33 protein-coding genes (1 of these 33 running past the window's edge) are annotated in these 43,730 nt (G+C 59.4%); 27 read left to right on the top strand and 6 right to left on the bottom strand.

The annotated features are described in order from the left end of the window. Nucleotides 1–382 precede the first annotated feature (382 nt). The 6 genes from E0E20_RS08030 to E0E20_RS08005 all read left to right on the top strand — a co-directional run bounded on the left by E0E20_RS08030 (nucleotide 383) and on the right by E0E20_RS08005 (nucleotide 6,622). Complete coding sequence (locus E0E20_RS08030; RefSeq protein WP_130837674.1) at nucleotides 383–2,119, top strand: efflux RND transporter periplasmic adaptor subunit; 1,737 nt, start codon at nucleotides 383–385, stop codon at nucleotides 2,117–2,119. Further along, on the top strand, nucleotides 2,116–2,835 hold the full coding sequence (locus E0E20_RS08025) for an ABC transporter ATP-binding protein (RefSeq protein ID WP_278045063.1): 720 nt from the start codon (nucleotides 2,116–2,118) through the stop codon (nucleotides 2,833–2,835). Before E0E20_RS08030 ends, E0E20_RS08025 begins: the two co-directional genes overlap by 4 nt. Then, complete coding sequence (locus tag E0E20_RS08020; protein WP_242622720.1) at nucleotides 2,828–4,027, top strand: ABC transporter permease; 1,200 nt, start codon at nucleotides 2,828–2,830, stop codon at nucleotides 4,025–4,027. Before E0E20_RS08025 ends, E0E20_RS08020 begins: the two co-directional genes overlap by 8 nt. A 32-nt stretch (nucleotides 4,028–4,059) precedes the next feature. Then, complete coding sequence (locus tag E0E20_RS08015) at nucleotides 4,060–4,689, top strand: hypothetical protein (RefSeq protein ID WP_130837673.1); 630 nt, start codon at nucleotides 4,060–4,062, stop codon at nucleotides 4,687–4,689. 105 nt (nucleotides 4,690–4,794) lie between these two features. Next, on the top strand, nucleotides 4,795–6,153 hold the full coding sequence (locus tag E0E20_RS08010) for an MATE family efflux transporter (RefSeq protein WP_130837672.1): 1,359 nt from the start codon (nucleotides 4,795–4,797) through the stop codon (nucleotides 6,151–6,153). Between the two features lie 55 nt (nucleotides 6,154–6,208). After that, the gene (locus tag E0E20_RS08005; RefSeq protein ID WP_130837696.1) at nucleotides 6,209–6,622 is read left to right on the top strand and encodes an EamA family transporter; all 414 of its coding nucleotides are present in this window, start codon (nucleotides 6,209–6,211) and stop codon (nucleotides 6,620–6,622) included. A gap of 61 nt (nucleotides 6,623–6,683) precedes the next feature. Here the strand turns inward: E0E20_RS08005 and E0E20_RS08000 are convergent, their stop codons facing one another. From E0E20_RS08000 to E0E20_RS07980, 5 genes are all read right to left on the bottom strand, one after another. Beyond that, entirely contained in the window at nucleotides 6,684–8,165 is a 1,482-nt protein-coding gene (locus tag E0E20_RS08000) for a UxaA family hydrolase (protein WP_130837671.1), read from the bottom strand. A 29-nt stretch (nucleotides 8,166–8,194) separates the two neighbouring features. Then, nucleotides 8,195–9,694: a tagaturonate reductase gene (locus tag E0E20_RS07995; protein ID WP_130837695.1), complete on the bottom strand. Its 1,500-nt coding sequence runs from the start codon at nucleotides 9,692–9,694 to the stop codon at nucleotides 8,195–8,197. A 54-nt stretch (nucleotides 9,695–9,748) separates the two neighbouring features. Continuing rightward, on the bottom strand, nucleotides 9,749–11,182 hold the full coding sequence (uxaC, locus tag E0E20_RS07990; RefSeq protein WP_130837670.1) for a glucuronate isomerase: 1,434 nt from the start codon (nucleotides 11,180–11,182) through the stop codon (nucleotides 9,749–9,751). A gap of 54 nt (nucleotides 11,183–11,236) precedes the next feature. After that, nucleotides 11,237–12,088 carry a glycoside hydrolase family 43 protein gene (locus E0E20_RS07985; protein WP_130837669.1) on the bottom strand — a complete coding sequence of 284 codons (852 nt, stop codon included), beginning with the start codon at nucleotides 12,086–12,088 and terminating at the stop codon, nucleotides 11,237–11,239. A gap of 93 nt (nucleotides 12,089–12,181) precedes the next feature. Beyond that, the gene (locus E0E20_RS07980; protein WP_130837668.1) at nucleotides 12,182–13,591 is read right to left on the bottom strand and encodes a family 4 glycosyl hydrolase; all 1,410 of its coding nucleotides are present in this window, start codon (nucleotides 13,589–13,591) and stop codon (nucleotides 12,182–12,184) included. A 328-nt stretch (nucleotides 13,592–13,919) separates the two neighbouring features. On the opposite strand from E0E20_RS07980, the gene E0E20_RS07975 reads away from it, so the two are divergent. Together E0E20_RS07975 and E0E20_RS07970 are read left to right on the top strand one after the other, a co-directional pair. Beyond that, nucleotides 13,920–14,858, top strand: coding sequence for an AraC family transcriptional regulator (locus E0E20_RS07975; protein WP_165444032.1), 939 nt, complete (start codon nucleotides 13,920–13,922; stop codon nucleotides 14,856–14,858). After that, nucleotides 14,855–15,526, top strand: a complete 672-nt coding sequence (locus tag E0E20_RS07970; RefSeq protein ID WP_130837666.1) for a YesL family protein — start codon at nucleotides 14,855–14,857, stop codon at nucleotides 15,524–15,526. The genes E0E20_RS07975 and E0E20_RS07970 overlap by 4 nt, the downstream gene beginning before the upstream one ends. Nucleotides 15,527–15,557: 31 nt before the next feature. Here E0E20_RS07970 and E0E20_RS07965 read toward each other — a convergent pair whose 3' ends face one another. Next, nucleotides 15,558–16,460, bottom strand: coding sequence for a helix-turn-helix transcriptional regulator (locus E0E20_RS07965; RefSeq protein ID WP_165444031.1), 903 nt, complete (start codon nucleotides 16,458–16,460; stop codon nucleotides 15,558–15,560). Between the two features lie 378 nt (nucleotides 16,461–16,838). Between E0E20_RS07965 and E0E20_RS07960 the strand changes: the two genes are divergently transcribed. The 19 genes from E0E20_RS07960 to E0E20_RS07870 form a co-directional block, all read left to right on the top strand. Further along, the gene (locus E0E20_RS07960; RefSeq protein ID WP_130837664.1) at nucleotides 16,839–18,248 is read left to right on the top strand and encodes an ABC transporter substrate-binding protein; all 1,410 of its coding nucleotides are present in this window, start codon (nucleotides 16,839–16,841) and stop codon (nucleotides 18,246–18,248) included. 93 nt (nucleotides 18,249–18,341) lie between these two features. Beyond that, a complete protein-coding gene (locus E0E20_RS07955; protein WP_130837663.1) occupies nucleotides 18,342–19,265 on the top strand; it encodes a carbohydrate ABC transporter permease in 924 nt (307 codons plus the stop codon). 14 nt (nucleotides 19,266–19,279) lie between these two features. Then, nucleotides 19,280–20,122: a carbohydrate ABC transporter permease gene (locus E0E20_RS07950; protein ID WP_242622718.1), complete on the top strand. Its 843-nt coding sequence runs from the start codon at nucleotides 19,280–19,282 to the stop codon at nucleotides 20,120–20,122. A 41-nt stretch (nucleotides 20,123–20,163) separates the two neighbouring features. Beyond that, nucleotides 20,164–21,600 (top strand): MGH1-like glycoside hydrolase domain-containing protein, encoded by a 1,437-nt coding sequence (locus tag E0E20_RS07945; protein ID WP_130837693.1) that lies wholly within the window; start codon nucleotides 20,164–20,166, stop codon nucleotides 21,598–21,600. Between the two features lie 18 nt (nucleotides 21,601–21,618). Continuing rightward, nucleotides 21,619–22,953 (top strand): glycoside hydrolase family 28 protein, encoded by a 1,335-nt coding sequence (locus E0E20_RS07940; RefSeq protein WP_130837662.1) that lies wholly within the window; start codon nucleotides 21,619–21,621, stop codon nucleotides 22,951–22,953. Nucleotides 22,954–23,481: 528 nt separating this feature from the next. Then, nucleotides 23,482–24,273: a nickel pincer cofactor biosynthesis protein LarB gene (gene larB, locus E0E20_RS07935; RefSeq protein ID WP_130837661.1), complete on the top strand. Its 792-nt coding sequence runs from the start codon at nucleotides 23,482–23,484 to the stop codon at nucleotides 24,271–24,273. A 158-nt stretch (nucleotides 24,274–24,431) separates the two neighbouring features. Continuing rightward, nucleotides 24,432–25,691 carry a nickel pincer cofactor biosynthesis protein LarC gene (larC, locus tag E0E20_RS07930; protein ID WP_130837660.1) on the top strand — a complete coding sequence of 420 codons (1,260 nt, stop codon included), beginning with the start codon at nucleotides 24,432–24,434 and terminating at the stop codon, nucleotides 25,689–25,691. Between the two features lie 102 nt (nucleotides 25,692–25,793). After that, nucleotides 25,794–27,521 (top strand): MBL fold metallo-hydrolase RNA specificity domain-containing protein, encoded by a 1,728-nt coding sequence (locus E0E20_RS07925; RefSeq protein ID WP_130837659.1) that lies wholly within the window; start codon nucleotides 25,794–25,796, stop codon nucleotides 27,519–27,521. Between the two features lie 60 nt (nucleotides 27,522–27,581). Then, entirely contained in the window at nucleotides 27,582–28,601 is a 1,020-nt protein-coding gene (gene hflK, locus E0E20_RS07920) for an FtsH protease activity modulator HflK (protein ID WP_130837658.1), read from the top strand. A 42-nt stretch (nucleotides 28,602–28,643) separates the two neighbouring features. Continuing rightward, on the top strand, nucleotides 28,644–29,537 hold the full coding sequence (hflC, locus tag E0E20_RS07915; RefSeq protein WP_130837657.1) for a protease modulator HflC: 894 nt from the start codon (nucleotides 28,644–28,646) through the stop codon (nucleotides 29,535–29,537). Then, nucleotides 29,534–30,466: a thymidylate synthase gene (gene thyA, locus E0E20_RS07910; protein WP_130837656.1), complete on the top strand. Its 933-nt coding sequence runs from the start codon at nucleotides 29,534–29,536 to the stop codon at nucleotides 30,464–30,466. Before hflC ends, thyA begins: the two co-directional genes overlap by 4 nt. A gap of 38 nt (nucleotides 30,467–30,504) precedes the next feature. Next, complete coding sequence (locus E0E20_RS07905; RefSeq protein ID WP_130837655.1) at nucleotides 30,505–30,996, top strand: dihydrofolate reductase; 492 nt, start codon at nucleotides 30,505–30,507, stop codon at nucleotides 30,994–30,996. Between the two features lie 4 nt (nucleotides 30,997–31,000). Continuing rightward, complete coding sequence (locus E0E20_RS07900; protein ID WP_130837654.1) at nucleotides 31,001–32,698, top strand: M3 family oligoendopeptidase; 1,698 nt, start codon at nucleotides 31,001–31,003, stop codon at nucleotides 32,696–32,698. A gap of 59 nt (nucleotides 32,699–32,757) precedes the next feature. Next, the gene (locus E0E20_RS07895; RefSeq protein WP_130837653.1) at nucleotides 32,758–34,248 is read left to right on the top strand and encodes an NAD(P)/FAD-dependent oxidoreductase; all 1,491 of its coding nucleotides are present in this window, start codon (nucleotides 32,758–32,760) and stop codon (nucleotides 34,246–34,248) included. Continuing rightward, the gene (locus tag E0E20_RS07890; RefSeq protein WP_130837652.1) at nucleotides 34,245–35,426 is read left to right on the top strand and encodes a peptidylprolyl isomerase; all 1,182 of its coding nucleotides are present in this window, start codon (nucleotides 34,245–34,247) and stop codon (nucleotides 35,424–35,426) included. Before E0E20_RS07895 ends, E0E20_RS07890 begins: the two co-directional genes overlap by 4 nt. A 118-nt stretch (nucleotides 35,427–35,544) precedes the next feature. Then, the gene (gene htpG / locus E0E20_RS07885) at nucleotides 35,545–37,677 is read left to right on the top strand and encodes a molecular chaperone HtpG (protein WP_130837651.1); all 2,133 of its coding nucleotides are present in this window, start codon (nucleotides 35,545–35,547) and stop codon (nucleotides 37,675–37,677) included. 77 nt (nucleotides 37,678–37,754) lie between these two features. Further along, nucleotides 37,755–41,450 (top strand): DUF5717 family protein, encoded by a 3,696-nt coding sequence (locus E0E20_RS07880; protein ID WP_130837650.1) that lies wholly within the window; start codon nucleotides 37,755–37,757, stop codon nucleotides 41,448–41,450. A gap of 27 nt (nucleotides 41,451–41,477) precedes the next feature. After that, entirely contained in the window at nucleotides 41,478–42,842 is a 1,365-nt protein-coding gene (locus tag E0E20_RS07875; RefSeq protein WP_130837649.1) for a DUF5716 family protein, read from the top strand. Between the two features lie 44 nt (nucleotides 42,843–42,886). Then, nucleotides 42,887–43,730 carry the 5' portion of a hypothetical protein gene (locus E0E20_RS07870; RefSeq protein WP_130837648.1) on the top strand. Its footprint extends 47 nt past the window's final position, so 844 of the gene's 891 nt are visible here — the first part of the coding sequence; its start codon is at nucleotides 42,887–42,889; its stop codon lies off the right edge, out of view.

Here is a 43,730-nt window from a genome sequence, read left to right as displayed (position 1 = left end):
CAGATGACACAAACAGCGTATTTTCAAGGTATTTTGCACTATCTGTTGAAGGCCAGCAGGTGAATTTATAGAGATCAGGACTGATTTAGCCCGCTTTCTATTAACGTAATTTTTGAGGTTTCAGTGTATACAATAACTCGGAGGATATGGCGAAACCGTACTGGTCAGGGAACGGGAACGCCGCGGAATTATCGCGTTATTAAAAGAACTGCGACGATAAAGCCGGATTTTCTTAAAACTGTATTAATTTTTTCTTCAAAACTTTTGAATTTCCGCAATTCCTGTTATAGTAACGATCGTCGGGGGCACAGCCAGATGCTTCGGAAGCTCTGCGATCAAAGGAGGGCGTCCGGAAGAAAACAGCTTCGGTAAAGAGGTCAGAATGAGCGAGAAAGAGGTTTTACATCAGGATATGGTACAACAGGATGCGGAAGCTTTGCAGCCGGATACGGCCGTGCATTCGGATGCGGGATCGCAGGAGAACAGCGGGACACTGTCTCGGGATGCGGGAAAGGATAAGACGTCCCGAAAAAAGGAAAAGAAGCCCCGCAGGAAGAAGAAATGGGTTAAATGGGTGATACTCGGGAGTGTGGCGGCGGTCGGCGTCGGTCTTTACATAAACCGAAAAGCAAACCCGAACTACGACGAGGCGGTGGCGGAGCTCCGCGATATCCAGACTTTTCGCAATTTTACGGGCACCATCGAGCCGGTGAGGCAGCAGAATATCATGCCGGACATCACGGGCATCCGGATTCAGAAGCTCTCTGTCAAGGAGGGCGATGAGGTGAAAGAGGGCGATGTGATTGCCGAGCTGGATCCGTCCTCGATCGAGCAGCAGATCGATGAGCTCAAGGCGGCGATGTCGGCATCGGATCAGGCGAGCGCGATTTCGATCAAGATTGCGAACAAGAATTACAGCAATTACCGTTCGGATATCGACAACGGTCTCAATTCGCAGATCCTCTCGGCCTCGCAGGCCATCGACGCGGCCATGGCACAGCTTGTGTCCGCCCAGCAGGCCTATAATAATGAGGTGAACCTGAACAACGCAAAGCTCAGCCAGATTGTGCTCGGCGCGATGCAGTCGGTGGATCAGGCCTATAACGGCGTCCGCACGGCGGAGCTGCAGGCGAGTCAGGCCAACGCGGCGCTGGACAGGACGAGAAACAAGTCCGACGCGGCCTTTGCCGGAGGTTCGAAGCAGGATGCGGTCGACAGCGCGCAGAATGCCGCAGACACGGCCTCTCTCAGTCTGGAGAATGCATGGGCGGCCTACAACAACGCCGTCACCGGATATAAGGCGGCGAAGATCAACGAGGAGAACAGTCTGACGGGGGCCTATGACGCGCTCGTCACGGCGGAGATATCCTATCTCAATGCCCTCGACAGCTACAACGCGGTGCTGAACGGGGTGAAGGAACAGATCGAGAGCTATGCACTGCAGGCGGAGCAGGCGAATGTCTCGGCAAACAGCGAGGTCAATGAGCTCAAGCTCGCCAATCTCGAGAAGAATATAGAAAAATGTACTGTGAAAGCGCCGATGGACGGCGTCATCACCTCTCTCAATGTCAAGGAGGGAGATCTGGTCAGCGCGACGAACGCCATGACGACGATCACGAGCTTTGACACGATGAAGGTGGCGATCAAGATCAACGAGTACGATATCAGCGGTGTGACGGAGGGGAGTTCTGTCACAATCTCGGTCGACGCGCTGGACAAGAGCTACGACGGAACAATTTCGCGCATCGCCCGCACGGCGACGGTGGCAAACGGCGTTTCCTATTTTGAGTCCGAGGTGGAGTTTGCGGGGGACGATGACGTCCGCACCGGCATGAGTGTGGAGGTCAAGCTGATCATCGACGATGTGAAGCAGGCGGTTTCTGTCCCGAGCAGCTTTGTTCAGACGAGAACCGACGGCAGCGCCTATGTCCAGCGCTATGCGGAGGGTTCCAAGACCGTGACGGAGCAGGATGTGGAGATCGGCGTCACGGACGGCGTGTACACCGAGATTGTGAGAGGCGTTTCAGAGGGCGATGTCGTGGTTGATACGACGCCTGCGCTTAACTACCTGACAAATGAATCCTCTATGTACGTTGAAAACGGAGAGGCGGAGAAATGATGCAGGCGGCACAGGGGAAAAAGGCGGGAGACCGTATTCTGGAGATGCGGGGGATCACCAAGGACTACGTGCTTGGCGAAGAAACCTCGCACGTGCTGAAGGGAATCAGCCTGGATGTGCGGCAGGGAGAGTTTCTTGCGGTCCTCGGGCCCTCCGGCTCCGGCAAATCCACACTCATGAATATCATCGGCTGTCTGGACGTGCCGACGGGCGGTGAATATCGCCTTTCCGGGAGACTGATTGCGGAGCAGGATGAAGCGAGCCTTGCGAGGATCCGCAACCGGGAGATCGGCTTTGTGTTTCAGCAGTTTCAGCTTTTGCAGAAGCAGACGGCGCGGCAGAATGTGGAACTGCCTCTTCTGTATGCGAACATGCCGGAAAAAAAACGCCGCGCGCGCGTGGAGGAGGTGCTCTGCCGCGTGGGGCTTGAGGACCGGATGGATTATTATCCGAATCAGCTCTCCGGAGGCCAGCAGCAGCGCGTGGCGATTGCCCGCGCGATTTCGGTGAACCCGACGGTTCTGCTCGCCGACGAGCCGACGGGGGCTCTCGATCAGAAGACCGGAGGACAGGTGATGGAGCTGTTCCACGAGCTGAATAAGGAGGGCCGGACGATCATCATGATCACGCACGACCGCCATATCGCGCAGCATGCGGGGCGGATCGTCAGGATCCTTGACGGCAATCTCAGCGAGGGAGATATTGAAGATGCTTAATTTCGGAATGTTTCGGCAGAGCTTCGCCATGTCTCTGCAGAATATCAGGGCGAACAAGCTCCGGTCGTTTCTCACGATGCTCGGCATTGTGATTGGTGTGGCATCCGTCATTGCGCTGATCACGATTGTCGGGGGCGTGACGGATTCCATCATGGGGACTTTCGGCGACATGGGAGCCGGAACGCTTACGGTCAATGTGTACGGGACGGGGATGAAGAGCGGTCTCTCGGACAGCGACCTGCAGACGCTGGCAGCCATCGACGGCGTGGACGGCATTGCTCCGTCCAGCTCGCTTACCACGACCGCGGCCTATGGCGGAAAGGTTTACGATAAGGTGATGGTCGACGGCCAGAATGCGATCTTTTTTGTCCACAACAACATCATCGCAGAGGGACGGGGCCTCACGCAGGCCGACATAGACGGAAATTCTCTCGTTTGCATTGTGGACAAGACCTTTATGGACAAGGTGCTCTACGGCAGCAGGGCGATCGGGCAGGTCGTCCGCATCGGCGGCTACGATTATACCGTGGTCGGCGTCAAGGGAGAGAGCAATTCCCTGTCCGGCATGTTTACAGATACCTCTTCGTTCGACGGAACGGTCATTGTTCCGTATCGGAACGCGATGCGCATGAGCGGTCAGAAAGACGTGACGAGCCTTGAGCTTTATATGATCGAGGGGGCAGATGCGGCCGCCGTGGAACGGCGGGTCCGCGCGGCGCTGAGCAATATTTTCAACAAGGCAAAGAGCAGCTACATGGTGGTAAATGCCAAGTCGCTGATGGACGCCATGGGGCAGATCAAGGGGATGATGTCCACGATGCTGGGGGGAATCGCCTCGATTGCGCTGCTTGTCGGCGGTATCGGGATCATGAATATGATGCTGGTTTCGGTATCGGAGAGGACGAAGGAAATCGGCCTGCGCAAGGCGCTGGGAGCGGAGCCGAACCGGATCCAGGCACAGTTCCTGATCGAGTCGGTGGTGCTGTCGGTGCTGGGCGGCCTTATCGGCGTGCTGTTCGGCGAGCTGATTGCGCTGGGAGCGTCGGCGGCGCTCAAGACGACCTTTACGATATCCTACCGGGCGATTGCTCTGGGAGTGGGCTTCTCGGTCGCCGTAGGCGTTATTTTCGGATGGGCCCCCGCGAGGCGTGCGAGCCGTCTGAATCCGATCGATGCCCTGCGCGCGGACTGAGCATGACAATACAAAGAAAGGAATACAGGATAATGAGCGAGATCAGAAAGAGAGCGGCGGCGCTGCTTCTGGCGGCCTCCGCAGCGGCATCGTCATTTGCGTTTTCGGCAGTCCCCGCGGCGGCGGCACCGGCCTATCCGTCCAAGTGGCAGGTTCAGATCGGCTGGACGGACGTGATCGGAGCGGGGCTTCTCAAAACGACCGATGCGGACGCGGTCTACCGCCAGCTCCGCAACAGCTTTATGTATCAGCTGATGTCGGAGGGCGATCTGTACCGCCTTGCGCAGACAGAGGGAGTGAAGATTCCGGCGCAGTCCCTGTCGAGACTGGCATCGGAGGGCTGGATCTCCGGCTATACCTACAAGATCATTGCCGGGCTTCCGCTGACGCCGGCCGACATGGCGGACGTCTATGACGCGTCCTATTACTACACGAACAACGTCTGGCTCCACGGCGTGATCGATCCGGCGGACACGAATGCCCTGTTCCAGAACTTCCTCGCCGTCGGCATGCAGGTGGGCGCGCAGGCAAATGCCGCGTTCCGTCCGGCCGCGTACCGCGCCTCGAATAAAACGCTGAACGACGCTTACGGAGACGCATGGGCGAATTATTATGTGAATTATATTCTCTACCACGATTTTTCAAAGCCCTATCAGGGATAAAAATTCCTGGCGGTATCTTGCAAGCCCGTGGAAAGAGTTTAGAATGAAACCGGAGACGTTTGTGAATCACTCACAGACGCCCGGTTTCTTTTTGTTAAGGACGGTATGTTGCATATGATGAAAAGCATGACGGAGGGATCGCCTCTGCGGCTGATTCTGCAGTTTTCTCTTCCGCTGCTCGCGGGCAATCTTTTTCAGCAGACGTATAATATGGTGGATGCCGCCATCGTCGGGCAGACGCTCGGCGCATTGGCGCTGGCGGGCGTCGGAGCCTCGTCCAGCGTTCAGTTTCTGGTGATGGGCTTCTGCATCGGGACGGCGATCGGTTTTACGATACCAGTGGCGCAGTGTTTTGGAGCAGAGGATTACCGAGGGATGCGCTCGTACATTTTTCACGCGGGGGTCTGGTGTCTTGCTTTTGCGACAGTGCTGACAACGCTTACGGCGCTGCTGTGTCCGCAGATTCTGCGTCTCCTCCAGACGCCGGGGGATATTTTTGGGGATGCCTATCGGTATCTTCTCATTATATTTCTCGGCATCCCATTTACCCTGCTTTACAATCTGCTCTCTGGAATGCTTCGCGCCGTCGGCGACAGCAGGACGCCGTTCTTTTTTCTCGCCCTGTCGGCCATACTGAATATCGGTCTGGATGTCTTCTGCATCATGGTGCTGCACTGGGGTGTTGCCGGGGCGGCGTTTGCAACCGTTGTCTCGCAGGCGATCAGCGGCATTCTCTGCCTTGTCCTGATCCACAGGCGCTTTGACATCCTGCATCTTCGCAGGGAGGACAGGGTCTGGGACGGGCACCGGGCGGCCAATACGCTGCGCATGGGGGTCCCCATGGGCCTGCAGTATTCGATCACGGCCATCGGCAGCATGGTGATGCAGTCGGCCAACAACGGGCTCGGGACGGTGTATGTTTCCGCTTTTACCGCCGGAATGAAGATCAAACAGCTCACGATGTGCCCCTTTGACGCGCTTGCTACGGCAGTGTCGACCTTTGCCGGCCAGAACTACGGGGCGGGGAGGACGGACCGGATACGGAAAGGACTGGGGATCGGTCTTGCGATTGCGGCTCTGTACGGGCTCTTTGCGGGCGTGGTTATGGGCGTTTTCGGGAGGACGATGTCGATGCTGTTCGTTCCCGCGTCGGAGAGCGCCGTGCTCGACGCGTCGGGACTGTATCTCAGGCGGCTGGGTTATTTTTACTGGACGTTGGGGCTCCTCGGTGTCGCGAGAATGTGCACGCAGGGGCTCGGCTGCTCGGGGCGCGCGATGGTCAGCGGGGCGGTGGAGATGGTCGCCCGCATCCTTGTCAGTGTGCTGCTGGTTCCTGTTTTTGCCTATGATGCGATTACGTTCGGGGATCAGAGCGCGTGGGTATCGGCTTGCCTCTATATTGTTCCGATGTGCTTTGCCGTGGTGAGAAGGCTGCCGGGAAAAGGCTCCGGGGCGGAGAGATGACCGGCAGGGGCGCTATGACGCCTCCTGCCGGAGCAGGTACAGAAAGGTGGGAGTTATGTGGCTTCTGTTTGCTGTCGGCTCAGCGGTTTTTGCCGCATTGACATCGATTCTTGCCAAGGTGGGCATCAAGGACGTGAACGCGGGTCTTGCCACGGCGATCCGCACCTGCGTCGTGCTCGTCATGGCGTGGGGGATGGTTTTTCTCACCCATGCGCAGGGAGGCATACTGGTTATCAGCAGAAAGAGCTGGATGTTTCTCATCCTGTCGGGGCTTGCGACGGGAGCGTCGTGGCTCTGCTATTACTGGGCGCTTCAGATTGGAGAGGTTTCCAAGGTGGTGCCGGTCGATAAGATGAGCACGGTGCTGACCCTGATTCTGGCTTTCCTTTTTCTGCACGAGCGCATGACGGCGAAATCGCTGATCGGCACGCTTCTCCTGACGGCGGGGACGCTGGTGATGGTGTTGTAAGGGATTCCGGCTTTGCGCAGGACAGGATTGCACGACTCTGTCATGAGCGTTGAATGCGCCCTCACAGCACCACGCCGTCCTTGAAGATGGATATTTCTCTGCAGCCGTGTATTTCCGAGAGCGTCCGCTCGCCGGAGGCGATCCGGAGGACCTGCGTAAGAAGCCGCTCGCCGGCCTCTTCGATGGTTTCGCTTCCGTCGGCGATCGTTCCCGCGTTGAAATCGATCCATCCACGCTTGCATTCAAAAAGCGCGGTGTTGGAGGATATTTTCACCGTCGGGGCCGGCGCGCCGAACGGTGTTCCGCGGCCGGTGGTGAAGAGGATGAGCTGTGCTCCGGCAGCCGTCAGGTTTGTGGCGGATACAAGGTCGTTTCCCGGGCCGGAGAGAAGCTGCAGGCCTTTTTTTTGTACCGGCTCCGCATAGGAGAGCACGTCGACGATCGCCGCAGAGCCGCCTTTCTGTATGCAGCCGCAGGACTTGTCCTCGAGCGTCGTGATGCCGCCCTCGCGGTTGCCGGGCGACGGATTTTCGTAGACGGCCTGTCCGTGAGAGAGAAAATAGCTCTTGAACGCATTGACCATGCGGACGGCCCGGTCGAACACATCCCTATCGGCACATCTTGCAAACAGCAGATTTTCCGCTCCGAACATTTCCGGCACCTCCGTCAGGATGGCGGAGCCGCCGGCGGCGACAAGGAGGTCGGAGAAGCGGCCGACGGCCGGATTGGCGGTAATGCCGGAGAGACCGTCGCTTCCGCCGCATTTCATGCCGACGACCAGATCCGAGACGGGGCAGACCTCCCGCCGGAACCGCCCGGCGAATGCGGCGAGCTCACGGAGCATGACGGAGCCGGCTTCCAGTTCATCCTCCACGTCCTGACAGAGGAGAAAACGAACCCGCTCGGGATCGAAATCTCCCAGAGCCTCCCGGAACATATCCATCTGCAGATTTTCGCAGCCGAGCCCGAGGCAGAGCACCGCGCCGGCGTTGGGGTGACGGACCAGCGCGGCGAGAAGACGCTTTGTCTGTTCGAGGTCGTCCCCGAGCTGCGAGCAGCCGAACGGGTGCGGCCAATGGTAGAGACCGTCGATGGAGCCGCGGACAAGAGACTGGTTCATGGCGGCGAGCTGCTTCGCCGTGTCGTTTACACAGCCGACGATCGGCACAATCCAGATTTCGTTCCGGATGCCGGTGCGGCCGTCCTTTCTCCGGTAGCCGAGAAAGCTCTGCGGTTTCGCGGTAGGCAGAGGGAAAGACTGCGGGACATACCGGTAATCCGTCTGTTCGGACAGCAGGGTTGCGGCATTGTGCGTATGCACATGGCAGCCCTGCGGGATAAGGCGCACGGCAGAGGCGATGGGGGTTCCGTATTTGATGATGCTCCCGCCTGCAGGGATATCCGTGAGGGCGATTTTGTGTCCCTGCGGGATGGACTCCCGGGCGGTGATCCGCTCTCCGCGGATATTGAGCACGGCATCGCGGGGCAGCGCCTCCAGAGCGACGGCGACGTTGTCGGACGGGTGAATCTGTATGTATTTCATCGTGGTCTAAACTCCTTGTGCGAAAGTGTTTACAGGAGCGAGGCAAAAGCCGCCTCCGCGCCGTCCCGTCGGATCAGGGCGAGGCCGGTGCAGAGCGTTTTTTCAAGTCCGGGGAGCTTTGTCAGATCTTGTCCCCACATTTTTTCGCAGGAGAGGACGTCGTGCACCAGCGCTTCATCAGAGGCCGTGCGGCGGCTCCAGTAGAAGTCGAGAACCCAGTCGTCGTCCCGGATGACATATTCGTCGCCTGCGGGGCGCCTTGCGGTCAGGCCGTTTTCATCGAGCCGCAGGAGCTCTGTGGAATAGAACGCGATATATGCGGCAAAGCCCATGCAGAGCGCCTCGGGAAGACGGCCGGCCATTTCCGTGTATTCCAGAAGCGAGGGGAGATTTCTCGTTTTCCACTTGGAGGTGGAATTTAAGGAAATGCTGAGCAGCGAGTGGTCGATGAACGGATTGCTGAACCGGTCTGTGACCGCTGCGGCAAACTGGCGGCAGTCCTCCTCGTCGAGGGGAAGAACCGGAATAACCTCGTCGAAGAGGAGCTTGTTCATGAAGCCGTGTATGACCTCGTTCTTCATGCAGTCGCGGACGATATCGAAGCCGGCCAGATACGCGCCGGGAACAAAGCCGGTGTGCGCGCCGTTCAGGATGCGGACCTTTCTTTTTTTGTAGGGTGAGACTTCGGGGACGACGTGCACGTTGAGGCTGGCTCTCCGGAACGGGAGCCGCTCCTCAAGAGAGACCGGGCCCTCGATATACCAGACGCCGAAGACCTCGCTGACGTCCTTGAGCTCATCGGCGTAGCCGTTTTCCTCATCCATCTGCGCGCTGACGGCGGGATCGCCGATGCGGCCCGGAACAATGCGGTCCACGAGCGTGGAGCAGAACAGGCATTCCTGCGCGAGATAGCGCCGGAAATCTTCGCCGAGCTTCCAATCCTCCGCGTGCCGCAGAACCGTATCGCGGAGCACGCGTCCGTTGTCGTCGATCAGCTCGCAGGAGAGAATGACCGGCGCGGCCTGCCCCGCCTGAAAACGATGATGCAGGAGGACGGCGAGCTTTGCCGGGAACGAGCGGGGCGGCGCATCCTCGAAGCGGCAGGAGGCGTCGTAGACGATGCCGGCCTCGGTCGTGTTGGAGGCGATATATTCCAGATCCGGACTCTCCGCAATCGAAAGGATGCGCTGCCAGTCGTCCGGCTCATAGGGGTTGTAACAGGCGTCTACGGCTGAGATCACGCGTTTTCTGTCGATTCGTTTTCCGTTCTCGGAGCCGCGCAGATACAGCGTGTACAGTCCCTCCTGCGCGTTGATCTGCCGGGTGAGTCCCTGCGGAATGGGCTGCACGAGGGCGATCTTTCCGTTCCAGCCGGCCTTTTCGTTGGCCACGTCGAACCAGTAATCCACAAAGGCGCGGAGAAAATTTCCCTCGCCGAACTGGAGGAGACGGACTGGGGCCGTTCCTTTTTCCAGAAGATATCCGTGAAAATTCTTTTTTTTCAGAAGCTCATAGCTCAGTGTTTCCATGTCTGACATCGTCTTTTCCTTTCTGATATGCGGAGTATCGGTGCCGCCGGGTGTTCAGAGCTCGAAGTAGCGCGCGGCGTTGTAGTAGCAGATGTTCTCCACAAGCGTTCGGAGCGCCGGCTCGTGATCGGGATATTCGCCGTTTTCAACCAGCTCGCCGAGATAGCGGCAGAGAAGACGGCGGAAATACTCGTGCCTTGTGTAGGAAAGAAAGCTCCTTGAATCCGTCAGCATGCCGACAAAGCTGCCGAGGAGTCCCAGCTCGGCGAGATCGCTTATCTGCTTCAGGTTTCCGGCCTTGGTGTCTTGAAACCACCACGCGGCGCCGAGCTGCATTTTTCCGGGGATTTCCTCCGACTGGAAGCAGCCGAGCGTCGTCACAATCTGGCGGAAATCGCTGTCGTCGAGAGAAAAGACGATGGTGCGCGGCAGCTCGTCCCGCGCTTCAAGATCGCTGAAAAACGCAGCCATGTTGTCGCCGGAGACGGTTTTGCGGATCATATCGTAGCCGGTATCGGGGCCCTCGGCAAGGAACATCCGACGGTTGTTGTCCCGGGAGCAGGAGTAGTGAAGCTCCATGACGATGTGCTCTCTGCGGTATTTTGCGGCGAGCGCGGAGAGAAGCGCGGTCTGGTAGGCCTCGGCGTTCTCCTGCGCGATCGCTTTCCCGCAGAGAACGGCCCGGAGAGCTTCGTCGCACACCGAAAGGGGAGCCGGACGGTACATGAAGTAGTCGAGTCCGTGATCGGAGGCGCGGCAGCCGTGCGCCTTGAAGAAGTCGATTCTCTGATACAGCGCGTCGATGACCTCCCGCGTGGAGCGGAGGCTTTCCTTTCCGACGGAGGCCGCGAGCTTTTTCATGTATTCCGGAAAGTCCGGCTTTGTGATATTGAGGGCCTTGTCGGGACGGAACGAGGGACAGACGAGAAAGCCGGCGTCCGGCTCCGCGGCGAGCTTTTCGTGCCACTCGAGGGTGTCGGTCGGATCGTCGGTCGTTCCGATATAGCGGAGCGACGACTTGCGGATGATGCCGCGGACGGAAAGCGAGGGGTCATTCTGCAGCATGTCGGAGCTTCTATCCCATATTTCCCGCATGGTTTCCTTTGTGAGCGGCTCGGTGATCCCGAAATAGCGCTGGAGCTCGAGATGCGACCACACGACCATCGGATTGCCGGGGGCCATGGCGAGCGTCTCGGCGAATGCGGCGAACTTTTCATAGGGGTCCGCGTCTCCGGTGACGACGCGCTCCGGGAAGCCGGCCGAGCGCATCAGCCGCCACTTGTAGTGATCGCCGAAGTACGAGCCGTCCGGATTCCGTCCGCCGAGCCATATTTCAGAGAGATTGCGGTAGCGGCGGTCCTCATAGATTTCTTTCGGCGAGATGTGGCAGTGATAATCGATGATCGGCAGTGTTTCCGCGTAATCGTGAAAAAGACGCGCGGCCGTTCCGGTATTCAGCATGAAATTGCGGTCAATAAACGGTTTCATGAAAATCCTCCGTGTCGAAGCGCTTTTTAGCGAGGCGCTCCGTGTCTCATGGGCTTACAGCGAGGTGTCAAGAAAAACAGGGTGCTCCTCAAGCGAGGTATTGGGCTGATAGAGCACGAGCTTTGTTTTTCCGTCAAAGGTAGAAAAAAGCATGCCGTGGCCGCCGTTCTCGGCAAAGAGGGGAGCGGGGTCGACGGTCCAGCGTCCGGTGATATCACCGTTGTCCGAGCGCGCGACGGCCTCGGCGTAGCCCTTTTCCCCGAATGTGGCCCAGAGCATGATCAGCTCTCCGCTGTTCCGGCGCCAGAGGAACGGCCCGTCCGTCACATACGCCGGTCCGTCCCACTGCCGGTTCCGGATCGCCCTCGCCCAGCCGGCATCGGAGGCCTGAAGCAGAGCCCGGGGCGTGCCGTCCCGGCGGGTCAGATCCGAGGACAGGGGAACGGCGCAGATCTGACCGTCGCCGAGATCCGTCCACTCGTGGCTGAACACCATCCACGGGCGGCCGTTCCGATCCAGATAAAAGGTCCCGTCAAGGCACTGCCACGGCTCGGGAGTGATCTTGCCTTCCGAGTGGAGCCGATACGGTCCGAGCGGCGACGCGGCGCGCAGAATCACCGTGCCTTTCCGGTTCTCGGCGGAATTTGCGAACGTGGCGAAGAGATAGAAATATCCGTTGTAGAAGTGAATTTCCGGGGCCCAGTAGCACTTGTCGGCCCAGAAGCCCTCCGGCCGGTGAAAGAGCTCCACGGGGCCCTCCCAGTTTATGAGATCCCTGCTGTAATAGCCGTCGAAGCCGTCGGCGCGGTCGGTCCATGTCGTTGCGGCCCGTGTGCCGGTCATGTAGTAGACGCCGTTGTGGGCAAGGACAAAGGGATCCCGGATATTGATTTCATGCAGCTTCATATAAATCTCCATGCCGAAGCACTTTGTGCGATGAGGCTATTTGGGCTTCGGCACAAACAGACGTGTGCAAAAACCATCGCATCGGCGTAATTTTTACACTGTTTTTTTCCATTCATCGGGCAGATAGGTCAGGGTGTTCCGGATCATATCGTCCGCGAGCGCGCGGGTCTTCTCCCGGTCGCGGCATTTTGCCGAGAAGTTCGGGTCATGCAGGAACGCCTCCGTGACGAGCTCCGGGTCAAAGGTCAGCGCGGCGCGAAGCGTCCGCTCGTGATTTTCCACATGGGGCAGGATCAGAGCCCGGATGCTCTCGGGGAGAGCGCCGGCGGCGACGGGCCGGATATGGCCGAGCTCAAAGACGGCGTTGGTCTCCACGACGGCGTCCGCGGGGAGATTGGAAATCTGGAGCGCGGTATTGGGGAGGTTGACATTGGAGAGGAAGCGCTCCAGACCGCAGAGCGCACGGATCAGGCGAATGCCCTCCTCGCCGGTCGGAGAGAGCGCGAGCTCCTCCTCCCCGGAGACAAGGCGCTGCGAGCGGGCAAGGCGTTCTTTCAGATCATTCTTTCTCCAGTCTACGCCGGTGAGGCCGAATTTCCATGAGCGGACGGTTTCGGGATCATTCAGATATTCGTTTCCCGGCATAAATTCCGCGAGATGCCGGTCGCCGGCGGCGGCAATCCAGCCGTAGCGGAGGAAGAGATCCATCTTCACGCGGTGCGCGCAGTGAAAGGAGGAGTTCATCCAGCTTTCATCGCGGAGCTCGAAGCCCTCCTCAAAGCGGCGGTCGATGTAGTGGCGGTAGACCGGGAAAAGGTCGACGCCGCGGAAGGATGCGCTGGAAAACCATGTGAAATGATTGATGCCGAGGACGTTGACGAAAATATCGTGCCAGTCTTTCGCGCGCTCTCCGGTTTCTTTCTCAAGAATCCCCTGCAGCACCTTCTGCGTCCCGAATACCTCGTGGCAGCAGCCGAACGCCCGGATCTCCGGGAATGTATAATAGAGCGTCTTTACGCACAGCGACATGGGGTTCGTGTAGTTGATGACCCATGCGTCGGGGGAGCAGCGGCGTATCGCCTGCGCGATTTCGACAAACATCGGAATGGTGCGCAGCGCGCGGATGATTCCGCCGGGGCCGGCGGTGTCGCCGACGGACTGCCAGCAGCTAAGGCGCTCGGGAAGATGAACATCTGACTGCATTTCGTCAAAGCGGCCCGGGAGAATGGAGATCACGACGAAGTCGCAGCCGGAGAGGGCGCTCTCCAGTGAATCGGAGACGGAAAAGCGCCAGCGGCCAGTCGCCTCCGGGCGCTGCATCAGGCGATTTCCGATGATCTGATTGGCCTCGGCCGCGCCGCGGTCGATATCATACAGCCGCACCTCGCCCGACAGCTGTGCCTCTCTCGCCAGATCGGTCATAAAGGTCCACGCCCAGCCGCGGGAGCCTCCGCCGATATAAGCGATTCTGATGTCTTTTACGCACTGGTCTTCATATTGCATGGCAAGCCTCCGCAGAAAATGCCGCAGGGTCTGCTCCGCAGAATTTCCGGGAGCTGCGGCAGAAATGAGCTTCGGAGCGCTGCTCCGAAACCGGATCCATGCCATCATCATACGGGGAAGCGGATAAAATTACTTTCATAATCGGACCAAAATTCGTAAAACTTATCTTATCGGACAATCAGAATTGTGTTATGGTAAATAGGTAGTGTAAAAAATCGCGCGGATGCTCTGATTTGTTCCATGAGCGGAAAGTGCTGCTGCGCCGTGGGACGGCATGAGCCGCAGAGCGGCCCGGCAGTCTGCGCGCCGCGCAGCAGGGAGGAAATGCTTGAAGCCGAAATATGCGGATCGGGAGGAAAATCCTGTTTTTGTCGGAGAGGTGCCGGGGCTGTTTGTCGAGGAAGCGTACCGCAGCTCCTCCTACGCCATGCGCACCCGCCATTTTCATGACAGCATGGAGCTGTATTTTCTTATGGAGGGGGATCGTCTTTATTTCATCGAGCAGAATACCTGTCATGTGAAGCCCGGCATGGCCATACTGATCGGGCGGAACCGGATTCACAAGACCAGCATGTACAGCGAGGATCCGGTGCATCGCCGCTTTCTTCTGCAATATGAGGAGGAGCCGTTCGACGCGCTGCTGAAAGGCCTCGGCTACCCGGGCTTTGATGAATTCGGCAGTCGCTTTCAGGGGCCCGCGGTTTTCACGGAGGCCGAGTGGGGGCAGGCGCTGCGGATTATGGAGGATCTCAGGCAGACGCTTGGAGAGGCCGGCGTGCCGCAGCCCGGTCGGTCGCGGGCTCTGCTTCGCGCGGCGGAGCTGCTCGGGCTTTTCGCCCATGCGGCGGAGCGGGGAGTCCCCGGAGAGAAGCGGGAGGACCGGTCGCTGCGCGGGGAGCTGCGGGATGGGACGGATCAGCGCTACAAGGTGGACGAGCTCGCGCAGTATCTCCAAAAGCACTGCGGTGAAAGTCATTCGCTGGATGCGCTGGCCGCAAAATTTTATATCAGCCGGTCGAGGCTGACGGTGCTGTTCCGGCAGGTGACAGGCTTTACGGTCGTGGAGTATCTGATGTTTATGCGGATGCGGCGGGCGCAGGAGCTGCTCTGCGGAACGGCGCTTTCCGTCACGGAGATTGCGGCGCAGACAGGCTTCGGCAACGTCACGTATTTTGAGAGGGTCTTCCGGACGATGACGGGGGACAGGCCTCTGCATTACCGCAGGACGCATAAAAGCGCTTCGGCGCAGACAGAGGATTCATTATGAAAAGTTTTTTTCGTGCGGACAACCCGGTGTGGAAGTTTATCGGAAATCTCGCGGATTTTTTTGTCCTGTCGCTTCTCTGGGCGCTGTGCTCCGTTCCGGTCGTGACCGCCGGCGCGGCGACGACGGCGCTGTACTATGTGACGCTGAAGATGGCGTCGAATCAGGAGGGACGGCTCTGGCAGCAGTTTTTCCACGCCTTTCGCCGGAATTTCAGGGCGGCAACCCTGCTGTGGATCGGCTTTCTTACGGCGGGCGCCGTTCTCGCCGCGGATCTGTATTACGGGCTGCGCTACGGACTGCGCGGCGGGTCGGCGGGGGCGCAGGCCATGCTGGTGCTCGCACTGGTCGTGACCCTTTTGTATCTGTGCCTTTTATCCTTTGTATTTGCTCTTCTTGCCCGTGTGGAGAACCGCCCGGCGGCGATTTTTGCCATGGCGGGCGGCATGCTGCTGCATAATTTTCTGCCGGTTCTTTCGGGGGTTCTCGTCATGACGGGTTTCTGGCTCGTCGGCATCTTTGTTTTCGCCCCGCTCCTTGTCGTCGTGCCGGGGTTTCCGGCGTACTGCAACAGCTTTCTTTATAACCGCATTCTTGCCCACTACGGCTTTTCTCTCGAGGATCGCGACGGGGCGCGGCGCGGGGAGGGGGATCAGGCCGGGGACCCCTGAGGACCGCTCCTGTCGGCGCCGGGCGGAGCGCCTATTTTGCCGTTCCGCTGCCGTACTTGCTGGAGACGGTGGCCCTCTTCCGGTAATCCCGGGGAGAGCAGCCCATATAGCGGCGGAAAAGATCCTTGAAATAATTGCTGCTCGTAAAGCCGCAGTCCATGGCGACCTTTGTGATGGAATCATCGCTCACGATGAGCTGATGCGTCGCCTGCCGGATCCGCGCGTTGTTCAGGTATTCCTTGAACGTATGTCCGGTTGAGACGCGGAACTTGTGCGAAAAATAGGCCGGATTCAGGCCGAGCTGCACCGAGACGGATTTCAGCGTGAGCGGCTGGGAAAAGCGCGTGTCGATGAGATGCAGCGCTTTTTCGATATCGGGCTCCATCGCCGTCATCGGGATGAAGATGTCCTGCGCCGGCGTGGAGTGGTTCAGCACCTGAATGAGCAGCTCGCCGGAGTAGAGCGACAGGAGCGTCTCGGAATGCTGCTCGGGGGATGCCTGCTCGTCGGCCATTCTGCCCAGTACATTCATGATGAGGGTGCGGCCGGCGTGGTCGAGGATCCTCTTGCCCGAACCGGAGAGCATGTCCCGGAGGCCAAAGACCCCGCAGGTTACCTCCTCCGGCAGATATTCCGTGTTGATGTAGACGGCGATGCGCTCCGAGGCCGTCCGCCCGGTATAGCTGGTATTGTGCCGCACATGGGGCGCCACGATCATGATGTCGCCCTCGCGCAGATGCACGTAAGAGCCGTTGATCATGTACATGCACTGCCCCTGATGCAGATAGTAGAACTCGAGAACCGAGTGCGTGTGCTCGTAGGGCATATAGAACTGCGGCATTCTGGTCTGCGCCTCTATATAGAAATGTACGGCGTCTCCGGAAAGCGCCGCATCGTCCGGCGCGCCTCCCTCTCTCATCGGAAATCTGCGCATGAAAAGCTCCATTCACTGCGGCCGTCCTATCGGGGCCGGAACCGCTGCGGGCGGGAATGCCCGCGGCTTTTTTATTATTACAATGCAGAAGCCGGCACGGCGTCAAGCCTCTCCTAATGATTCAGAGCGCCGTCATGGCGCAGAAGAAAAAATAGCCCGCAGAGGCAGGTGTTCCGGCTCTGTTTCTGATCAGAATGGATAAGAGAGGGGGCAAAAAACAGCGAAATGCTGTCGCATCAAATATAATAATCAGCGGTTTATTGATATATTACTATATTTTGCGGTATTTTTCAGGAAACAGAATCCCGTATACTCTTCCATAGCAGAGAGCAGACAGGAAATATCCTGCACAAAAGTACTTCATTTAGGGAGGGTGCTATGAAGAAAAACAGAGTGATTCATGTATTGCTGACGTCGGCGCTGACCGCAGGCCTGCTTGCGGGCTGCGGAAGCAGTGCGGCGCCGTCCGCTCCGGCAGACCAGACGGCGGAGCAGGCAGGGAAGGCGGAGGAGACCGCCGGGGAAGCGGAGACTGAACAGGAGCCTGCGGAGGAAAGCGCTGCGGCCGGCGAGCCGGTCAAGCTCCGCATGGCGTGGTGGGGCTCGCAGAACCGTCATGATAAGACGATCGCGGCCATCGAGCTGTACGAGTCGCTGCATCCGGAGGTCACGTTCGAATACGAGTATTATTCCTTTGACGATTATTTCACCAAGCTGAATACGCTGGTCGCCTCCGATCAGGTATGGGATGTGTTCCAGCTCGGCGGAAATTTCCCGATGTACATGGATAAGATTCATCCGCTGGATGAATTCATTGCCTCGGGTGTGGTGGATGTCAGTAAGATCTCCGAGTCCAATCTCAAGACAACGCAGACGACGGAGGGGGTGCAGCTCGGTCTCACGAACGGTATCAATACCTACGGCATTGCCTACGACCCGCAGCTTTTTGAGGAGGCCGGTGCGGTTCTTCCGACAGAGGACTGGACATGGGAGGATTATCAGGCTGCGGCGGATAAGATCACGGATGAGCTCGGAATCTTCGGCTCCTCGACGTTCCTTAACTCGGATTTCATCGCCGGCTGCTCCACGTTCATTCCGCAGCAGGGAGAGCTCGGCCAGTACAGCTTTTTCAATCTCGATCTCACCGGCATGGGCTTTGACGATCCCGCCATGCTGGCGCCCTATATTCAGATGCGCGCGGATATGATCGCTCACGGATCCTATCCGGATGCCGGTGCGTCCGCCGAGGTCACAAATATCGAGAATGATTTCCTTGTAACCGGCGAGGCGGCTATGACGTGGGTGGCGGTCAATCAGTTCCCGACGATTTATAATGTATGTCAGGAGCAGGGCAGAACGCTGGCTCTTGCGCCCCTTCCCCGCGTGGAGAAGGACGGCAACGCCGGCGCGACGATCCAGTCCTCGCAGATGCTCTGCGTCTCTGAGGATTCGGAGCAGAAAGAAGCGGCGGCCGCGTTCATAAGCTGGTTTGAGAATGACATTGACTGCAACAATATTCTGCAGGCGGAGCGGGGGATTCCTGCCAATGAGGATGTCCGCGCGGCGCTGTCGGCCAATACGACCGAGGGACAGAAGATCATGTATGACTACGTGGACAGAGCGTCGAAGCTGCCGATGCCTGAGGAGTACAATGTTCTTTCTCCCGACGGACAGAACGAGGTGCAGGACAATTATCTGAATTATATTCAGCAGGTTGCCTCGGGCGAGCTGACAGCAGAAGAGGCAGCCCAGAAGACCTATGACGACGCCTCCGCGATTTTCAAATAACCAACAGGCGACGGCTGATGTGACAGACAACCCCGCTCTGCGTTCGAGGCAGAGCGGGGTTTTGCAAATAACGCTTCGGCATGGAGATTTATTATGAACGGAAACACGGCTGTGGCCGGAAAAGGCAGACTATACCGTTTCATTCATCATGACAATACCGTGGGGCATATTTTCGCGCTCCCGTTCATCTTCGGCTTTGTCATGTTTTCGTTGATTCCCATATTGATGTCGCTGAACTATTCGTTCACGGATTTTTCGCTGGGAACCAAACAGGCGGACTACATCGGCTTGCAGAACTTCGCACGGCTGTTTCAGGATGAGGTATTCGGCAAATCCATTCTGAAAACGCTTCAGTATGTGCTGATTTCCGTCCCGCTGAAGCTGTCGTTTGCGCTCCTTGTCGCGTTTGTGCTGACAAGACCGACGAAGCTGGTCACGCTGTACCGGTCGCTGTATTACCTTCCCTCGCTGGTGGGCGGCTCGGTCGCGGTCGCTCTGGTCTGGAAGCAGCTCTTTGCCCGCAGAGGACTGTTCAACGCCATCGCGCTCTCGCTGGGACTGCCGAAGGTCAACTGGTTCGGCGACGCCGCTCTTGCCATATATCCGCTGATCCTCATGTCGGTCTGGCAGTTCGGCTCCTCGATGATCATTTTTGCGGCGGGACTGAAAGAGATCCCGGTCTCCCTGTACGAGGCCGCCGAGATCGACGGCGCGAACGGATGGCAGAGATTTTTCCGGATCACGCTCCCGATGCTGTCCCCGATCATACTGTACAACCTCATCATGCAGACCATCTCGGCGTTTATGACCTTTACGCAGGCGTTCGTCATCACGGGCGGCGGGCCGAACAACGCGACGATGCTGTATGCGCTGAACGTCTACAATCAGGCGTTCAAGTACAACAAAATGGGCTATGCCTGCGCCATGAGCTGGAGCATGCTGGTCGTCATGAGCGCGGTCACGCTGGTGATCTTCAAGACCTCGAGGCACTGGGTGTTCAATGAGGCGGAGAGCTGAGAGGGGGAGAAGCGGTGAGAAAGAAAAAAATTGCGGTAAAGGCGCTGTACCACATTCTTGTCATTGTGTTCGGCCTCATCATGATCTACCCCGTGCTCTGGATGATCAGCGGCTCGTTCAAGGACAACGCGCAGATTCTGCGGGGGACGCTGAGCCTGATTCCGACGGAGTGGAAGCTGTCCAATTATCCGACCGGCTGGTCGGGCTTCGGGGGCACGACGTTCCTGACTTTTTTCAAAAATTCCTTTGTCGTCACCACGGTCGCCACGCTCGGCTGCGTGCTGTCGTCCTCACTGGTGGCCTACTCGCTTTCGCGGGTGCAGTGGAGGGGGCGCCGGTTCTGGTTCACGGCCATGCTGGCGACGATGATGCTGCCGGCGCAGGTTATCATGATTCCCCAATATCTGATCTACTACCGCCTCGGGCTGGTTCCGGGCTACGCGCCGCTCATTCTTCCCTATTTCTGCGGGCAGGCGTTCTTTATCTATCAGATGATGCAGTTCATGCAGGGGATCCCGCGGGAGCTGGATGAGGCGGCGAAGATCGACGGGTGCTCGAAGTACCGGATCTATTCGCAGATCATTCTGCCTCTTCTCAAGCCGTGCATCGTAACGACGGTCATCATTCAGTTTTACTGGAAATGGGATGACTATATGGGACCGCTTCTGTATCTGTCGAGGCCCGAGTCCTATACCGTCTCCATTGCGATCAAGCTGTTTGCGGACTCGGCGTCCGTCACGGATTACGGCGCCATGTTCGCGATGTCGTCGCTGTCGCTGATTCCGGTCTTTCTGATCTTTCTGTTTTTCAACCGCTATCTGGTGCAGGGAATCGGCACGAGCGGCCTGAAAGGATGAGCGGAACAGGGCAGGGTGAGCAGGCCCGGAAAGGAGCTGTGATGCTGCCGGAAACGGGAGTGTTTTTTTCAACGGACCATGCGCTTCTTGCAAAGCTCATGGCCTCGGCGGAGGAGAAATGCCTCCGGAATGTCAGGCGCTTCGGGGACCGGAATGTTCTGGTAGAGGGAGGCGGCTACGACAAGATCTGGCTCGAGACCCAGCCGATGGGCGGGGAGATGTATGCGAAGAGAGATCTGATCACGGGCTGGAACAACCAGAGGCTGTTTATGGATTATCAGAGAGCGGACGGGAGAATTCCGGGAAGCATCGCTCTCATAGACGGCGCGGTCACGCCGCAGTTCGATAAATTTCAGGGCTTCTGCTTTCCGGCGCCGGCACTGGACATGTATTTTCTGACGGGGAGGGACGGCGACTATCTTTTGCAGCTCTACGAGGTGCTGCGTCGTTTTGACGAGTATCTCTGGCGGGTGCGGGATTCGGACGGCGACGGCTGCCTTGAGTCATGGTGCCGCTATGATACCGGGGAGGATCATGCGAGACGCTACGGGGATGCCCCGGATCCGTGGGAGAAAGAGACGCCGCCGGAGGGCTGCGACACGGTTCCGATCGCCTCGATGGATATCATGAGCTTCTCTGTTTCCGCGCGGCAGACCATGGCGGAGATCGCGGATATTCTGGGCCGCGGGGAGACGGCGGAGCAACACCGGAAAGAGGCCGGGATTGTGACGGCCCGGATGCGGGAGTATCTTTGGGACGACAGACGGGGTGCGCTCTTTGACAGGGACCGGCATCACAGGGTCATGCCGGTTCTGCTGCACAATACGCTGCGCTGCATGTACTGGGGGAGCATATCTCGTGAGATGGCGGACCTCTTTGTGCGGGAGCATCTGCTGAATCCCCGGGAATTCTGGACAAAGCTGCCGCTTCCCTCGGTCGCGGCGAACGATCCGCTGTTTGTGAATGAACCGTCGAACGACTGGAGCGGTCAGGTGGAGGCTCTGACCTATCAGCGGGCGATCCGCGCGCTCGAAAATTACGGATATTTTTCGCTGCTTCCCCGCCTCGGGTGGAAGCTGCTTGAGGCGATTGGCGAGGCCTGCCGCTTTGTGCAGCAGTACGATCCGTTTACGATGGAGCCCTCGGGGGTGGCCCCGGACGGCGCGGCGGGGCAGGATGCCTACGGGCCGGCGATGCTCTCGGTGATGGAGTACGTCAGCCGGATGTTCGGCGTTCATATCTGCCGCGGCAGACTGATCTGGGGGAGCTGCCGGGGGATCGACGCGGAATATGAACAGAAATGGAACGGCCGCAGCTACCGGATGGAAAATCACGGAGAGAGAGCGGCTGCCTATATTGACGGCCGGCAGATTTTTGAATCCGGCAGAGGACTTCGGATTGAGACGGATCCGGAGGGAGAGATTACCGGCGTTTACGGCTGTGAGGAGGCGGCGGACTGCCGCGTCCGCGCCCATTAGGCCGGCGGAGAGGGAGACATGGTTTACAACATACTGGACTACGGCGCGGAGACGGACGGCGTGACGAGCAGCACGGCGGCGATTCAGGCGGCGATCGACGACTGCGGTAGGACGGGGGGGAGAGTTCTCATCCCTGCGGGGCGGTTCTGCTCCGGCACGCTGATGCTGCGCTCGAATATAGACTTGCATCTGGAAAACGGGGCCACGCTGATTTCGTCCTCGGACCCGGCGGAGCTGACGGATTTTTCGAGGGATTTCGAGGACGACAACGCGGATACCGGCTGGGAGGGGGGCTGCTTTCTTCTGGCCAGACATGAGACAAACATCACGATCTCGGGAACCGGGACGATTGACGGACAGGGACGGCGGAGCTTTTATGACGATGATTCGGACGGAGGCTTTCACGAGTGTCCCCTGAATGTGCGGGGCTTCCGCCCGCGGATGAGCTTTCTGGAGGATGTGAAAAATCTTACGGTCCGGGACGTCACCTTTTACGATGCGGCGTTCTGGACGCTGCATATGGCGGGCTGCCGGGACGTTCTCATTGAAAATGTGCGGATTTTGAATAATGAAAGAGGGCCGAACAACGACGGGATCGACCCGGACTGCTGCAAAAATGTGATGATCCGTGGCTGTGTGATCCGCGGCGGCGATGATGCCGTCGTCATCAAGACCACGGCGCCCATGACAAAAAAATACGGCGCCTCGGAGAACATCGTCATATCGGGCTGCATCATGAAATCACGCTCCTGCGCACTCAAGATCGGGACGGAGACGTGGGGGGACATTCATGGCGTCATTCTCTCCGACTGCGTTCTGGAGGACTGCACGAGAGGCTTCGGGATCTGGTCGCGCGACGGGGGGCGGATCTATGACATCAGCATCCATCACGTCGTGGGAAATACCCGGCGCTATGCGGACTGCGTGACCCGGCATACCGGCGTGCATTACTGGTGGGGGAAAGGGGATCCGGTCTTTATCTCCGCGACCCCGCGAAGCGGCGTGGACCGGGTTCCGGGCAGAATTTCCGATATCTACATGGATCATCTGCGCATGGAGTGCGAGGGCGCGATTGTGATCGCAGGCGAGAGCGGTTCGCCGGTGGAAAACGTCTCCATCAGCGATTCCTCCTTTCTCTGGAAAAAAAGAAGCGCGCATGTCCCGGACTGCCTTGATGAGCGTCCGTCGGCGCGCGGCTGCTATGCGTATGATGTTCCCTGCGTCTATATCCGCGAGGGGAGAAACGTGGCGCTGGACGCGCGGCTTGCCGTCGATCCGTCCCTGCGGGAGTATGTGCGGGAGGAGATCGTCCGGGAGGAGGCTGCGGACGGGATTCCCGCGGCTATTTCATAAACTGATCGATTGATTCCGGCGGCCCTCCCCGGCGGTATGGCTGAGGGAGGGCTTTTTGCTGTCATTGTTCATGGCGGTTCTCCAGATGAAGCAATCCCGAATAAAGCAATTCAAAAAAGGAGCGGCTCAGCGCAGCAGCCGGTGCTCCTTTGTCATTTGAAGTTCCCGGTCCGCGAGACGCGCGGCGGTCTCGTGGTGATGCGTGGCGATGAGGATGAGGCGCTCCGGCGCTTTCAGCGTCTCCAGAAACGAGAGGATCCAGCGCTGCCCGCCGCGTCGCTGCCGACGAAAGGCAGGACAAACGCCATATTGAAGCAGTTCGCGCCGAACGCGAGGATGCCGCCGACGCCCATATCGGGGATTACCGTTTTTGCGGTCTTTGCGCGAGGCAGTGGAAATATGGCCTTTGCGGGAGGAAACGGAGGCGCCCGTCGGGTGCAAAGTGAACGGCTGTTTGGTATAATAATTTCCGTGCCGGAATATCCTGCCGCAGCGTCTGCGGCGGAATTTCCCGGCGGAAAGGCAGATATGACGGAACGGGAATTGGAGAGACTTCTTGCCGGTGTGGCGGAGGGACGTATTTCCGCTGCGGAAGCGACCCGGCAGATCCGGCTTGCGCCCTTTGAGGATCTGGGCTTTGCCAAGCTGGATCATCACCGCGGGATCCGGCAGGGGGCGGCGGAGGTGATCTACGGCGCGGGCAAAACGCCGGAGCAGATTGCGGCTATCGCGGCGCGGCTCCGGGCGCACGAGGACGGCCCGGTGCTGATCACCCGGATGGACGCGTCCAAGGCGGAGCGCCTGCGCGGCATCTGGGAAACGGAAGCGCCGGAGCTCGCCGGAGCGCTTCATTATCATGAGACGGCCGGCATTGGCATCGTTGGGGATATGCCGTCGCCCGACGGCCGGGGCTATATTGTTATCGCAACCGGCGGCACCAGCGATATGCCGGTGGCGGAGGAGGCGGCTCTCACGGCGGAGTTTCTGGGAAACGAGACGCACCGGCTCTACGATGTCGGCGTCGCGGGCCTGCAGCGCCTCCTTGCTCATACGGAGGAGATCATGCAGGCGTCCGCCATCGTGGCGATTGCCGGGATGGAGGGGGCGCTTGCGAGCGTGATCGGAGGACTTGCCGACTGTCCGGTTCTCGCGGTTCCGACAAGCGTCGGCTACGGCGCTTCATTCGGCGGCATTGCCGCGCTTCTGTCCATGCTGAACTCCTGCGCGAGCGGCGTCAGCGTGGTGAATATCGACAACGGCTTCGGCGCGGCGTATCAGGCGAGCATGATCAATCATCTTAAGGACGGAGGGACGGCATGAACCGCAGAGCAGCCCGACAGCCTGCGCGCCGGCGCAGAGATTTTTCACACGGCTATTTGTGCTGAAGCCCAAATAGCCTCTGATCGCAGCCGCAAAACCGCTTGCGCGGATTTTGTGGCGTATGCCTCGCAAAAAACGCTTCGGCATAGGGATTAAATATGAAAACACTGTATCTGGAATGCAACATGGGGGCCGCGGGCGATATGCTCATGGCGGCGCTCTATGAGCTGCTGAATGAGGAGCAGAGAGCGCAGTTTCTCTCCGTGATGAATGAAATCGCGCCCGGAGATATTGCGGTCAGCGCGGAGCCGTCCGTCAAGTGCGGACTGAACGGCACGCATATGCGGGTGACGGTGCTCGGCGGGGAAGAGACGGGCGGAGATGCGCCGGCCCCTGCCTGCGAGGCGGCCGGGGAGAGCGCCTGCGGCAGCGTGCACGCTCATGACCATGGGCATCATCATTACAGCGCGGAGGAACTGATGGAGCGCATCGGCGCCATGGAGGTTCCGGAGAATGCAAAGCGGCGGGCCCGGCAGGTCTACGACCGCATCGCACAGGCGGAGAGCGAGGTGCACGGCATCCCGGTGCAGGAGATTCATTTTCATGAGGTCGGCTCGCTGGATGCGGTCGCGGATGTCGTCGGTGCGTGCCTCGCGCTGGAGCTGCTCGCCCCGGATCGGGTGATCTGCTCCCCGGTGCACGTCGGCTTTGGGGAGGTGCGCTGCGCGCACGGCGTGCTTCCGGTTCCGGCCCCGGCCACGGCGAGGATTCTGCGCGGGGTGCCGGTCTACGGAGGTAAAATTCGCGGCGAGCTCTGCACGCCCACCGGCGCGGCGCTGCTTCGCAGCTTCGCCGGGAGCTTCGGCGCGATGCCGGTGATGGCGGTATCGCAGATCGGCTGCGGCATGGGAAGCAAGGACTTTGAGGCGGCGAACTGTGTCCGCGCATTTTTGGGACAGGAGGTCTCCTGCAGCGAAAATGCGGGAACGCCGGCGGGCGGAGACGAAATCTCGGAGCTCGCCTGCAATATCGACGATATGACCGGCGAGGAGCTGGGTTTTGTCATGGAGCGCCTGTTTGACGCCGGCGCGCTGGACGTCTGCACGACGAATATCGGAATGAAGAAAAACCGCCCGGGCATTCTGCTCACCTGCATGTGCAGGACGGAGGACAGGGAGCGGATGGTCCGGGAGATATTCCGGCAGACGACGACGCTGGGAATACGGGAGTACCGCTGCGAACGCTGGCGGCTTGACCGGTCGGAGTATGTGCGGGAGAGCGAAGCCGGACCGGTGCGGATCAAGCGCGCCGAGGGGTACGGCGCCTGCCGCGAAAAGGCGGAGTATGAAGATCTCGCGACGATTGCACGCCGGGAGGGAATTTCTCTCCGGGAGGCGAGACGCCTCGCCGGGGAATGACGTCTTTTTCTCTCGGGGAGGGGATTTTTCTCCGGGAATGGCGTCTTTCCGGGGGACATATGGGGATCAGCGGCCGCGCGCGGCGCGACGGGAAAGGAAACCATGAGACTTACGTTTATCGGTGCGGATCATGAGGTGACCGGGAGCTGTCATTATCTTCAGGTCGGGGCAGTGAACATTCTCGTGGACTGCGGCATGGAGCAGGGGAGGAATGTATTTGAAAACGTGCCTCTCCCTGTGGAGCCGTCGAAGATTCAGTATGTATTTCTCACGCACGCGCACATTGACCACAGCGGAATGCTGCCGAAGCTGTATCATGACGGCTTCCGGGGGCAGGTCGTGACGACGGAGGCGACGGCGGAGCTCTGTGATATCATGCTCCGTGATTCGGCGCATATCCAGAATGCCGAGACGGAGTGGAAGAACAAGAAGCTCGCCCGCCGCGGCAGCACAGAGCGGGCCGAGCCCCTTTACACGATGGAGGATACGCTCGCCCTCCTGCGCCAGCTTAAGCCCTGCCGCTACGGCAAGCGCTACCAGCTCTGCAACGGGGTGGAATTCCGCTTCACGGATATCGGGCATCTTCTCGGCTCCGCGAGTCTCGAGCTCTGGCTCACGGAGAACCGGAACGGGGTGGCGGCGGGCAATCCGGGCGGCGCGCCGGAGGGAACGGTCACGAAGAAAATCGTGTTTTCCGGGGACATCGGCAACAAGAATCAGCCTCTTCTGAAGGACCCTAGCTTCACCGCCTCCGCCGACTATGTTGTGATGGAATCGACCTACGGGGACCGCTTTCACGAGCCGCCGCAGGGCAATTATGAAGAGGAGCTGGCCGGGATCATCAAGGCGACGCTGCTCCGGGGCGGCAATGTGATCATTCCGAGCTTTGCCATCGGCAGAGCGCAGGAAATGCTGTATTTCATACGAAAGATAAAGCAAAACGGTCTGATTCCCGAGCTGCCGGATTTCCCGGTATATCTGGACAGCCCTCTGGCGGTGGAGGCGACGGAAATCTTCAGGGAGAACGGCATGGCCTGCTACGATGAGGAGGCCATGGAATATGTCCGCAGAGGAATCAATCCGCTGCTGTTCCCGAATCTCCATATGACGATCTCCTCGGATGAATCGAAGCAGATTAACGCCGATACGGAGCCGAAAGTCATCATTTCCGCATCGGGCATGTGCGATGCGGGGCGCATCAAGCACCATCTCAAATATAATCTCTGGCGGCCGGAGTGCACGATGCTCTTCGTCGGTTATCAGTCGGTCGGAACGCCCGGCCGCAGCATTGTGGACGGAGCCGCATCCATTCACATTTTCGGCGAGGAGGTGCAGGTGCGGGCGGAGATCCGCAAGCTGACGGGGCTGTCGGGGCATGCCGACAAGGCGGGGCTTCTTGAGTGGATCGGGGGCTTTGCGGAGCAGAGGCCCCGGAAAGTCTTCGTCGTGCACGGGGATGCGGAGAGCGCGGACGCCTTTGCGCGCTGCCTTGAGGAGGAGCACGGCTTCGACGCGTTTGCTCCGTACAGCGGCACGGTGTTCAATCTGGCAGCGGGGCAGTTTGAACGGGTGACGGAGGGAATTCCGGCGGCCTCCGGAGAGGGAGAAACCCCATCCCTCACCGGCGTGCCGTCTCCGGGCCGCGGGCGCTCCGCGGCGCATTCCGACGCGTATCTGCGGCTCAAGGCGGCGGAGCAGCGTCTGTCGGAGGTCGTATCCCGGAGCGGAGGGCTGCCGAACAGAGAGCTCGACTGCCTTGCCGGCGAGCTCGAGAGGCTCGCGGAGCAGTATCAGACGGAGCGGGAACAGAAGCAGGAAAAGCGGCGGTAAGCATCCGCCGCGGCAACGGAAAGGAAGCCCTGCCGCATTTTGCGGCGATAAGGAGAGAGGATGAAGAAGAACAGCGATTTTGACGCGGTGAAGGACAGCTTTGAGCGGGCGAAAGAACAGTTTCGGAAGCAGGAGGCGAAAAAGGGCGGCGGAGACGGAAAAAAAGCGGGCGGCATTGTGCTCGCGGTTCTCCTCGCGCTGTTTGTCCTTGTGACCGGCCTCGGCGCCTTTTATAACGTTTCCGAGCAGGAAAATGCGGTGGTTACGATGTTCGGAAAGGTGATCCGGACAGATACGGCGGGACTTCATTTCAAGATCCCGTATCTGCAGCGGGTTCACATGGTGGATATGACGACCCACGGCATCGGGATCGGCTACGAGGTAACGGACGGCGGCCAGAATATCGCCAACGAAGAGGACGGCGTCATGATCACCTCGGATTTCAACTTTGTCGATATCGACTTTTATCTCGAGTACAAGGTGTCGGATCCTGTGGCGTACATTTACAATTCCGCGCGGCCGGAGGAGATCATGCGGAACCTCGCTCTGGCCAGCATCCGCAACACCGTCAGCGATTATCCGGTCGACGATGTTATGACGACCGGAAAGGCGCAGATTCAGGCGGAGGTCAAGGAGCGCCTGATGGCGGAGATGGAGACGCACAGCGTGGGCCTGTCGATCGTCAATATTCAGGTGCAGGACGCGGAGCCTCCGACCGCGGAGATCGTGTCGGCCTTTAAGGCGGTGGAGACCGCCAAGCAGGGCAAGGAAACCGCGATCAACAACGCCAACAAGTACCGCAATGAGCAGATTCCCGCCGCCGAGGCCGAAGCAGACCGCATCACGCAGGAAGCGGAGGCCGAGCGGGCGTCCCGCATTGCCGAGGCTGAGGGTCAGGTCGAGCGCTTCGGAGAGATGTACAGGCAGTACGCCAGATATCCGCTCATCACGAAGCAGAGGCTTTTTTATGAGACGATGGAGGATGTGCTGCCGGAGCTCAAGCTGATCATCACAGACGGGAACACACAGACGATGCTGCCGCTGGAGTCGTTTGCCGGCGGCGCGGCTGCGGAGGATTAGTGTGAAAAATCACGCTGATGCCGCTTCGGCATGGAGGAATAAATGAAGAAAAAATGGCTTGTGATTCTGCCGCTTCTTGCGGCGGCGGTCGTGGTCGCGGTGAGCTCCTGCTATACCGTGACGCAGAAGCAGTATGTGGCGGTGCGCCAGTTCGGGCGGATCGTGCGGGTCGAGACGACGCCGGGGCTTAAGATCAAGCTCCCCTTTGTCCAGTCCACGCAGGCGATCTCGGCGGCGGTTCATCTGTACGATATTCCGGAATCGGACGTCATCACCAAGGATAAAAAATCCATGATCGCCGACGATTACGTTCTCTGGCGGGTCTCGGATCCGGTTCGCTACGTGCAGACCCTGAACGCGCTGGACGCCCGGGCGCAGGAGCGCATCGAGGCGGCAGTGTACAATGCGACGAAGGAGGTGATCTCCTCCATGACGCAGGACGAGGTCATCGAGGCCCGCGGAGAGAGAATGACGAGCCTCATCACGAAGGACGCCAATGACAATATGTCGGAATACGGAATCGAGATCACGCAGGCCGCCATCAAGGCGCTGGATCTGCCGGACGACAACAAGGAGGCGGTCTACGAGAGAATGATTTCCGAGCGGCAGAACATCGCGGCCTCCTATGAGGCGGAGGGCGAGTCCGAGGCGCAGAAGATCCGCAACCAGACCGACCGGGAGGTGGCCGTCATGAAAGCGGAGGCGACGAAGCAGGCGGACATCACGGTGGCTGAGGGCGAGGCGGAATACATGAATATTCTCGCCGACGCCTACAATGACGCGGACAAGGCGGAGTTCTACAATTTTGTCCGTTCTCTGGACGCGCTCAAAGCCTCGCTCGCCGGGGGAAACAAGACGATACTGCTCGATAAGGATTCGGATATCGCGCAGATGTTCTACGGAATCGGCGGGGAGAAAGGAAAGACGCAGCCATGAGCAGAGCGGATGATATTTTTATTCGTATGTGCCGGGATATACTGGATAACGGAACCAGCACGGAGGGGGAAAAGGTGCGCCCCCGCTGGGAGGACGGCACGCCGGCTTACACAATTAAGAAATTCGGGGTGGTGAACCGCTACGATCTGTCGGAAGAGTTTCCGCTCCTTACGCTGCGGCGCACGGCGCTGAAAAGCGCGGTTGACGAGGTGCTGTGGATATGGCAGCTCAAATCGAGCAGCATCCGTGATCTGCACAGCCATATCTGGGATTCGTGGGCCGATGCGGACGGCTCCATCGGCAAGGCCTACGGCTACCAGCTCGGCGTGAAGCACGGCTATGCCGACGTGACGGAGGAGGGGCTGGATGCCATGGAGCCCGCGGTGGGAACGCTTGCGGGGCATGCGGTGCGGGACGAGGCGTCCGGGCTCTGGTACATGGATCAGGTGGACCGGGTGATCTATGATCTCATCAATCATCCGTTCAGCCGCCGTATCATGACGAATATTTACACCTTTGCGGATCTCCATGAAATGAACCTCTATCCCTGCGCGTACAGCATGACGTTCAATGTCACGCAGAGAAAGGGGCGGGACGGGCTCACGCTGAATGCGGTGCTGAATCAGCGCTCGCAGGATGTGCTCGCCGCGAACAACTGGAATGTCGCGCAGTACGCAGCGCTCCTGTCCATGCTGGCGCAGGTCTGCGGCATGGAGGCGGGGGAGCTGGTGCACGTCATCGCCGACGCGCATATCTATGACCGGCATGTGGGCATCATCGAGGAGCTTATTGCAAGGAAACCGTTTCCTGCGCCGGCGTTCTGCCTGAACCCGGAGGTGAAGAGCTTCTATGATTTCACCAGAGAGGATATCCGCGCGGAGCATTACGAGACCGGCGAGCAGATAAGGAATATACCGATTGCAGTGTGATGCGCGGGAGAGCTCCGCGCTTTCGGAGGGATAAAGCGATGAATATGATTGTAGCGGCCGACGCCAACTGGGGAATCGGCAGCAAAGGAGCCCTGCTGATGAGCATCCCGGCGGATCTCAAGATGTTCCGGCAGGAGACGCTCGGCAAGGTGATCGTCTACGGACGGAAGACGCTGGAAACCTTTCCCATGCGGCAGCCGCTTGACCGCAGGGAAAATATCATTCTGTCGTCCAGACCGGATTACCGGGTAAAGGGCGCATCGGTTGTGCACAGCGTGGAGGAGCTGCTGGATGTGCTGAAAGCCTATGACAGCAAGGATGTCTACATCATCGGCGGAGCGAGCGTCTACCGGGAGCTTCTTCCCTATGCCGACACCTGTCATGTGACGCGGATTGATCAGGCGTTTGAGGCGGACTGTTATTTCCCCGATCTTGACGCGGATCCCGAGTGGGAGGTCACCGGGAGGAGCGACGAGATGAGTTATTTTGATACGACCTATCACTTCGTGAGATATGAAAGGAAAAAATGAATTTATGAAATTCAGTGAGATGCCCTACAAGAGGGTTGATTTTGAAGCGGTGAAAGCGGATTTCACCGCGCTGACAGCGCGCCTTGAGAGCGCCGGCTCGGGGGAGGAGGCGTTCGCGGCGCATCAGGAGTTCTACCGTCTGACGGATCGCATTGCCACGCAGATGACCATCGCGGAGATCCGGCATGACATTGATATGAAGGATGAATTTTATGCGAAAGAGCAGGATTATTACGATGAGAACGTCCCGGTGTTCCGAAATCTGATCGTCGCCTATCAGCGGAGCCTGTACCGGTCGGCTCACCGCGCGTTCCTTGAGGAGAAGATCGGCCCGGTCGCGTTCCGGAATATTGAGCTTGCGATGAAGTCGGTGGACCCGAAGCTCGTTCCGCTCATGCAGGAGGAGAATGCGCTGACGACGCGCTACGGCAAGCTCCTCGCCACGGCAAAAATCGACTGGCACGGCGAGACGCTGAACCTCTCTCTGATGAACCCGTATCTCACCCACAGGGACCGAAGCGTCCGAAAGGAGGCGTGGCAGAAGTACACGGCGTTCTTCGAGGCGAATGCGGAGGAGCTGGATGAAATTTATGACAGACTGGTCCGCAACCGCACGGAGCAGGCGGGGAAGATGGGCTATGACAATTATCTCGCCCTCGGCTATGCCCGGATGAACCGGAACTGTTGGATCCGCGAGGACGCGCAGCGCTTCCGCGAGCAGGTGAAGCGCGACCTTGTGCCCTATGCGGAGAAGCTCCATGAGAGGAGAGCCGCCCGCATCGGGATCCCGTGGAATGAGCTCCGCTATTTCGACGAGAACGTATATTTTGCGGAGGGAAACCCCGCGCCGACCGGCACGCCGGAGGAGATTCTGGCAGCCGGGCGCAGGATGTACGGCGAGCTCTCGCCCGAGACGAAGCGCTTCATGGACTTTATGTGCGAGAATGAGCTGTTCGATGTACTGGGACGCAAGACCAAAAAGACCGGCGGCTACATGACCTATCTGCCGGATTATAAAAGTCCGTTTATTTTTGCCAATTTCAACGGAACCAGCGGCGATGCGGATGTGATCACGCACGAATGCGGCCACGCGTTTCAGGGCTGGATCTCCGCGGAGGATCCGATCCGCGAGCATGCGGACGTTACGATGGAGACGGCGGAAACACATTCCATGTCGATGGAATTTTTCACCGATCCGTGGATGGAGCTGCTCTTCGGAGCGCGCGCGGAGGATTACCGCGCGATGCACTTCGAGGACGCCATCACGTTCATTCCCTATGGGACAATGGTCGACGAGTTTCAGGATATCTGTTACGCGAATCCCGGCCTGTCTCCGAAAGAACGGGGCGGCGTGTGGAGCGAGCTGGAGCGTCAGTACAAGCCGCATCTGAATTACGAGGGCAACGCGTACCTCTCCGGAGGACGCTTCTGGCAGAAGCAGGCGCATATCTATGAGAGCCCGCTGTATTATCTCGATTACTGCATCGCGGGAACGAACGCGCTGCAATACAAGGCGTGGATGAACCGCGATTACAGGGCGGCGTGGGAGAGCTATCTGAAGCTCTGCCGCCTGTCGGCCTCGGACTTCTTTACAGGCCTCCTCCCGCAGGCGGGCCTCGACAACCCGTTTGAGGACGGAACGCTCCGGAGAATCGTGGAAAATCTCGAAAAGGACGGCGCCCTGGAGAAAACCGGACGCTGAGCCTGTCCTCCGCCGCGTGAAAGAAACCGGAGCATCCTGCGGGAAAGGAAAATTTCTGCATGAATCATCAGCATGATACATCACAAAACACATCAAAGGAGACATTACACAGCGTGTCTTATGACGTGATCATCATCGGAGCAGGTCCGGGAGGCGCCTTTGCGGCGTATGAGCTCAAGGAGAAAGCGCCCTCCCTGCGGGTGCTTATTCTGGAAAAGGGACGCTCCATCGAGAAGCGGGCCTGTCCGAAGCGCACGAACGGAGGAAAGTGCGTGGGCTGCCGGCCCTGCTCCATTACGACGGGCTTTTCCGGTGCGGGCGCGTTCTCGGACGGCAAGCTGTCCCTGTCGCCGGATGTCGGCGGCACGCTGTCGGATATTCTTGGCTATGACGAGGCGGCGGCGCTGATCCGGGAGTCGGATGATATATATCTGAAATTCGGCGCAGACCGGAAGATCTGGGGCGTGGACAAGGAAAAGGAGATCCGTGAGATCCGGGCGAAAGCGATCACGGCGAATCTCAAGCTTGTGGAGTGCCCGATCCGGCACCTCGGGACGGAGAAAGGGTATGAGATCTACGCGGCCCTGCAGCGGCATCTGCTTGATGCGGGCGTCGACATTCTGTTCAACACCGCGGTGGAGGACATTCTCATCGAAACGTCCGGGGCGGAGGACGGAACGGTGCGGGAGCATGTGACCGGCGTCGCAGCGGCGGACGGCGCGCGCTACTATGCGCCGCGGGTTATCGCCGCCGTTGGGCGCGAGGGAGCGGACTGGCTGAACGGGCAATGCGAGAAGTTCGGCATCGAGTCCGTGCCGGGGACTGTGGACATCGGCGTCCGCGTGGAGGTCCGGGACGAGGTCATGCAGTTCCTCAACGACAATCTGTACGAGGCGAAGCTCATCTACCATACGCCGACATTTGACGACAAGGTGCGCACGTTTTGCACGAATCCGCACGGCGAGGTGGCGACGGAATACTACGACGGCAATCTGGCGGTGGTCAACGGCCACGCCTATGCCGGCGGCGAGTACGCCACGCACAACACGAATTTTGCGCTTCTTGTGTCCAAGAATTTCACGAAGCCGTTCCGGACGCCCATCGAGTACGGGCGGAAGATCGCGGAGCTCAGCAACATGCTCTGCGGCAACCGGATCATCGTGCAGACGTTCGGCGACTTTCGGAGGGGACGCCGCTCGACGGAGGAGCGGATGTGCCGCAACAATCTGATTCCGACGCTTAAGGACGCGGTTCCGGGCGACCTGTCGCTGGTGTTTCCTCATCGTATTATGGTCGATCTCGAGGAGATGATCTATGCGCTCGACAAGGTGACGCCCGGCATTGCGTCGGATGAGACGCTCCTCTACGGCGTGGAGGTCAAGTTTTATTCCAACCGGCTGGTGGTGAACCGCGAGTTCGAGACCAGCGTGCCGGGACTCTATGCCATCGGGGACGGCGCCGGCATCACGCGCGGTCTTCAGCAGGCGTCCGCCAACGGCCTCTGCGCCGCGCGGGCGATTCTTGCCAAAAAGGAGGGAGCATCCGCTTGATACGCCGTCTGTTGTGGAAAAGTCGGAAAGTGAGAGTCTGCGGCCGAAAAGGGCCGCAGCGGGAGGAGCGCTGCGGGCAGGCAGGGAGGACTTCTTTTGCCGCGGTTGTTTCCGCGCTCTGTTTTGCGATCTTCCTTTCGGGCTGCTCTTTTACGAGAGCGGATGCGCCGCGGCTTGTGATTTATTCGGGGAGAGAGGAGCAGGAGCTCTTCCGCCTCACAAATAATGCGGATCACAGCACCATTCTCTGCACTGTGCCGGAGGCGCAGATTTATTATGACGACCTGGCGTATGAATACCGCCGTCTTCTGGGAGACGGGCTCTGGAATGGCGGGGAACACAAGACGCTCTGCGGCCGCATGGAGAACGTCATGCTGGCCCGCCTCTCCCGGGTCAAGGCGCTGAACCTGATGGCCGCCGGGCGGGGCATTGCGCTGGAGGAGACGGACAGAGAGGATGCGGCGGAGGCTGCCGCGGAGTATTATGCCTCGCTCTCCGGGGAAGAGAGGGAGCGCACGGGCATTACGGAGGAGACGCTCGCCGCGATGTACGGGGAGTATGCGCTGGCGCTCCGCTGCTATGAGTATGTGACGGCTTCGATCCGGACGGAGATCAGCGACGACGAGGCGCGCATCGTCCGCGTGAGGAGCATCCTGTTCCGGGCAGGGGACGGGAGCGGAGATTCGCCGGACGGGACGGCGCGGGCGCGGGCCCTTGCAGCCGCGCAGAGCGTTCTTAGGGAGATTCGGGCAGGAGGCGATTTTGACAGTCTTCTTTTGCAGTACAATGAGGACAGCCGCAGCGAATACAGCCTCAGCCGCAGCGGGGAGGAAACGTCGGACGCGCTGACGGAGACGGCCTTTTCGCTCGATAACGGAGAGATCAGCGATGTGATCGAGACGGAGGAGGGCTACCGCATCGTCCGCTGTATCAGTAATTTTGACCGCGCAGAGACGGAGAACAACAAGGCGAGGCTCCTCGAGAGCCGCCGGGCGGCGGCATTCGGCGAGCAGTACGACCAGTTTGCCGAGCAGGTGGAGAGCGATATGAACCGGAGCGCCATGGAGGAGATTCATCCGCCGGACGGCGCGGTGCCGGAGCGAGAGAGCTTTTTTGAATGCTTTGACCGCATATTCGGCGAGGACAGTACAGAATTTGTTAGCACTCATTCGCAATGAGTGCTAATTTTTTGTTGACGAATGCGCCCGGGGTGGCTACAATCATTTCTGTACGGAGATGGGTGTTCCGTATCAGAAATCAATATTTGTCATGAGGACTGTGACAACGGAGGTCAGTATGGGAGAAAAAGGTAGTCTTTCCATTAACAGTGAAAATATGTTTCCGATTATCAAGAAGTGGCTGTATTCGGATCATGATATTTTTGTCCGCGAGGTGATTTCAAACGCCTGCGACGCCATCACCAAGCTCCACAAGCTGAGCGTCATGGGCGAGTTCTCCATGCCGGAGGACTATCGCGGGCGGATCGACGTCATTACGGACCCGGAGGAGAAGACGCTGACCTTTTCCGACAACGGCATCGGCATGACGGCGGATGAGGTCAGGGAGTATATTAACAATATCGCGTTTTCCGGCGCGGCGGCTTTCCTCGAGAAGTACAAGGACAAGGCGAACAGCGATCAGATTATCGGCCATTTCGGTCTCGGCTTTTACTCGACGTTCATGGTTTCGGAGCTCGTGGAGATCGACACGCTCTCCTGCGGAGAGGGGGCGAAGCCGGTGCACTGGAGCTGCGACGGCGGCAGCGAGTACGAGATGGAGGAGGGGACGCGAACGGGCTTCGGAACCAGCATCATCCTGCACCTGACCGAGGACTGCGTCGAGTTTTCCAATTACTACCGCGTGAAAGAGGTTATTGAGAAATACTGCTCGTTCATGCCGACCGAAATTTATCTGCAGACCGCGGGGACAAAGGATACGCAGATCATCCGCGAGTCCGAGCGCCTCCCGGAGGACGTCGTCCTTGAGGAGCTGGAGCCGGAGAAGAAACCGGAGACGGCGGCCGCGGAGGGAGCAGAGGACGGAAAGGAAGAGAAGCCGGCGGAGAAGCGCTTCAAGATCAAGAAGCGCCCGGAGCTTCAGAACGACATTCACCCTCTCTGGGGCAAGACGCCGAAGGACTGCACCGACGAGGAGTACAAGGAGTTCTACCGCAAGACGTTCCGCGATTACAAAGAGCCCCTGTTCTGGATTCATCTGAATATGGACTACCCGTTCAATCTCAAGGGCATCCTGTATTTCCCGAAGCTGAATCTCGAGTATGAGTCCGCCGAGGGTGTGATCAAGCTCTACAACAATCAGGTATTCATCGCCGACAACATCAAGGAGGTGATTCCGGAGTTCCTGATGCTCTTAAAGGGCGTGATCGACTGTCCGGATCTGCCGCTCAACGTGTCCCGCTCGGCGCTGCAGAACGACGGCTTCGTCAGAAAGATTTCGGATTATATTACGAAAAAGGTGGCGGAGAAGCTCTCCGGCATGTGCAAGACAGACCGTGAGAACTACGAGAAATACTGGGACGACATTGCGCCGTTCATCAAATACGGATGCCTCAGGGACGATAAGTTCTGTGAGAAGATGACCGACTACATCCTGTTCCGCGATCTGGACGGAAAGTACGTGGCGCTGCCGGATGCGCTCGAGATCAATAAGGACGCCGGAGCGGATGAGGAGAGCGCGTCGGAGCAGGCAGAGGCGGAGGTTCTGGACGAGAACGGCAATCCGATTTCCGGGGAGGCCGCAGGGAGCGGCGACGGAGACAGGCCGGAGGCGGATAAGCCGCAGGACCGCACAGTCTACTATGTCACGGACCCGCAGCAGCAGAGCCAGTATATCAACATGTTCCGCTCGCAGAAGATGCAGGCGTTTGTCTTCGATCATCAGATCGACACGCCGTTCATGCAGCAGCTCGAGATGAAGAACGAGGGCCTGCACTTTGCCCGGATCGACGCCGGCGTGCAGGACGCGCTGAAGAGCCGTACCGGAAAGAAAGCCGCCGAGGAGCTCAAAGCGCAGGAGGAGGCGCTTGCGAAGACCGTGCAGAAAGTGCTGAAGAACGATAAGCTCAAGGTCTCGCTCACGAAGCTGAAAAACAAGAAGATCTCCTCGATGCTGACGGTCGACGAGCAGGCGCGCCGCATGGCGGACATGATGAAAATGTATGCCTCGGGCGGCATGCCGATGGGCCTTGGCGACTATGCAAAAGAGGGCCAGACGCTGGTGCTCAACGCGAATCATCCGCTCGTGCAGTATGTCATTGCGCACGGCGAGGGGGAGGACACGGAGCTGATCTGCGAGCAGCTCTATGATCTCGCGCAGCTCCAGAACGCACCGCTCGAACCGGAGGCCATGACGAAATTTGTGGCCCGCACGAACGAGATCATGCTCCGGATTGCCGGGGAGTCGTCATAAAGCGATAGATTGAGAATACTGCACGTGTTATAATTCTCCCGACAGGTCTGTTTTCCTGTCGGGAGAATTATTTGTCTATGAGTTTATCGCGGTCCCTGTCCGACCATCTTGCGGGCGAACAATTTCATATCATACGCGGTCCGATGACGTTTTCCGCGGCGAGCCTTGAAATCACGGCCGAGCCGGGGCGGGAGACGGACGGGAGCTTTACGATTTACGGCCCCACAGGCTTCGGAGCGGAGGGCTTCGTGTTGTCCTCGACGACATCGATGCTTCTGCTCACGCGCGAATTTTCCGGCTCGGCGGATGAGATCGCATGGCGCTTTGACGGCGCGCCCTACCGCGCAGGGGAGACGGTCGAGGGATTTTTCCGCATTATCTCCAATCAGGGGGAATATCGCCTGCCGTTTACGGTGCGGGTACAGCACCCGGCCCTTGTCTCGGGGGAGGAAACGATCTCCTCTCTGGTCGATTTTACGGCGCTCGCGAAGAAAAACTGGAAAGAGGCGGCGCGTCTTTTTTACGAGCCGGGCTTTGCGGATATCCTCGGAGACGACGGGGAGACGGCGGCGCTGTACCGGGGGCTGTCCGCCGTGCCGGGCAGCGAACAGAACGTAGAGGAGTTTCTGATTTCGTCGGGGCGCAAGGCGGCGATGGAATATACGCCGGAGACGACGTTCATCCGGACGGATCTTGGTCTCCGCGTTCCGTACAGCCGCACGGAAGCGGGCGGGGTGCCGGGGAGCGGTTCCGGGCATGAATATTATTTCCGCCTGTTCCGGAACGGCTGGGGCTATACCTCCCTTTCGGTCAGCGCGGAGGGGGATTTTCTCTGTCCGCTGAAGAGCGTCGTCACACAGGAGGACTTCGAGGGGCAGAGTGTGGAGATCCATTATAGGGTCGATCCCTCGGCCCTCCATTTCGGGCGGAACTGCGGCGGGATCCGCATCTGCGGCGCGTGGTGCGACATCGTGGTGCCCATCGAGGTGTCGCAGCGCAGCTCGTCCATGGAGCCGGATTATCTGAACCGGCGGGAGCTGGAGCAGATCCGCGCCCGGATCGTGAGCTATTACCTTGACTTCCGGACGAAAAAGCTGCGCGGCAGAGAGTGGCTTCCGCAGACCGAGTTTCTGGTCGACCGGATGCAGCGCCTCTCCCCAGATGATCCGATGGCGGCACTCCTCAAGGTGCATTGCCAGATCAGCGGCGGCAAGCAGCGGGAGGCCGCGTGGGGGCTGATCGACTTTGACCGCCGGGTGGAGGAGACGCTGGAAATTCCCTCCTATTCCGACCCGGAGCACCGGGGGCTCCGGCGGGAGGATCCTCTCCTTTACAGCTATCGGGTGTATCTGGGTGCGATCTGCGCCGACGACGAGAGTGCGATGACCGCCTATGACGCGGCGGAGCGTCTGGGCGAGGAGCTGCGGCGCTGTCCGGACGACTGGCGCATCGCATGGCTTTGGATGTACTGTGCGGCGGAGTTTAATCGCAGTCCGCGCAGCAAGTGGGAGCTGATCCGCGAACAGTACGAGCGGGGCTCCCGGAGCCCCGTGCTCTATGTCGAGGCGTGGAGGCTGCTGGCAAAGCATCCGGAATATCTGGCCTCTCTCGATGATTTTGAGCTGCAGGTGCTTTCCTTTGCGGCGCGGAGAGGACTGCTTGACGAAGGGATCGTCAGTCAGATGAATCTTCTCGCGGGGCGGAGGAAAGTCTACTCGGGGCTTCTTCTGCGCATTTTTATCGCCGCGTTCCGGGCAAATATTTTTGTGACGGAGACGCTGCAGAGCATCTGCTCTCTGCTGATCCGCGGCAATATGACGACGCCCGGGAGCTTTGCGTGGTATGCGGAGGGGGTGCGCGGGGAGCTGTCCCTGACCCGCCTCTTTGAGTACTATATGCTGTCCCTGCCGGAGGACTACGCGGGGGAAATTCCGCAGGCGGTGGTTCTCTATTTCGGCTATCCGTGCGCACTGCCCTATGACAGGACAGCGCGGCTCTATCAGTATGTTCATCAGCACAGGGGGCAGTATGCCCGGGAATACGAGCAGCAGTATCGCGGGGCGATGCGGAGCTTTGCGATGGAGCAGCTGGCGAGACGCCGCGTCACGCCGGCGCTGTGCTATCTCTATGAGCATGTGCTGGACAACACGACGATTCGGAGCGAAAATGCGGCGGATGCCTGCTGGTGCGTGTTTTCCTGCCGTCTCCGCACGGAGCGTACGGATGTGACGCAGGTCATTCTCCGCTATGATGGCGCGGCGGAGGAACTGGTCTATCCGGTGCAGGACGGGGCCTGCATCCTGCCGGTGTTCGGCGAGAGGGTGCATATTTTCTTTGCGGACCGGGAGGGCGGCCGCTATGCGGCCAGCGCAAAGTGTGAAAGGGAGCGCCTTGCGCGTTATCAGGATATTGCGCCGCTCCTCGCGGATTATGATACGGAGAATCCGTATTTTGACCTGTATCAGATCGGGTCATCCCGCGTCTGGGAGAGAGTTTCCCCGGCGGAGGCCGCGCGCTTTGCCGCTCTTTCAGAAAGCGGGATGCTGCGGGAGGAGAGCCGGAGGGAGCTCCGCATGCAGCTTCTTTCGTACTATGACGGGCACGACATGACACGGGAGACGGACCGACTTCTCTCGCAGCTGCGGCCGGGAGAACTCTCGGCGGCGGAGCGGGGCGGACTTCTGTTCTATCTGGTGCAGCGGGGTCGCTTTGAACAGGCTCTCGACTGGGTTTACCGCTACGGGACATTCGGTTCGGAGCCGGCTGTGCTTATGCGGCTTTTTGACCGCGTGATCGCCGAGGAGGAGCCAGAGGAAGATGAGCGTCTCGGCGAGCTGGTCCATGAGGTTTTTGTCCGCGGCAAGTACAATGAGAATCTTCTTCTTTATATGGGACGCTGCTTTGAGGGGCTCACGGCTGAGCTGGATGAGCTGCGCCGCGCCTCGGAGCGCTTCGGGACGGATACGGAGCCGCTTCTCCGCCGCATGGTGACGCAGCTCCTCTATACGGGGGTCGTGCTGAAAGCGGAGGAGGATATCATCCGCGCCGCGGCGGAGGCCCGTATGCCGGACGCCGCGATCACGGCGCTCCTCGCGCAGATCGCGCACTATTATTTTGTCGGGGATCTGGCATTCGGAAAAGCGGTGTTTGACCGGATCGCCGAATACGGCAGAAAGGGGACGCCGGTCTATGACGTGTGCCGCATGGCCTTTCTTCTTCAGCTCTCGCGGCGCTCCGGGGAGATGACGGAGGAGGAGCTTGGTGTGGCGAAGCTCTTTCTTGCCGATCTTCTGCGGCAGAACATAGTGTTTCCGTTCTACCGGAGGTTTTCGGGGCTTCTCCCCCGGCTGCAGGAATATGCGGATGAGACGATCATGCAGTTCCGGGGCCGGTCCGGCGCAAGCATGCTGCTCCATTATGTGATCGACCGGGATGCGGGAGCGGGGGCGGTCTCGGGGAGCTCCCCGGACAGCCGGTATCAGGTCCTCCCGATGAAAGAGATGTACGACGGAATCTATGTCGTCGGCTTCGTCCTCTTTTTCGGCGAGCAGGTGCGCTATTTCATCACGGACGACGCGGAACAGAAAAACACGGTGGAGAGCGGGGCGTTCGGACAGGACACCCGGATTCCGGATGCCGGTGAGGACCGCTTCTCCCGGATCAACCGCCTCTCGATGTACGCCGCGATGGGGCGCTATGAGGAGGCGCTGGACGCGCTGGAGGAGTACAACCGCCGCGCGCATATGGTAGAGTCGTTATTCCGCAGATACTGAGCATAAAGTGCTTCGGCATGGAGGAGTATGCTGTATACCAGAACGAGTGACAAAAAATATATGGTCGGCTTCGATCTGGGGGAGCGCTTCAGCCAGATTTCCTATCTGGCGAACAACGCGCCGAACGAGCTGCATACCTTTTCCATGACGGAGGGGGCGGAGCAGTTTTCGATTCCGACGCAGATCACCAAGAAAGCCGGAGCGAATCTCTGGTTTGTCGGCCGCGAGTCGGAGGAGTGGGCAAAGGCGGGGGGAACCCTGACGAAGCATATTTTCTCGGCGGCGGTCTCCGGCCGCGCCGTGGCCATCGAGGGACAGGAGTATGATCCCTGTTCGCTGCTTGCGCTGTTTGTGCGGCGCTGCCTTGCGCTCCTTGCGCGGGACGTGCCGCCGGAGAAGATGGCGGCTCTGACCTTTACCACGGCGGTTCTGGACCGGAGGACGGCGGAGGCGCTTGACAGAATGCAGTCCTTTCTGGATCTTCCCGGCTGCGAGTTCTTTCAGGAGAGCTACGGCAATTCCTATTATCATTTTCTGCTTCGCCAGCCGGAGTCCATGTACGCAAGGGACAGTCTCCTGTGCGAATATGACGGCATACGGCCCATGGCGGTGTCCCGGATGCGCTTTCACCGGGGCGCCGCGCCGGCGGTTGCCTTTATTGAGAACAGGGAATACCCCGAGATGGCCGCGGAGGCCGTGAGGACGCCGGTCTCTCCGCTCGTCCGCCCGTCGGGAGAAAGAAGCGGCGGGGGCGCCGTGTCCGCAGGCGCGGCGGAGTCTGCGGGGACGCCGCAGGCCGACCGGAGGGATGAGAGCTTTCTTGCAATTTGTCGGGAGGCCATACCTGAGGGCGAAATTTCCAGTATCTTTCTCATCGGGGAGGGCTTTCAGGAAAAGTGGATGAAGCGCTCGCTGGAATACATCTGCTATCACCGCAGAGTGTTCCTCGGCAGCAATCTGTACAGCCGCGGGGCGGCCTGCGGAGCACTGCTGCGCCGGGAGCTGCCGGAGGAGGCCGCGCGCTGCTTCTATCTCGATGAAAATCGTCTGTCCGCCAATATCGGAGTCGTGGCCCTGCGGCATGAGCGCAGCGCCTACTGTCCGCTGATGAGCGCCGGGACGAGCTGGTACGAGGCGCGGGCGGAGGAGGAATTTTTCCTCGAGGGAAAAGAGGAGATACGGCTTGTGATCACTCCGATCACCGGGGGGACCGTGCGGGAGGAGACGCTCCGGCTGACCGAACCGCCGGAGCGCCCGGAGCGGACGACCCGCATCCGTCTGTCGCTTGCGATGGAAAGCGCCCGCGAGCTGGGAATCCGCATTGAGGATCTGGGCTTCGGCGAGCTGTTTCCGGCGAGCGGGAAGAGCTGGGATTTCAAGATTGAGCTGTGACAAGATGGATCTGTGATATATAGGGAGACGGAAAAGCGTAGCGTATGGGACTGCTGCTGACGACGGGGAAACGGGCGAATGCTCCATATCGTATCGAGTGGGCGGGACGGAATGTCTGGTCGCTCGAGGAACTCTGCTTCTGTATGGCGCAGAGCGCCCAGTTTCTGGACGAGCAGCTTCTTGACCCGGAGCTGGTGCGGTGGCTCTCGGAGGAGTGTGGGCTTCCCGAGCTGGCGCGGCGTCTTGCGCCGTATCTGGACAGACCGGAGGCGGCGCCGGATTTTGCGGCGGCGATTCTGGAGGAGAGCGACTATATCCCGGAGGAGAGACGCGGGGATATCATCCGCATCATCCGCGCCGGAGAGGGGCTTGCGCACTACGAGCAGCGCGAGGCCCGTGCGGATTATATGATGGACGGCGGCCATTTTTATCAGGCGCTTGCGGAATACGAACGGATCCTCGAGGAGCTTCCCGAGCCGGAGCGCAGGCTCCGCGCCCGGGTCGAGCACAGCCGCGGGGTGATTTTTGCCGGCCTCTTCAATTTTGCCATGGCGGCGGAATGCTTTCAGCGCGCGTGGAGTCTGAACGAGGACACGGCGTATTATCTCGATTATCTGGCCTCGATTCGGATGTATCTTCCCGGAACCGATTATGTCGCCTTTGTGGCGCGGCATCCGGAAGCCTACGAGGCCTCGATGGAACTGGAAAAACGGATGGACGAGGCGGACGGGAGTTATTCCTCCCAGCCGGGGACGGGACAGGTCGAGCATCTGCGGGCGCTGTGGCGGCAGAGCGTGCCCGCGTCCGGGAAAGAGCTTCTTGTGGCGGGAGCGGATATTCCGTCCGAGCCCGCGCAGCAGTTCCGCGAGGAGCTGCAGGGCACGATAC

It is taken from the genome of Lachnoclostridium sp. Marseille-P6806 (assembly GCF_900625025.1).
In the GTDB taxonomy this organism is placed as follows: Bacteria; Bacillota; Clostridia; order Lachnospirales; family Lachnospiraceae; genus CAG-791.
This window is presented reverse-complemented; position numbering and strand designations above follow the sequence as displayed.

Bases quoted from the DNA above. Each gene is read 5' to 3' on its own strand.
- E0E20_RS08030 (WP_130837674.1), top strand. From the start codon at position 383: ATGAGCGAGAAAGAGGTTTTACATCAGGATATGGTACAACAGGATGCG.
- E0E20_RS08025 (WP_278045063.1), top strand. From the start codon at position 2,116: ATGATGCAGGCGGCACAGGGGAAAAAGGCGGGAGACCGTATTCTGGAG.
- E0E20_RS08020 (WP_242622720.1), top strand. From the start codon at position 2,828: ATGCTTAATTTCGGAATGTTTCGGCAGAGCTTCGCCATGTCTCTGCAG.
- E0E20_RS08015 (WP_130837673.1), top strand. From the start codon at position 4,060: ATGAGCGAGATCAGAAAGAGAGCGGCGGCGCTGCTTCTGGCGGCCTCC.
- E0E20_RS08010 (WP_130837672.1), top strand. From the start codon at position 4,795: ATGTTGCATATGATGAAAAGCATGACGGAGGGATCGCCTCTGCGGCTG.
- E0E20_RS08005 (WP_130837696.1), top strand. From the start codon at position 6,209: ATGTGGCTTCTGTTTGCTGTCGGCTCAGCGGTTTTTGCCGCATTGACA.
- E0E20_RS08000 (WP_130837671.1), bottom strand. From the start codon at position 8,165: ATGAAATACATACAGATTCACCCGTCCGACAACGTCGCCGTCGCTCTG.
- E0E20_RS07995 (WP_130837695.1), bottom strand. From the start codon at position 9,694: ATGGAAACACTGAGCTATGAGCTTCTGAAAAAAAAGAATTTTCACGGA.
- uxaC (WP_130837670.1), bottom strand. From the start codon at position 11,182: ATGAAACCGTTTATTGACCGCAATTTCATGCTGAATACCGGAACGGCC.
- E0E20_RS07985 (WP_130837669.1), bottom strand. From the start codon at position 12,088: ATGAAGCTGCATGAAATCAATATCCGGGATCCCTTTGTCCTTGCCCAC.
- E0E20_RS07980 (WP_130837668.1), bottom strand. From the start codon at position 13,591: ATGCAATATGAAGACCAGTGCGTAAAAGACATCAGAATCGCTTATATC.
- E0E20_RS07970 (WP_130837666.1), top strand. From the start codon at position 14,855: ATGAAAAGTTTTTTTCGTGCGGACAACCCGGTGTGGAAGTTTATCGGA.
- E0E20_RS07965 (WP_165444031.1), bottom strand. From the start codon at position 16,460: ATGCGCAGATTTCCGATGAGAGAGGGAGGCGCGCCGGACGATGCGGCG.
- E0E20_RS07960 (WP_130837664.1), top strand. From the start codon at position 16,839: ATGAAGAAAAACAGAGTGATTCATGTATTGCTGACGTCGGCGCTGACC.
- E0E20_RS07955 (WP_130837663.1), top strand. From the start codon at position 18,342: ATGAACGGAAACACGGCTGTGGCCGGAAAAGGCAGACTATACCGTTTC.
- E0E20_RS07945 (WP_130837693.1), top strand. From the start codon at position 20,164: ATGCTGCCGGAAACGGGAGTGTTTTTTTCAACGGACCATGCGCTTCTT.
- E0E20_RS07940 (WP_130837662.1), top strand. From the start codon at position 21,619: ATGGTTTACAACATACTGGACTACGGCGCGGAGACGGACGGCGTGACG.
- larB (WP_130837661.1), top strand. From the start codon at position 23,482: ATGACGGAACGGGAATTGGAGAGACTTCTTGCCGGTGTGGCGGAGGGA.
- larC (WP_130837660.1), top strand. From the start codon at position 24,432: ATGAAAACACTGTATCTGGAATGCAACATGGGGGCCGCGGGCGATATG.
- E0E20_RS07925 (WP_130837659.1), top strand. From the start codon at position 25,794: ATGAGACTTACGTTTATCGGTGCGGATCATGAGGTGACCGGGAGCTGT.
- hflK (WP_130837658.1), top strand. From the start codon at position 27,582: ATGAAGAAGAACAGCGATTTTGACGCGGTGAAGGACAGCTTTGAGCGG.
- hflC (WP_130837657.1), top strand. From the start codon at position 28,644: ATGAAGAAAAAATGGCTTGTGATTCTGCCGCTTCTTGCGGCGGCGGTC.
- thyA (WP_130837656.1), top strand. From the start codon at position 29,534: ATGAGCAGAGCGGATGATATTTTTATTCGTATGTGCCGGGATATACTG.
- E0E20_RS07905 (WP_130837655.1), top strand. From the start codon at position 30,505: ATGAATATGATTGTAGCGGCCGACGCCAACTGGGGAATCGGCAGCAAA.
- E0E20_RS07900 (WP_130837654.1), top strand. From the start codon at position 31,001: ATGAAATTCAGTGAGATGCCCTACAAGAGGGTTGATTTTGAAGCGGTG.
- E0E20_RS07895 (WP_130837653.1), top strand. From the start codon at position 32,758: ATGAATCATCAGCATGATACATCACAAAACACATCAAAGGAGACATTA.
- htpG (WP_130837651.1), top strand. From the start codon at position 35,545: ATGGGAGAAAAAGGTAGTCTTTCCATTAACAGTGAAAATATGTTTCCG.
- E0E20_RS07880 (WP_130837650.1), top strand. From the start codon at position 37,755: ATGAGTTTATCGCGGTCCCTGTCCGACCATCTTGCGGGCGAACAATTT.
- E0E20_RS07875 (WP_130837649.1), top strand. From the start codon at position 41,478: ATGCTGTATACCAGAACGAGTGACAAAAAATATATGGTCGGCTTCGAT.